This is a genomic window from Candidatus Binataceae bacterium (assembly GCA_035308025.1).
Lineage (GTDB): Bacteria > Desulfobacterota > Binatia > Binatales > Binataceae > JAJPHI01.
Genome location: DATGHL010000030.1, coordinates 57,672 through 114,215, shown reverse-complemented (window position 1 = coordinate 114,215; position 56,544 = coordinate 57,672). Strand labels below are relative to the sequence as shown.

General features: G+C 62.8%; 56 protein-coding genes (2 of these 56 running past the window's edge). 30 read left to right on the top strand and 26 right to left on the bottom strand.

Annotated elements, in window-relative coordinates; translation table 11 throughout:
* From VKS22_09590 to VKS22_09525, 14 genes are all read left to right on the top strand, one after another.
* On the top strand, window positions 1-618 hold the 3' portion of the coding sequence (locus VKS22_09590; protein ID HLW70861.1) for a PfkB family carbohydrate kinase. Its footprint begins 306 nt before the window's first position; 618 of the gene's 924 nt are visible here — the last part of the coding sequence; the start codon falls outside the window, past its left edge; it ends in the stop codon at window positions 616-618.
* Window positions 603-1,541: a glycosyltransferase family 2 protein gene (locus VKS22_09585; GenBank protein ID HLW70860.1), complete on the top strand. Its 939-nt coding sequence runs from the start codon at window positions 603-605 to the stop codon at window positions 1,539-1,541. Before VKS22_09590 ends, VKS22_09585 begins: the two co-directional genes overlap by 16 nt.
* A gap of 21 nt (window positions 1,542-1,562) precedes the next feature.
* Window positions 1,563-2,870, top strand: coding sequence for a UDP-glucose/GDP-mannose dehydrogenase family protein (locus tag VKS22_09580; GenBank protein ID HLW70859.1), 1,308 nt, complete (start codon window positions 1,563-1,565; stop codon window positions 2,868-2,870).
* A 60-nt stretch (window positions 2,871-2,930) separates the two neighbouring features.
* Window positions 2,931-3,869 (top strand): NAD-dependent epimerase/dehydratase family protein, encoded by a 939-nt coding sequence (locus VKS22_09575; protein ID HLW70858.1) that lies wholly within the window; start codon window positions 2,931-2,933, stop codon window positions 3,867-3,869.
* Between the two features lie 45 nt (window positions 3,870-3,914).
* Window positions 3,915-5,717, top strand: a complete 1,803-nt coding sequence (gene lepA / locus VKS22_09570; GenBank protein ID HLW70857.1) for a translation elongation factor 4 — start codon at window positions 3,915-3,917, stop codon at window positions 5,715-5,717.
* A 7-nt stretch (window positions 5,718-5,724) separates the two neighbouring features.
* Window positions 5,725-6,429 (top strand): signal peptidase I, encoded by a 705-nt coding sequence (lepB, locus tag VKS22_09565; GenBank protein HLW70856.1) that lies wholly within the window; start codon window positions 5,725-5,727, stop codon window positions 6,427-6,429.
* 51 nt (window positions 6,430-6,480) lie between these two features.
* Window positions 6,481-7,185 (top strand): hypothetical protein, encoded by a 705-nt coding sequence (locus VKS22_09560; protein ID HLW70855.1) that lies wholly within the window; start codon window positions 6,481-6,483, stop codon window positions 7,183-7,185.
* 233 nt (window positions 7,186-7,418) lie between these two features.
* A complete protein-coding gene (pyrR, locus tag VKS22_09555) occupies window positions 7,419-7,967 on the top strand; it encodes a bifunctional pyr operon transcriptional regulator/uracil phosphoribosyltransferase PyrR (protein HLW70854.1) in 549 nt (182 codons plus the stop codon).
* Window positions 7,968-7,970: 3 nt separating this feature from the next.
* Window positions 7,971-9,911, top strand: a complete 1,941-nt coding sequence (locus tag VKS22_09550; GenBank protein HLW70853.1) for an aspartate carbamoyltransferase catalytic subunit — start codon at window positions 7,971-7,973, stop codon at window positions 9,909-9,911.
* Window positions 9,908-11,278, top strand: a complete 1,371-nt coding sequence (locus VKS22_09545) for a dihydroorotase (GenBank protein HLW70852.1) — start codon at window positions 9,908-9,910, stop codon at window positions 11,276-11,278. The genes VKS22_09550 and VKS22_09545 overlap by 4 nt, the downstream gene beginning before the upstream one ends.
* On the top strand, window positions 11,278-12,468 hold the full coding sequence (gene carA, locus VKS22_09540; protein HLW70851.1) for a glutamine-hydrolyzing carbamoyl-phosphate synthase small subunit: 1,191 nt from the start codon (window positions 11,278-11,280) through the stop codon (window positions 12,466-12,468). The genes VKS22_09545 and carA overlap by 1 nt, the downstream gene beginning before the upstream one ends.
* Before the next feature lies 1 nt (window position 12,469).
* A complete protein-coding gene (carB, locus tag VKS22_09535; GenBank protein ID HLW70850.1) occupies window positions 12,470-15,676 on the top strand; it encodes a carbamoyl-phosphate synthase large subunit in 3,207 nt (1,068 codons plus the stop codon).
* Window positions 15,673-17,814 (top strand): ATP-dependent DNA helicase RecG, encoded by a 2,142-nt coding sequence (locus VKS22_09530; protein HLW70849.1) that lies wholly within the window; start codon window positions 15,673-15,675, stop codon window positions 17,812-17,814. Before carB ends, VKS22_09530 begins: the two co-directional genes overlap by 4 nt.
* Window positions 17,815-17,840: 26 nt before the next feature.
* Window positions 17,841-18,365 carry an NUDIX domain-containing protein gene (locus tag VKS22_09525; protein ID HLW70848.1) on the top strand — a complete coding sequence of 175 codons (525 nt, stop codon included), beginning with the start codon at window positions 17,841-17,843 and terminating at the stop codon, window positions 18,363-18,365.
* A 194-nt stretch (window positions 18,366-18,559) separates the two neighbouring features.
* On the opposite strand, the gene VKS22_09520 is transcribed toward VKS22_09525, so the two are convergent.
* From VKS22_09520 to VKS22_09475, 10 genes are all read right to left on the bottom strand, one after another.
* Entirely contained in the window at window positions 18,560-19,741 is a 1,182-nt protein-coding gene (locus VKS22_09520; GenBank protein ID HLW70847.1) for an acyl-CoA dehydrogenase family protein, read from the bottom strand.
* Window positions 19,742-19,779: 38 nt separating this feature from the next.
* Entirely contained in the window at window positions 19,780-20,637 is an 858-nt protein-coding gene (locus tag VKS22_09515) for a hypothetical protein (protein ID HLW70846.1), read from the bottom strand.
* A 232-nt stretch (window positions 20,638-20,869) separates the two neighbouring features.
* Window positions 20,870-21,625, bottom strand: coding sequence for a DNA repair protein RecO (gene recO / locus VKS22_09510; protein HLW70845.1), 756 nt, complete (start codon window positions 21,623-21,625; stop codon window positions 20,870-20,872).
* Window positions 21,626-21,638: 13 nt separating this feature from the next.
* Window positions 21,639-22,763 carry an AAA family ATPase gene (locus VKS22_09505; protein HLW70844.1) on the bottom strand — a complete coding sequence of 375 codons (1,125 nt, stop codon included), beginning with the start codon at window positions 22,761-22,763 and terminating at the stop codon, window positions 21,639-21,641.
* A gap of 54 nt (window positions 22,764-22,817) precedes the next feature.
* Window positions 22,818-23,111, bottom strand: a complete 294-nt coding sequence (locus tag VKS22_09500; protein ID HLW70843.1) for a hypothetical protein — start codon at window positions 23,109-23,111, stop codon at window positions 22,818-22,820.
* Window positions 23,112-23,138: 27 nt separating this feature from the next.
* Window positions 23,139-23,618 (bottom strand): HIT family protein, encoded by a 480-nt coding sequence (locus VKS22_09495; protein HLW70842.1) that lies wholly within the window; start codon window positions 23,616-23,618, stop codon window positions 23,139-23,141.
* Entirely contained in the window at window positions 23,605-24,084 is a 480-nt protein-coding gene (locus tag VKS22_09490; protein HLW70841.1) for a dCMP deaminase family protein, read from the bottom strand. The genes VKS22_09495 and VKS22_09490 overlap by 14 nt, the downstream gene beginning before the upstream one ends.
* Window positions 24,085-24,186: 102 nt before the next feature.
* Window positions 24,187-24,579, bottom strand: coding sequence for a type II toxin-antitoxin system VapC family toxin (locus tag VKS22_09485; protein HLW70840.1), 393 nt, complete (start codon window positions 24,577-24,579; stop codon window positions 24,187-24,189).
* Window positions 24,576-24,827: an AbrB/MazE/SpoVT family DNA-binding domain-containing protein gene (locus VKS22_09480; protein ID HLW70839.1), complete on the bottom strand. Its 252-nt coding sequence runs from the start codon at window positions 24,825-24,827 to the stop codon at window positions 24,576-24,578. The genes VKS22_09485 and VKS22_09480 overlap by 4 nt, the downstream gene beginning before the upstream one ends.
* Before the next feature lie 92 nt (window positions 24,828-24,919).
* Window positions 24,920-25,894 (bottom strand): hypothetical protein, encoded by a 975-nt coding sequence (locus tag VKS22_09475; GenBank protein ID HLW70838.1) that lies wholly within the window; start codon window positions 25,892-25,894, stop codon window positions 24,920-24,922.
* A 153-nt stretch (window positions 25,895-26,047) separates the two neighbouring features.
* On the opposite strand from VKS22_09475, the gene VKS22_09470 reads away from it, so the two are divergent.
* On the top strand, window positions 26,048-26,656 hold the full coding sequence (locus VKS22_09470; GenBank protein HLW70837.1) for a DsbA family protein: 609 nt from the start codon (window positions 26,048-26,050) through the stop codon (window positions 26,654-26,656).
* A 43-nt stretch (window positions 26,657-26,699) separates the two neighbouring features.
* Window positions 26,700-27,524: a TIGR03619 family F420-dependent LLM class oxidoreductase gene (locus VKS22_09465; GenBank protein HLW70836.1), complete on the top strand. Its 825-nt coding sequence runs from the start codon at window positions 26,700-26,702 to the stop codon at window positions 27,522-27,524.
* Between the two features lie 248 nt (window positions 27,525-27,772).
* Here VKS22_09465 and VKS22_09460 read toward each other — a convergent pair whose 3' ends face one another.
* On the bottom strand, window positions 27,773-28,888 hold the full coding sequence (locus VKS22_09460; protein HLW70835.1) for an LLM class flavin-dependent oxidoreductase: 1,116 nt from the start codon (window positions 28,886-28,888) through the stop codon (window positions 27,773-27,775).
* Between the two features lie 550 nt (window positions 28,889-29,438).
* Between VKS22_09460 and VKS22_09455 the strand changes: the two genes are divergently transcribed.
* Together VKS22_09455 and VKS22_09450 are read left to right on the top strand one after the other, a co-directional pair.
* Complete coding sequence (locus VKS22_09455; protein ID HLW70834.1) at window positions 29,439-30,635, top strand: tail fiber domain-containing protein; 1,197 nt, start codon at window positions 29,439-29,441, stop codon at window positions 30,633-30,635.
* 15 nt (window positions 30,636-30,650) lie between these two features.
* Window positions 30,651-31,670 (top strand): LLM class flavin-dependent oxidoreductase, encoded by a 1,020-nt coding sequence (locus VKS22_09450; protein HLW70833.1) that lies wholly within the window; start codon window positions 30,651-30,653, stop codon window positions 31,668-31,670.
* A 5-nt stretch (window positions 31,671-31,675) separates the two neighbouring features.
* Here VKS22_09450 and VKS22_09445 read toward each other — a convergent pair whose 3' ends face one another.
* Entirely contained in the window at window positions 31,676-33,325 is a 1,650-nt protein-coding gene (locus VKS22_09445; GenBank protein ID HLW70832.1) for a choline dehydrogenase, read from the bottom strand.
* A gap of 458 nt (window positions 33,326-33,783) precedes the next feature.
* On the opposite strand from VKS22_09445, the gene VKS22_09440 reads away from it, so the two are divergent.
* On the top strand, window positions 33,784-34,548 hold the full coding sequence (locus VKS22_09440) for a glucose 1-dehydrogenase (protein ID HLW70831.1): 765 nt from the start codon (window positions 33,784-33,786) through the stop codon (window positions 34,546-34,548).
* 2 nt (window positions 34,549-34,550) lie between these two features.
* Here VKS22_09440 and VKS22_09435 read toward each other — a convergent pair whose 3' ends face one another.
* The 3 genes from VKS22_09435 to VKS22_09425 all read right to left on the bottom strand — a co-directional run bounded on the left by VKS22_09435 (window position 34,551) and on the right by VKS22_09425 (window position 37,309).
* A complete protein-coding gene (locus VKS22_09435; protein ID HLW70830.1) occupies window positions 34,551-35,315 on the bottom strand; it encodes a pseudouridine synthase in 765 nt (254 codons plus the stop codon).
* A 226-nt stretch (window positions 35,316-35,541) separates the two neighbouring features.
* Window positions 35,542-35,772 carry a type II toxin-antitoxin system HicB family antitoxin gene (locus VKS22_09430; protein HLW70829.1) on the bottom strand — a complete coding sequence of 77 codons (231 nt, stop codon included), beginning with the start codon at window positions 35,770-35,772 and terminating at the stop codon, window positions 35,542-35,544.
* A 73-nt stretch (window positions 35,773-35,845) separates the two neighbouring features.
* Window positions 35,846-37,309 carry a M81 family metallopeptidase gene (locus VKS22_09425; protein ID HLW70828.1) on the bottom strand — a complete coding sequence of 488 codons (1,464 nt, stop codon included), beginning with the start codon at window positions 37,307-37,309 and terminating at the stop codon, window positions 35,846-35,848.
* Between the two features lie 184 nt (window positions 37,310-37,493).
* On the opposite strand from VKS22_09425, the gene VKS22_09420 reads away from it, so the two are divergent.
* The 3 genes from VKS22_09420 to VKS22_09410 all read left to right on the top strand — a co-directional run bounded on the left by VKS22_09420 (window position 37,494) and on the right by VKS22_09410 (window position 39,083).
* Window positions 37,494-37,916: a heme-binding protein gene (locus VKS22_09420; protein ID HLW70827.1), complete on the top strand. Its 423-nt coding sequence runs from the start codon at window positions 37,494-37,496 to the stop codon at window positions 37,914-37,916.
* Between the two features lie 129 nt (window positions 37,917-38,045).
* Complete coding sequence (locus VKS22_09415) at window positions 38,046-38,738, top strand: glutathione S-transferase N-terminal domain-containing protein (GenBank protein HLW70826.1); 693 nt, start codon at window positions 38,046-38,048, stop codon at window positions 38,736-38,738.
* 12 nt (window positions 38,739-38,750) lie between these two features.
* On the top strand, window positions 38,751-39,083 hold the full coding sequence (locus VKS22_09410; protein HLW70825.1) for a hypothetical protein: 333 nt from the start codon (window positions 38,751-38,753) through the stop codon (window positions 39,081-39,083).
* On the opposite strand, the gene VKS22_09405 is transcribed toward VKS22_09410, so the two are convergent.
* Genes VKS22_09405 through VKS22_09395 form a run of 3 tightly spaced genes read right to left on the bottom strand, consistent with a single transcriptional unit; the run spans window position 39,064 to window position 41,855 of the window.
* Window positions 39,064-39,828 (bottom strand): enoyl-CoA hydratase/isomerase family protein, encoded by a 765-nt coding sequence (locus VKS22_09405; GenBank protein ID HLW70824.1) that lies wholly within the window; start codon window positions 39,826-39,828, stop codon window positions 39,064-39,066. The two genes, VKS22_09410 and VKS22_09405, sit on opposite strands and share 20 nt — an antisense overlap.
* 36 nt (window positions 39,829-39,864) lie before the next feature.
* On the bottom strand, window positions 39,865-40,650 hold the full coding sequence (locus VKS22_09400) for an enoyl-CoA hydratase/isomerase family protein (protein ID HLW70823.1): 786 nt from the start codon (window positions 40,648-40,650) through the stop codon (window positions 39,865-39,867).
* Between the two features lie 17 nt (window positions 40,651-40,667).
* Entirely contained in the window at window positions 40,668-41,855 is a 1,188-nt protein-coding gene (locus VKS22_09395; protein ID HLW70822.1) for an acyl-CoA dehydrogenase family protein, read from the bottom strand.
* Between the two features lie 444 nt (window positions 41,856-42,299).
* Between VKS22_09395 and VKS22_09390 the strand changes: the two genes are divergently transcribed.
* Entirely contained in the window at window positions 42,300-42,773 is a 474-nt protein-coding gene (locus VKS22_09390; protein HLW70821.1) for a hypothetical protein, read from the top strand.
* 315 nt (window positions 42,774-43,088) lie between these two features.
* On the opposite strand, the gene VKS22_09385 is transcribed toward VKS22_09390, so the two are convergent.
* From VKS22_09385 to VKS22_09370, 4 genes are all read right to left on the bottom strand, one after another.
* Window positions 43,089-43,781 (bottom strand): molybdopterin-dependent oxidoreductase, encoded by a 693-nt coding sequence (locus VKS22_09385; GenBank protein HLW70820.1) that lies wholly within the window; start codon window positions 43,779-43,781, stop codon window positions 43,089-43,091.
* A complete protein-coding gene (locus VKS22_09380) occupies window positions 43,774-44,427 on the bottom strand; it encodes a cytochrome b/b6 domain-containing protein (GenBank protein ID HLW70819.1) in 654 nt (217 codons plus the stop codon). Before VKS22_09380 ends, VKS22_09385 begins: the two co-directional genes overlap by 8 nt.
* Window positions 44,424-45,056: a peptide-methionine (R)-S-oxide reductase MsrB gene (msrB, locus tag VKS22_09375; GenBank protein ID HLW70818.1), complete on the bottom strand. Its 633-nt coding sequence runs from the start codon at window positions 45,054-45,056 to the stop codon at window positions 44,424-44,426. The genes VKS22_09380 and msrB overlap by 4 nt, the downstream gene beginning before the upstream one ends.
* A 281-nt stretch (window positions 45,057-45,337) precedes the next feature.
* The gene (locus tag VKS22_09370; GenBank protein HLW70817.1) at window positions 45,338-46,282 is read right to left on the bottom strand and encodes a glycosyltransferase; all 945 of its coding nucleotides are present in this window, start codon (window positions 46,280-46,282) and stop codon (window positions 45,338-45,340) included.
* A 93-nt stretch (window positions 46,283-46,375) separates the two neighbouring features.
* Between VKS22_09370 and VKS22_09365 the strand changes: the two genes are divergently transcribed.
* Window positions 46,376-47,197 (top strand): sulfotransferase domain-containing protein, encoded by an 822-nt coding sequence (locus VKS22_09365; GenBank protein ID HLW70816.1) that lies wholly within the window; start codon window positions 46,376-46,378, stop codon window positions 47,195-47,197.
* Between the two features lie 44 nt (window positions 47,198-47,241).
* Here the strand turns inward: VKS22_09365 and VKS22_09360 are convergent, their stop codons facing one another.
* Window positions 47,242-47,919: an HAD family hydrolase gene (locus tag VKS22_09360; GenBank protein ID HLW70815.1), complete on the bottom strand. Its 678-nt coding sequence runs from the start codon at window positions 47,917-47,919 to the stop codon at window positions 47,242-47,244.
* Window positions 47,920-48,105: 186 nt separating this feature from the next.
* Here VKS22_09360 and VKS22_09355 point away from each other — a divergent pair, with 186 nt between their 5' ends.
* The 4 genes from VKS22_09355 to VKS22_09340 all read left to right on the top strand — a co-directional run bounded on the left by VKS22_09355 (window position 48,106) and on the right by VKS22_09340 (window position 51,741).
* Window positions 48,106-49,233 (top strand): amidohydrolase family protein, encoded by a 1,128-nt coding sequence (locus VKS22_09355; GenBank protein ID HLW70814.1) that lies wholly within the window; start codon window positions 48,106-48,108, stop codon window positions 49,231-49,233.
* 80 nt (window positions 49,234-49,313) lie between these two features.
* Entirely contained in the window at window positions 49,314-50,414 is a 1,101-nt protein-coding gene (locus tag VKS22_09350; protein HLW70813.1) for a hypothetical protein, read from the top strand.
* Window positions 50,414-50,839 (top strand): Zn-ribbon domain-containing OB-fold protein, encoded by a 426-nt coding sequence (locus VKS22_09345; protein ID HLW70812.1) that lies wholly within the window; start codon window positions 50,414-50,416, stop codon window positions 50,837-50,839. Before VKS22_09350 ends, VKS22_09345 begins: the two co-directional genes overlap by 1 nt.
* 38 nt (window positions 50,840-50,877) lie before the next feature.
* Window positions 50,878-51,741 carry an LLM class F420-dependent oxidoreductase gene (locus VKS22_09340; GenBank protein ID HLW70811.1) on the top strand — a complete coding sequence of 288 codons (864 nt, stop codon included), beginning with the start codon at window positions 50,878-50,880 and terminating at the stop codon, window positions 51,739-51,741.
* A 2-nt stretch (window positions 51,742-51,743) separates the two neighbouring features.
* Here the strand turns inward: VKS22_09340 and gshB are convergent, their stop codons facing one another.
* From gshB to VKS22_09325, 3 genes are read right to left on the bottom strand one after another with little or no spacing between them, the layout of a single operon-like run.
* On the bottom strand, window positions 51,744-52,703 hold the full coding sequence (gene gshB, locus VKS22_09335) for a glutathione synthase (protein ID HLW70810.1): 960 nt from the start codon (window positions 52,701-52,703) through the stop codon (window positions 51,744-51,746).
* Window positions 52,704-52,705: 2 nt separating this feature from the next.
* The gene (locus VKS22_09330) at window positions 52,706-53,443 is read right to left on the bottom strand and encodes an RsmE family RNA methyltransferase (protein HLW70809.1); all 738 of its coding nucleotides are present in this window, start codon (window positions 53,441-53,443) and stop codon (window positions 52,706-52,708) included.
* The gene (locus tag VKS22_09325; protein HLW70808.1) at window positions 53,440-54,285 is read right to left on the bottom strand and encodes a 50S ribosomal protein L11 methyltransferase; all 846 of its coding nucleotides are present in this window, start codon (window positions 54,283-54,285) and stop codon (window positions 53,440-53,442) included. The genes VKS22_09330 and VKS22_09325 overlap by 4 nt, the downstream gene beginning before the upstream one ends.
* Before the next feature lie 178 nt (window positions 54,286-54,463).
* Between VKS22_09325 and VKS22_09320 the strand changes: the two genes are divergently transcribed.
* Complete coding sequence (locus tag VKS22_09320; GenBank protein HLW70807.1) at window positions 54,464-55,165, top strand: glycerophosphodiester phosphodiesterase family protein; 702 nt, start codon at window positions 54,464-54,466, stop codon at window positions 55,163-55,165.
* A 21-nt stretch (window positions 55,166-55,186) separates the two neighbouring features.
* Window positions 55,187-56,544 carry the 5' portion of a DNA primase gene (gene dnaG, locus VKS22_09315; protein ID HLW70806.1) on the top strand. 448 nt of this gene lie beyond the right edge of the window, so only the first 1,358 of its 1,806 coding nucleotides appear in the window; it begins with the start codon at window positions 55,187-55,189; its stop codon lies beyond the right edge, outside the window.

Here is a 56,544-nt window from a genome sequence, read left to right as displayed (position 1 = left end):
GGCTTCAAGCCCGATCTGCTGCCCGATCAGCAGCGCGCCGACTACGTCTTCCTCAGCAACATCTCGCCCGAGCTTCAGCTCCACGTGCTGTCGCAGGTCGCGAGCCCGAAGCTGGTCGCGGCCGACACGATGAATCACTGGATCGAAAATGCGCGTCCGGCGCTGCTCAAGCTGTTGCCGCGGGTGGATATCCTGACTCTTAACGACGAAGAAGCACGGATGTTGACCGGCGAAGCCAACCTCATCCGCGCCGGCCGTGCGATCCTCAAGCTGGGCCCGAAGACGGTGCTGGTGAAGCGCGGCGAATACGGCGTCCTCAAATTCGGCGGCGACTCGATGTTCGCGACGCCCGCCTGGCCGCTCGAAGAGGTCATCGATCCGACCGGCGCCGGCGACACTTTCGCGGGTGCCTTGATGGGCTGGCTGGCGCGCACCGGCCGCCTTACCGAATCGATTCTGCGCACCGGAATCGTCTACGGCAGCGTGCTGGCTTCGTTCACGGTCGAGAAGTTCGCGGTCGAGCGGCTCGCCACGCTGGCCTGGGAAGATATCGAAGAGCGCTATCGGGCCTTTATCGAGTTGACCGATTCGCATCATTCGCGATGGATGTCTCAGTAGTTGTTCCGCTCTTCAATGAGCGGGAGAACCTGACGCCGCTGTATCGCGAACTCGATCAAGTGCTGCGCGGGCTCGGCCGCAGCTATGAGATTATTTTTGTTGACGACGGCAGCATCGACGGTGGCGCCGAGCTGCTGCGCGACCTGCGCTCGCGCGACGAGCACGTGCGTGTCATCCGGCTCGCGCGCAACTCCGGCCAGACCGCGGCGCTGGCCTGCGGGCTTCATCACGCGAACGGTGAGATCGTGGTCGCGATCGACGCTGACGGCGAGAATGATCCTGCCGACATTCCCGCGCTGCTGGCCAGGCTGGACGACGGCTTCGACCTCGTCAGCGGCTGGCGGATCGATCGCTGGCGCGCGTCACGGTTGACGCGGCGGCTCCCGTCGCAAGCGGCCAACGCGCTGATTTCGTGGATTACCGGCGTCGCGCTGCACGATTACGGTTGCACGCTGAAAGCCTATCGGCGCGGGCTCGCACAACAACTGATGCTTTACGGCGAGATGCATCGTTTCGTGCCCGCGATCGCCGCGGAGCAGGGCGCACGGATCGCGGAGGTCGCGGTGAATTTTCGTCCGCGCCGCGCCGGGCGTTCCAACTACGGGCCCGGACGAATCGTGCGCACGCTCCTCGATCTAATGACGGTGCGGTTTCTCTCCGGCTACTCGACCCGTCCGATCCAGTTTTTCGGCCTGATCGGTCTAATTATCGGTGCGCTCGGTACGGCCTGGACGGCTATACTGGTATTCGAGAAGGTGGTGCTGGGCCATCAGCTCGGCAGCCGCCCGGCGCTGTGGCTCGCGGTCTTGCTGGTCGTCGTCGGCGTGCAACTGGTGAGCCTCGGCCTGATCGGCGAGATGCTCGCGCGGACCTATCACGAATCGCAGGGCAAGCCGGTTTACATAATCAAAGAGGAATTCTAAAACCGGGATGAATATAAAGGCATGAATATCGCAGTCATCGGTACGGGCTACGTCGGCCTTGTTAGCGGCACGTGCCTGGCGGAGAGCGGCAACGAAGTCATCTGCGTTGATATCAATCGTCCGCGGATCGATCAGCTCAAGGCCGGCGAGGTGCCGATTTACGAGCCCGGGCTCGAGGAGCTGGTGCGCCGCAACGTCAAGGATGGGCGCTTGCGCTTCAGCATCAACCTCGCCGAGGCGGTGCGCGACTCGATGGTCTCGCTTTTGGCGGTCGGCACGCCGATGGGTGCCGACGGCGCCGCCGATCTATCGCAGATTACCGAGGTCGCCTCGCAAGTCGCCAAAAGTGCGAACAGTTACCACATAATCGCGATCAAGAGCACGGTCCCCGTCGGCACCAATGATCGCGTGCGCGCGATCGTCGAGCGCGACGCGGGTGGCCGTATCGACGTCTGCTCGCTGCCGGAATTTCTCAAGGAAGGTTCCGCGATCGAGGATTTCATGCGGCCCGATCGCGTCGTGATCGGCTCCACCAGCGAGCAGGCGACGGCGATTCTGCGCGAGATTCACAGCCCCTTTGTCCGCACCGACAACCCCATCCTCGTAATGGATCCGCGCTCGGCCGAGCTCACGAAGTATGCGTCCAATGCGATGCTCGCGTTGCGCATCTCGTTCATCAACCAGATGGCCAATCTGTGCGAGGCGGTGGGCGCGGAGATTAACGATGTGCGGCGCGGGATGGGGACGGATCGGCGCATTGGCTCGCAGTTTCTTTTCCCCGGCGTGGGTTACGGCGGCTCGTGCTTTCCCAAGGATGTGCAGGCGCTGATTCATAGCGCGGGGGCGCAGAATATCGATTTTTCGATTCTGCGCGCTGCCGACAAAGTTAACGACGCGCAGAAACGCCTCATGTTCGAACGGGCCAAAGGTCATTTTGGGGGTAATCTCAAAGACAAAGTCTTTGCGCTGTGGGGACTGGCTTTCAAGCCGCGCACCGACGATATGCGCGAGGCTCCCTCGCTGGTCGTGATCGAGGAGCTGCTGGCGGCCGGCGCGCGCATCCAGGCGCACGATCCCGAAGCGTTGAAAAATGCGCGCCACATCTTCGGCGATCGGATAAGCTACTACGCGACCAACTACGAAGCCCTGCGCGGCGCCGACGCTCTGATGATCCTCACCGAGTGGAATGAATTCCGCCATCCCAACTTTCAGCGGATCAAGTCGGAGTTGCGTAATCCGGTGATCTTCGATGGCCGCAACCTCTACGATCCGCAACTGATGAAGGCGCTCGAGTTCAGCTACTACTCGATCGGCCGCAAAGCAGTCTAGTTGTTCAAATCTTGAAGGGGGCAGCGGCGCACGCGTGACGCAGGCGCCGCGCTGGAGTTAATGAAGATATTGGTGACAGGCGGGGCCGGGTTTATCGGCTCGCATACGGTGGATGCGCTGGTTGCGACCGGCGCCCATCAGGTCGCGATTCTCGACGATCTTTCGGCGGGCAAGCGCGAACAGGTCAATCCCGCCGCGAGCTTTCATCACACTGACCTGCGCGACGCCGCCGCAGTCCGTGCCGTCATCGAACAGGAGCGGCCCGAGGTTATTGTCCATCTAGCCGCGCAAATGGATGTCCGCCGTTCGGTCGCCGACCCGGCCTTCGACGCCCAGGTCAATCTCGTCGGCTTTTTGAATTTGCTCGAGGCAGCGCGCGAGCATGGGCTCAAGCGCGTGATTTTTTCCTCGACCGGCGGCGCGATCTATGGCGAGCAGGACGTCTTTCCCTGCGATGAAGATCATCCCCGCCGGCCGGTCAGCCCCTACGGCGTCGCCAAGTTCGCGACCGAGGCTTATCTTTTTTTCTACAAGACGCAGTACGGAATCGATTACGTCGCGCTACGCTACGGCAACGTTTACGGACCGCGTCAGGATCCGCATGGCGAGGCCGGAGTGGTAGCGATCTTCTGCGGCCGGATGCTCGAAGGGAAGCCCTGCACGATCTTCGGCGACGGCGGCCAGACCCGCGATTACGTCTATGTCGGCGACGTCGTCCGCGCCAACCTCGCGGCGATCAACAGTCCGGTCTCGGGCGCGTTCAATATCGGCACCGGCGTCGAGACCGACGTGAAACAGTTGTACGGCGCGCTGGCCGCGGCCGCGGGCGTGCGTCCTGCGCCGGAGTTCGGCCCAGCGCGGGCAGGCGAGCAGCGCCGCTCGGTGATTTCACCGGCGCGGGCTGCGCGCGAACTCAAGTGGGCGCCGCAGGTTGCGCTCGGTGACGGCCTCGGACGAACGTTCGCTTTTTTCAAAGATCGCTTCGCCCAGCGCCGATAATTTCGGCGTGCTATGCTCGCGCTTCGGCGGAGTGCCGACTCTTTGATGACCGCATCCGAACTGATTCGCAATTTTTCGATTATCGCGCATATCGATCATGGCAAGTCGACCCTTGCTGATCGACTGCTCGAGCGCACCGGCGCGCTCAGCAAGCGCGAGCTCAAGGAGCAGTTCCTTGACTCGATGGACCTCGAACGCGAGCGCGGGATAACGATCAAAGCGCGCTCGGTGCGGCTCAACTATGCCGCTCAGGATGGGCGGACTTACGTGCTCAACCTGATCGATACGCCCGGCCACGTCGATTTCGCCTACGAAGTCTCGCGCAGCCTCGCGGCCTGCGAAGGCGCCCTGCTAGTGGTGGACGCGAGTCAGGGGGTTGAGGCGCAGACGCTCGCCAACGTCTATATGGCGCTCGATCACGGCCTCGAAATCGTTCCGGTAATCAACAAGATCGATCTGCCGGGAGCGGACGTCCCGGGCACCCGCGAGCAGATCGAGAAGGTCATCGGACTCGACGCCAGCGACGCGATTCTGACCAGCGCCAAGGAGGGCGTCGGTATCGACGAGGTGCTCGAAGCGGTCGTCCGCCGGATATCGCCACCGCCGGATAATCGCGGGATGCCGCTGCGCGCGCTGATCTTCGATAGCTGGTACGACGCCTACGAGGGCGTGATCGGTCTGGTCCGGGTCTTCGACGGCGAACTGCGCCGCGGCATGAAAATCCGTCTGATGGCTACGCAGAAGGCCGGCGAAGTGATGCGCCTCGGCCATTTTTCGCCGCATCCGCAGGCCACTGACGCGCTCGGCCCGGGCGAAGTCGGTTTTGTCGTCGCCGGGATCAAGGCGGTGGCCGAGATGCAGGTTGGCGATACCGTTACCGACGCTGAGAATCCGGCGAGCGCACCGCTGGCAGGCTTCAAAGAACTCAAGCCGATGGTCTTTGCCGGGCTCTATCCGACCGAGGCCAATCAATACGGTGCGCTGCGCGACGCTATCGATAAGCTGCGGCTTAACGACGCCAGCCTGATCTGCGAGCCGGAAACCTCGCAGGCGCTGGGCTTCGGTTTTCGCGCCGGCTTCCTCGGCCTGCTGCACATGGAGATCGCGCAGGAGCGGCTCGAGCGCGAATTCGGGCTTGATTTGGTTATCACCGCGCCTACTGTTGCCTACCGCGCGCGCACTACCGCCGGCGCGGTCATGACGGTTGATAACCCGGCGCGGCTGCCGCCTGAAAACGAGCTCGAAGAGATCGCCGAGCCCTTCATCCTCGCGGCGATCCACGTCCCGGAGGAATATCTCGGCGCCGTGATGGGCCTGTGCGAAGAGCGTCGCGGCGTGCAGCGCGACCTCCGCTATGCCGGTCATCAGCACGTCATCCTGCACTACGAGATGCCGCTGGCGGAGATCGTCTTCGACTTCTATGACCGGCTGAAGTCCGGAAGTCGCGGGTATGCCTCGCTCGATTACGAGTTTCTGGACTTCCGGCCGGGCTCTCTGGTTAAATTGGACATTCGGATCAACGGCGAGGTCTTGGACGCGCTCTCGATGATCGTGCATCGCGATCGCGCTTACGAACGGGGGCGGGCGCTGTGCCAGAAGATGCGAGAGCTGATTCCGCGCCAGATGTTTGAGATCGCGATTCAAGCCGCCGTCGGCGCCAAGATTCTCGCGCGCGAGAGTATCAGCGCGCTCCGCAAGAACGTCACCGCCAAGTGTTACGGCGGCGACATCACGCGCAAACGCAAACTCCTCGAGAAACAGAAGGAAGGCAAGAAGCGGATGAAGCAGGTGGGACGGGTGGAAATTCCGCAGGAGGCCTTTCTTGCCCTGCTGAGGCTCGGGGAGTAAGCGGGCTATGAGTGAACCGGCCCGCAAATGGCCCGCGCCGCCTGTCACGGAATCGCGCAAATCCGCCCTGCGCGAGTATGGCGAGGCCTTCGCCGTCGCGCTGGCGCTAGCGATCGTCCTGCGCACTTTTCTGATCCAGGCCTACAAGATTCCCTCGGGCTCGATGGAGCGGACGCTGCTCATCGGCGATCATATAATCGTCAACAAGCTGGTCTTTGGCCTGCGCATGCCGGATTCGATTTTCGGCCTGACCCCGTTTGCCGGCGAGATCCCCTACGGCAAATATTTGTTCCAGCTCGAGCGGGTCCATCGCGGCGATGTTGTGGTCTTCGTCTATCCCGAAGATCAGACCAAGGATTTCATCAAACGCGTCGTCGCGATTCCGGGTGATGTCGTCGAAATCAAGAACGGGATGCTGATTCTGAACGGCGTTCAGGTTGACGCGCCTTACACGCACTTCGAGGTCGGGCCCAACGAGCGCTCGACTTCGCCGCGCGATACGCTTGAGGCGGTCAGGATTCAGCCCGGTCAGTATTTCATGATGGGGGATAATCGCGACCGCAGCTACGACAGCCGTTTCTGGGGCCCGGTCTCGCGCGACGCTATCGAGGGACGTGCGATGTTTATCTACTGGTCGTGCGCCGACGACAGCTCGCCGCTCACCTGTTTCTATGACGTCCGCTGGTCCCGGTTGTTCCATCCCATACGATAGTTGATTCATCCCATAAGATAGTTGTTCCATCCCGGAAGATAGGGTATCCAGTTGAACATGGAAGGGGAGATTCGGGTGGGCGAGGACGTGGCTAACCGCATTGGAGTGCTACTCGAACAACTCAGCGCGCGCTTCGAGATTGTGCTGGAGGCGGTGACCGGCTTCGGCGGTAAGCTCGACGCCGTGCGCGGTGAAATGGTCGGCCAGTTTGCCGAGGTTGGCCGCCAGGTGCGGTTTATCTCCGATCGGATCGCCGAGAATCGCGAAGCTAACGCGCTGACTCGCGCCGATCTGGGCGCCGAGATGGTCAGGCTCGGCGAGATGCTCGGCGCCACGCGGGTTGAGTTTCGCGAGCAGCTCGGCGCGCTGCGCCAGGGACTGACGGAGACTGCGGAGACCTCGGCGGTGCGCATCCGCGAGCGTGTAGCCGAAGAGTTCGCGGCGGGAGCGGCTGCTGCCAGCTCGCAACTCAAGAGCGAGATAACTGCGGCGGGTGAAACGTTGCGTAAAGAGCTGATCTCCGCGCGCAAAGATTTCGCCCGCGAATTGCCGGCAGTCGCGGAGGGCGTGCGCGAGGAAATTTCCGCGTCGTCCAGCGCCCTCGTCAAGAAGATTGACAGCGAGCTCAAGCAGACCAACAAGGCGCTGGTCAGTCTGACCCGCAAATTCGAGCGTTTCGACGATCGCCTGACGGTGCAGACGCGGGATCAGGATCAGCGCCTGCGCAAACTCGAACGGCGCACCGCGACGCGCTAGCGAAGTCCTGCACCGTACAGCGGCAAAGTGCTGTTGTGAATAACCTCGCGGCGGCGCAGAAATCATGAATTGACTGAACCGCTACGCGCGGTAAAATCTTCGTAGCCTTTTAAGCCGCTCCTGCGAGGGCGGCAAGGGAAAAAGATGAAGTTGTATTCAGCAGCGACCGGCCGCAAACGCGCGCCGGTCGTTTTTCTGAAGAAGCCCTCGAGGGCCGAAGCCGGGAGTCGCGCGTGAGCGCCTTCGCGGCTACGGCGATGGACGGCGAGGCGGTCGCGCGCGCGGTGCGGCGGATCGCGCACGAAATCGCGGAGCGCAACACTGCGCAGGAGCGGATCGTACTCGTCGGAATAGTGCGGCGGGGCGCCAAGCTGGCGGGCCGGATCGCCGAGGCGCTCGCGCAGATCGGGGCGGGGCGAATTCCGGTCGGCACTCTCGACATTTCATCCTATCGCGACGACGGTCGCGGCGCTGCGGGCGATCCACGATTGATCGGGCGCGACGTGCCGTTTCAACTCGAAGGGCGGCGCGTGATCCTGGTCGATGACGTGCTGTATACCGGGCGAACGGTGCGCGCGGCGCTGACGGCGCTGGCTGACTTGGGACGCCCGGAAGCGATCGAGCTCGCGGTTCTAATCGATCGCGGTGAACACGAAGTGCCGATTCGCGCGGACTACGTCGGCAAGAATATCGCGGCGCCGCAGGGTCAGCGCGTGTACGTCCGGCTGAATGAAATTGACGGCGTGGACGCGGTCGTGATCGGCGGACGGAAGGCGGCTTAGTCGATGCCGCGTATCCCGAAATACGATCTGGTCTCGATTGAAGATCTTTCGATCGGCGAGATCGAGCGCATCTTCACACTCGCGGATACGTTTGCCGCGGCGCTCGAACGCGGGCAAAACCTGACGCTAGCCAGCGGTCTGGTCATGGCGACGCTGTTTTATGAGCCGTCAACGCGCACGCGCCTGAGCTTCGAGTCCGCGATGCATCGCCTGGGCGGCGCGGTAATCAGTTCGGCGGATATGCACGCGTCGTCGGCGGCGAAGGGCGAGAGCCTCGCGGACACGGTGCGCGTCGTGTCGGCGTACGCCGACCTGTTGGTGGTGCGCCATCCGAATGACGGCGCGGCGCGAGTGGCGGCGGAATACGCTGCGGCGCCGGTGATTAACGCGGGCGACGGCAGCCGCGAGCATCCGACGCAGACGCTGTGCGATCTCTATATCCTGCGGCGCAAAAAGGGCCGCCTCAAAGGACTGACCGTCGCGATTTGCGGTGACCTGAAATTCGGCCGCACCGTCCACTCGTTGATTTATGCACTCGCCCGCTTCGGCGCGAATATCGTGACGGTGCCTTACGGCGGGATGGGGGTGCCGGAATACGTGCTGGAACGGATCGCGGCGGAGCACGATTACGCACCCTCTTCGATCACGTTCGACGAGCTCCGCTCTAAATCCGGGGCGCTCGACGCCCTGTACCTCACACCCAGCGGGCCTCATCAGATGGCGTTGTTTACCGGTGACGACCTGTTGGTGAAAGTTTCCGTAGCGGCGCCGACAGCGCTCGACGCCTTTTACGTCACGCGGCTCCAGCGCGAGCGTTTCGCGGACAAGGACGACGCTGCGGGAGCTTACGTACACTTCGACGCGCGGGCGCTGCGGAGCAGCCGTGCGCAGGAGGCCGTCGTGCTGCATCCGCTGCCGCGGACCGACGAACTCGCCTATGAGTTCGACAAGGATCCGCGCGCAATTTATTTCGAGCAGGCTGCGGCCGGGGTTCCGGTGCGGATGGCGCTGATCGTCTGGATGCTCGAGACCGCGCAACGCGAGCGCCCGCCGGCGGCGCGTGAAACCTTGATCGCGTTCAAGCACGAAGCGGCGCCGCGCTGCGTTAACGCCGGCTGCATTTCGCGGCACGAACCCGCTTATCTTTCTCCGCGCTTCCGACTGGCGCGAGCGGCTGATCGTTCGGTATTGGCGATCCGCTGCGACCTCTGCGAACGCGAGCTGCGCGCCGAGTACGTCGGCCATGCCACGGCGCATCGGTACTATCATTTTGACGAGAATCTCTACGGCTACGTGCAGCAGTGGATCGCAGAGGGCTCCCTGGCGGTTTTCGAGACCGTTAAAGAGGCGGAGGAGCGAGGCTACGAGCCTTACAAGCGAGGCCCGCAGCGCGAGCTGATGAACGCGGCCGAAATCGAACAAGCCTGTCAGACCATGGCGGATCAGATCGTGGCCGGCGTGGCGGACCCGGCGCAGCTCGCGATCGTCGGCGTGATCAGCCGCGGGGCAATTCTTGCGATGAGATTGCGGGAGCTCGTGCAAGCCCGCACCGGCGTGCGCCCGGCCTGCGCCGCGGTGGACGTCTATGCGAGCGACGCCGGTTTGCGCCGAATCGAGGATAGCGGGGGGAGGTTTATCGTCGATGGCCGCGCGATCGTCCTGGTTGACGACGTGATTAACAGCGGCTGGACCGTGCAACGCGCGATGACGGCGTTATGGCGGCACGGGCGTCCGGCGTCGGTGCAGCTCGCGGTGCTGATCGATCGGGGCCATCGCGCAGTGCCGATCCGGCCGAATTATATCGGCAAAAGTATCCCGACTGCGCAGACCGAGCGCGTCCAGGTGCGCCTTAAAGCCGCGGGCGCTGACGGCCGCAAACTCGCCGATCGCGTGGTGATTTACTCGATGGTCGAGCCTTTTACTGAGGCGCGCGCGGTGCGATGAGCGGAATTTTCCTCAAGGGCGGGCGGGTTATTGATCCTGCAGGTGGTTTCGACGGCGTCGCCGATCTTCTGTTGCTCGACGGTCGAATCGCATCTGCGGAAGTGATCGCGCGATGGCCGGGGCAGGAACCCGTAACGACGATCGAGTGTGCGGGGTGTTGGGTCGTGCCGGGTCTGATTGATCCGCATGTTCATCTGCGCGATCCGGGTAATCCGGAGAAGGAGACAATTTTCAGCGGCTTGCGCGCCGCCGCGGCCGGCGGCTTTACGACCGTCGCCGCGATGGCGAATACGGCCCCGGTCAACGATACCCCGGAAATTACGCATTACATGATCGAACGCGCTGCGCAGGCGGGCGGGGCGCACCTCGTACCGGTCGCGGCGGTGACCAAGGGACTCGCAGGACGCGAACTGATCGACGTCGCGGCGATGGCCGCGGCGGGCGCCCGGCTGTTTTCGGACGATGGCATCCCGATCGACGATGCCGCGCTGCTGGCGACCGCGCTGCGCAGCGTCACCGCATCGGGCTTTGTGATCTCATTGCACGAGGAAGACCGCGCGCTGACCGCGAATGGCGCCATGAACGAGGGCGCGACGGCCCGTCGGCTCGGTGTCCGCGGTATCCCGTCTGGCGCCGAGAGTGCGCGCGTGGAGCGAGATCTGGAGATCGCGCTGGGTGCAAGAGCGCCGGTTCATGTCGCGCACATTTCGACCGCGGAGGCTGTACGGGCGGTGCGCGAGGCGCGACAACGCGGCCTCGCCGTGACCTGCGAGGCCACGCCGCATCATTTCATGCTAGAGGACGACGCGGTGCTGGAGTGCGGCGCAAACGCGCGCATGTCGCCCCCGCTCAGAAGCCGGCGCGATCGTGACGCGATACGCGCGGCGATCGCGGACGGCACGATCGACATGATCGCAACTGATCACGCGCCACACGATTCTATGTCGAAGGGGTTGAATCTTTTGGGGCCGCTCTTTGGTGCAAGCCGTCGGGGGGGGCGGTTGTCGTCCGATGAAGCGCAAGCCCTGGCGGCTGCTGCAAATGGCGTGGTCGGTCTCGAAACCGCGCTCGGGCTTGCGCTCGCGATGGTCCACGAAGGCTTAATCACGCCGCAGCGGATGGTCGAGATGATGTCGCTGAATCCCGCGCGCTTGCTTCGCCTCGAGGGCGCGGGCAGGCTGACGGCTGGCGCTCGCAGTGACGTTACTGTAATCGATCCGAATTACCCGTGGATCGTCGATCCGAGTAAATTTCTCTCGCTCAGTCGGAACACCCCGTTTGCTGGAAGGGAGCTCAAGGGAAGGGCGATGCTGTCCATCGTCGAAGGCAAAATCGTCTATGACGCCCGCGTGGGAAGGCTGCACTGATGAGCGCGCGCGAGGCGATTTTGGCGCTTGCGGATGGCCGGGTGTTTCGCGGCCGCGCCTTTGGCGCGATCGGCGAGACCGTCGGCGAGGTGGTCTTCAACACCGCGATGACCGGTTACCAGGAAGTACTGACCGATCCGTCTTACAAGGGCCAGATCGTCTGCATGACGTACCCTGAGATCGGCAATGTCGGAATCAACGCTGAAGACGACGAATCGCGACGGGTTTTCGTCGAGGGCTTCGTGGTGCGAGAGTATATCGATCGACCGTCGAACTGGCGTTCCGAGAGCGCGCTGGGTGAACATCTCGAACGAGCGGGAGTCGTCGGGATCTACGGGATCGACACGCGCGCACTGGTGCGCCACATTCGCGTCGCGGGGGCGCAGGAAGCGGTCATCTCAAGCGTCAATCTTGATGCGGATGAGCTCGTAGCACGGGCGAAGGCGTCGCCGGGCCTGATCGGCCGCGACCTTGTCAAGGAAGTTACTTGCAGCGAATCCTATTCCTGGGAGATTGGGGATTGGGAGCTGGGACGTGGCTATCCTGCGTCTGCGCAAACGGCGCAGGATGACGCACCGCTGGTCGTCGCCCTCGATTACGGAATCAAGCGGAACATCCTGCGGCGGCTGGTCGCGAGCGGCTTTCGTGTGAAAGTGCTGCCGGCTTCCGCAACGGCGGAGGAGATTCTTGCGCCGAATCCTGACGGAATTTTTCTGTCGAACGGGCCAGCCGATCCGGCGGCGGTGCCCTATGCCTGTGAGGCGATTCGAGGAGTACTTGGTAAACGGCCGATCTTTGGCATCTGCCTGGGCCATCAGCTGCTCGGGCTGGCGCTCGGCGGCAAAACCTACAAGCTCGGCTTCGGCCATCACGGCGCCAATCATCCGGTGATGGATTTGCGGAGGCGGCGCGTCGAGATCACGTCACAAAATCACGGCTTCGTCGTCGACGCCGAGTCGGTCGCCGGCCGCGCCGAGCTTTCGCATCTCAATCTCAATGATCGCACGGTTGAGGGCTTGCGCGGTATCGGGGCGCCATTTTTCTCCGTGCAGTATCATCCCGAAGCCTCGCCGGGGCCGCACGACTCGGCGCACCTGTTTGCGCGCTTCCGGCGCCTGGTGGAGGCGTTTCCGCGCTTCGGCGCCGAAGCGCTCGATCACGTCGCAGCCGCAGAGGCGGTATCGGGCTGACATGCCGCTGCGCAAGGATCTCAAGTCTGTCCTGCTGATCGGCTCCGGCCCGATCGTGATCGGGCAGGCCTGCGAGTTCGATTACTCGGGCACGCAGGCGCTGAAAGCGCTGCGCGAAGAAGGACTGCGGCTGATCCTGATCAACTCGAACCCGGCGACGATCATGACCGATCCGGGACTCGCGGATCGCACTTATATCGAGCCGATGACCGCGGAGATCATCGCGAAGATTCTCGAGCGCGAGCGTCCCGACGCGGTCCTGCCGACGGTCGGCGGTCAAACTGCGCTCAACCTCGCGATCGAGCTGGCCGAGAGCGGCGTGCTGGATCGTCTGGGGATCGAATTGATCGGCGCCAATCTGGCCGCCATCAAGAAGGCCGAGGATCGCGATCTCTTCAAGCAGGCGATGATCAAAATTGGGCTGGCCGTTCCCGCCTCCGAGGTCGTTCATTCGCTTGCTGAGGCCGAACAAACGGCGACGCGGCTCGGTCTGCCGTTGATCATCCGGCCCTCGCGCACGCTGGGCGGCACCGGTGGATCGATCGCGCGGGACGCCGAGGACCTGCGCGTCAAGGCGCGCTGGGGCCTCGCGCTCTCGCCGATTAATGAAATTCTGCTCGAGCAGTCGATCGAGGGTTGGAAAGAATTCGAACTCGAGGTGATGCGCGATGCGGCCGACAACGTCGTGATCGTCTGCTCGATCGAGAATTTCGATCCGATGGGCGTGCATACTGGCGATTCGATCACGGTCGCCCCCGCGCAGACGCTGACTGACAAGGAATATCAGATCATGCGGGACGCCGCGCTGCGCATCATCCGCGAGATCGGCGTCGACACCGGCGGGTCGAATATCCAGTTTGCGATTAATCCAACTGACGGGCGGATGGCGGTGATCGAGATGAACCCGCGCGTCTCGCGCAGTTCCGCGCTGGCCTCCAAGGCGACCGGCTTTCCGATCGCGAAGATCGCGGCGCGGCTCGCGGTCGGCTACCGCCTGGACGAGATTGCGAACGACATTACGCAGAAAACGCCGGCCTGCTTCGAGCCCACGATCGACTACGTGGTGACGAAAATTCCGCGCTTCACCTTCGAAAAGTTCCGCGGCGCAGTGGACGAGCTCGGGCCGCAAATGAAGTCGGTGGGCGAGGTGATGGCGATCGGGCGGACCTTCAAGGAATCCCTGCAGAAGGCTCTGCGCTCGCTCGAGATCGATTCGTGGGGGCTGGAAAGCCGCGTACTCGGACTCGCGCCGGCAGTGGCGCTGGCCACGGTGCGCGATCATCTGCGCGTGCCTAACAGCGCGCGTTTGTACTATCTGGCAGACGCGCTCCGACTTGGCATAACGGCCGCCGAGGTTTACCACCTGACCCGGATCGATCCGTGGTTTATTGACGCGATCGCGGAAATCGTCAGCGCGGAGTCGCGGATCGCCGCAAACGCGCTCGACCCCGAGCTGCTGCGCGAGATGAAGGCGATGGGCTTTGCCGACCGGCGCATCGCCGAACTCAAAAATTCGAGCGAAGCTGCGATTGCGCTGCTGCGTCGCGAGTTCGGCGTCATCCCGGTTTATAAATCCGTCGATACCTGCGGCGCGGAGTTCGAGGCCTTTACGCCATATTTGTACTCGACCTACGAATCGGAAGACGAAGCGCCGCCCGATAATCGGCGCAAGGTTATGATTCTCGGCGGCGGACCCAACCGGATCGGCCAGGGCATTGAGTTCGACTATTGCTGCGTGCACGCGAGCCTTGCGCTTAAAGAAGATGGCTTCGAGACCATCATGGTCAACTGCAATCCCGAGACCGTCTCGACCGATTACGACATTTCGGATCGGCTCTATTTCGAGCCGTTAACCTTCGAGGACGTGATGGCGATTGTCGAGCGCGAGCGGCCGCTGGGCGTTATCGTTCAGTTCGGCGGCCAGACTCCGCTGAAGCTCGCGATGCCGTTGGCGCACGCGGGTGTGCCGATTCTCGGCACGCCGCCGGACGCGATTGATCGTGCGGAGGACCGCGAACGCTTCAATCAAATGGTCGAACGGCTTGGACTCCGCCAACCCAAGGGCGTGCTCGCGCGCAGCGCCGACCAGGCGATCGCCGGCGCCGCCGCGATCGGTTATCCGGTGCTGATCCGGCCTTCATACGTGCTCGGCGGGCGCGCGATGGAGATTGTCGCTGACGAGGCCGGCCTGCGCCGCTACCTCGATCAGGCGTTTCAGGCTTCGGAAGCCCGGCCATTGCTGGTCGATCGCTACCTCGACGGCGCGATCGAGGTCGACGTCGATGCGATCGCCGACGGTGAGCGCGTGGTGATCGGCGGCATCATGGAGCACGTCGAACACGCGGGCATCCACTCGGGCGACAGCGCGTGCGTGCTCCCGCCACGCTCGCTGAGCCCGGCGATCCAGGATGAGTTGATGCGGCAGACCCGGATGCTCGCACAAGAGTTAGGGGTGATCGGCCTGCTCAACGTACAGTACGCGATTTTTCATGATGTGATTCACATTCTCGAAGTGAATCCGCGGGCCTCGCGCACTATTCCGTTCGTCAGCAAGGCGATCGGCGTGCCGCTGGCCAAGCTAGCGGCGCGCGTGATGGCGGGCGCGAAACTCGCCGATTTTGGCTTCGAGCGTGAACAAGTTCCGGCGCATGTTGCCGTAAAGGAATCGGTGTTTCCCTTCGCGCGCTTCGCAGGCGTCGATACGCTGCTGGGCCCCGAGATGAAGTCGACCGGCGAAGTCATGGGTATCGACACATCGTTTGCCGCGGCTTTTGCGAAGGCGCAGCTTGCGGCGGGTACCGTACTGCCGACGGCGGGCAGCGTCTTCATCAGTGTGCGCGACGCCGATAAGCCGCTCCTGGAGCCAATTGTACGTGGCCTGACGGCGCTGGGACTCGGTCTCATCGCGACCGGTGGCACCGCGCGCTATATCGAACGGCTCGGGCTGCATTGCGACATGATCAACAAGGTCGCCGAGGGCAGTCCGCACATCGTCGATCTGATGCGCGCGAATCGGGTCGCGGCAGTGATCAACACGCCTGACGAGCAGGGCACCGCCGACTCTTTCTCGATCCGGCGCACCGCGTTGGAGCTGCGGCTCGCGTTTTTCACCACGATGGCCGGGGCGCAGGCGGCGGTCGAGGCGATGACTGCGCTTAAGCTGCGCGGGCTCGAAGTTTGCGCGCTCCAGGACTATCACGCGAATTGAGCGAGTCGGCCCATCCGGAACGCGGGAAATCTGCACCGGGCATCGAGCCGTCCGCGGCGCTCGCGGCAAGTCTGGTCGAAGTTGCCGGCGTCGGCCCCAAGCGCCTCGCCATTCTGCAAGCGCGCGGTCTCAGTACATTCCTCGACGCCCTGTATCATCTGCCGCGCCGCTACGACGATCTGCGCAGGCGCGATCGCATCGCGGATCTGCGTGCGGGCGTAACTGCAATTGTCGAAGGCACGCTCGATAAGCTGCAAACCCGGCCGATGCGCGGGATGCGCTGGCGGCGCTTGACGACGGCGACGCTCAAGGACGCCGAAGGCGCAACGCTGGCCGTTGCCTGGTTCAATCTCCACGGTGACGGCCGGATGCCGCTCGGTGAAACAGTGCTGATTTGCGGACGGGTCACGACGGCATCGCGCGGGGCGCTCGAAATCCTTCATCCGGAAGTCTATCGACTCAAGTCCTCGCCGCCGCCTGCGATTCGTCCGGCGTACAGCCTCCCGCCGGAGATCCCGCAGCGCCTGTTCTCATCGATTGTTGCGCAAGGCCTGGCGCAAGCGGAACGCGCGCAGCTCGACGCGATCCCGGCCGATGTAGCGTCGACGACGGGGCTCCCGCGTGTAATCGAGGCGCTCAAGTATCTCCATCAGCCGCCGCCCGACGCCGACCTGGCTGTGCTTGAGGGCGCGGCGACGCCCGCGCATCAGGCGCTTGCGCTCGACGAGATGTTCGCATTCCAGCTCGCGCTCACTCGCGATCGCGCGCGCAGTCTGCGGCGGGCCGGCGCGCCGCTCGACGGCGAGCCCCAGCAGAGTGGGGCGCTGATCGCCTCGTTGCCTTTTTCGCTCACGAATGCGCAACGGGGGGCGATTGCTGAAATCAGCGCGGACCTCGCGGGACCCGCGCAAATGAACCGCGTGCTGATCGGCGATGTCGGCAGCGGTAAAACTCTCGTCGCCTTTCACGCGATGCTGCGTGCGACCGAATCCGGCTGGCAAGCCGTCATGATGGCCCCGACGGAGCTGCTCGCCGAACAACATTTTCGCAATTTCACAGCGCTCTGCGGCGCGCTCGGCGTCAGCAGCGTACTGGTGACGAGCCGGCTGAGCGGCGCCGAGAGGGCGCGAATCCTCCGCGCTCTCGGCCGCGGCGACATCGCAGTGGCGTTCGGCACCCACGCGCTGTTTCAGGAGAATGTGCGAATCGGGCGGCTGGGCCTCGCGATCATCGATGAGCAGCATCGGTTCGGCGTGCTCGATCGCGCGCGGCTGCTGGCGCTGGGCGCCGAGGCCAACGTCCTGCTGATGACCGCGACGCCGATTCCGCGCAGCCTCGCGCTGGCGCTCTTGCGCAGTCTCGAAGTATCGCGCCTCGACGAATTGCCGGCGGGCCGCGTGCCGGTTGCGACTACCATATTTACCGAGGACGAGAGCGCCGAGGTTGATCGTCTGGTGCGCGTGGAACTTGAACAGGGCCGGCGCGCCTACTATGTATTTCCGCTGATCGACGATGATGAGGAAGACGATGACGCCACGTCCGTAGCGACGGCAGCAAAGCGGTTGGCCGGGCGCTTTGGCAAGTTCGGAATCGGCGTGATGCACGGACGGATGCGTCCGGCGGAAAAGGATCGCGTGATGCGCCAGTTCCGCGACGGCGAAATCAACGTGCTGGTGGCGACCACGGTGGTCGAGGTCGGAGTCGATGTTCCCGCAGCCACGATCATCGTCATCGCGGCGGCTGAGCGCTACGGTCTCGCGCAGCTCCATCAGTTGCGCGGCCGGGTCGGGCGGGGCGCGGTTGCCTCGCGATGCTGCCTGATCCTCTCGCGCGGCGCGCGCGGGCCGGCCCGGGAGCGCCTCGCGGCCTTGACGCAAAGTTCCAGCGGCGACGAAGTCGCCGAGCTGGATTTGCGCCTGCGCGGCCCGGGCGATCTGTTTGGCCTGCGGCAGACCGGCGTCCTGCCGCTCAGGTTCGGCCGCTTTATTCGCGATCTGCGTCTCATCGAGCGCGCTGGCGACCTCGCCGAGGAATGGCTGCGACGCGACCCGGCCTTGACAACCGCGGCTTCAGCTCGTGCCGTCGCGGCGATCAACGAACTGCTCGCTTTGGGCGTGAGCTTCGCCGATATAGGCTAGAGCGAGACGATCGCACGCGTTCACCGATGCCACCAACTTGCAAGAAGGCCCGCACCCCGACGCCCGTCAAAAGCAAGCAACCGCTTGAGGTGCGGCGCGAGCTGTCAGCGGGCGGGCTCATCTGGCGGCGCGCCGACGACGGTACGGTCGAGGTGGTGTTAGTCCGCCCGGCCGGCAAAGGAACCTGGGTGCTGCCCAAGGGCCACGTCGAAGCCGGGGAGACACTGCTGGATGCAGCGCTGCGCGAAGCCAACGAAGAGACTGGGCTCAAGGTCGTTGCCGATGGACCCCTCGGTCAGGTCGCCTACCTCTATTCATGGCGGACCCATCCGTCGGATCGCGCCGTGCGCATCTTCAAGCGCGTGCACTTCTACCTGATGCGACCCGTTGGCGGCGATCCGTCGGCGCATGACCACGAAATCGAAGAAGTCGTCTGGCGGCCCATCGACGCCGCGTTCAGCCGCGCCAGTCACAAGAGCGAACGCAACCTGATCGCGAAGGCAAAAAAAATCCTGCTACCTGCGCCGAGCCCGCGCGCCGCGCGGAACTGAGCCTCCGGCGCCTGACCGGAAACCTTCGTACCAGCGGAGTTTTTCGTCCTGAACGGAGTCAGCCCGGTATGTAATCCGGGATTCTTCGCTCCGGCAGCCTTCGCTCAGAATGACATAGCAACTTTCACTAAAACTAAGCCATTTTTGTCATTCTGAGCGAAGCGAAGAATCCCGGATTTCCACCCGGGACTCGTTTAACCTTTGGGCAGGCCGAGAACGCGTTCGCCGATGATATTGCGCTGAATCTGGTTGGTCCCGGTATAGATTGTCGGGCCGCGCGCGGCGAGCATCCGCTGCGACCATTTGCCCGCATCAAGCGCATGGGCGGAGTTCGGCTCGAGCTGGCTATACGGACCCAGCAACTCCATCGCGAATAGCGCGATTTTCAACGCCAACTCGGTCCCGCACAACTTGAGCATCGAGCTCTCCGCGCCCGGCGGCAGTCCCTTGAGCTGGCGCGTCAACTGCCTGAAGCCCGTGTACTTGATCGCCTCGCCCTCGGCTTCGAGTTTCGCGAGGCGCTGGCGCACCTCGGCGTCGTCCCACGCCGACGCGCCGTTGCGCGGAATCCCCTGCGCGAGCGTCGCGAGTTCGCGAATCTGTTGCAGCAGGCCGCGATCATGGCCCATCGATCGCTCGAACATCAGAGTGGTGATGGCCACCTGCCATCCCTGATTTTTTTCGCCCACGAGGTTCTTGCGCGGCACGCGCACATCTTCGAAAAAGACCTGGTTGAAACCGCGCGCTCCGGTCATCTGCACGAGTGGCCGCACGACGATGCCGGGTGTCTTCATATCGACCAGCAGATAGCTTATCCCCTTGTGCTTGGGCGCGGCCGGATCGGTGCGGACGAGCAGAAAAATCCAATCGGCGTGCTGTGCCGCCGAGGTCCAGATTTTTGCGCCGTTGACCACGAAATAATCGCCGTCCTCGACCGCGCGGGTTTGCAGCGACGCCAAGTCAGAGCCCGAGTTGGGTTCCGAGTAACCTTGGCACCAGAATTCCTCGCCGCCGAGGATTTTCGGCAGATGACGGCGTTTCTGCTCGTCGGTGCCCCAGTGAATCAGGGTCGGTCCAAGCAGTGAGATGCCGAAGCCGGTGAAGGGCATCGCCGCGCCGGCTCGCTCCAGCTCCTGTTGGTAAATGACATTTTGCAAGAGAGTCGCGCCGCGTCCGCCGTATTCCCGCGGCCAATGGATTCCCATCCAGCCGCCCTGATGGAGCCGGCGATGCCAGCTTACGCGCGCGTCCCAGTCGCCCTCGAGTTCGTCGGCCAGCGGCTCGCGCGCCGGCGTCGCATATTCCCGGTTGACTGCGAGCCAGGCGCGAAACTCGGCTCGGAAAGTTTCATCCTCGGCGCTGTAGTTGAAGTCCATAGAGCAATTTTAGCCACAGCGGCGAGGGGCGTACAGGGTTATGGGCAGGTAACATCCGTCGCCACTTGCTCATTTAACTTGCCACCGCTCACGTTCCCCTTGGCGCCAAGTGTCACTTTGCCCCCACAAACTAGCTGGCCGTTGATGAACGAGTTACCCTTGAGATTGCAGACGCCTGCGGAAACCAGAGACCCGCTGACGATGCTATTGGCGGAGGATTTCGCCGTGTTCACCAGAATGAGAAGGTTCGACGGCGTTAAGCCGCCGGAACCTACTGCTATCGCCGCGCCTTTGTCCAAAGTCAGCGAGCCTGAATCCTTGATTACCACTAACGCATCCGCGGGGCCGGAAACGGTTAGAAAAGCATTCTTTTTCAGCGTGATGTTCGTGTAATCAAACTCGTTGAAACCGCTCACCGCGGTCAGCGTGGCGGCGCCGTTTCTGTCGAGAGTCAACGCTCCTTCGCTGACGCCACCAGGCGGACAGGCCTTCGCTCCGCTGGTGGAGAAGGTTTGTAATGGGACAATCGCGGGATTGATTCCGGCAGTATCAACACCACCGGTGCACGTCGCGTTTTTGCCAAGCGTTACTTTGCCTCCGGTCGTCTCACAGATGCCGCTGACGACGGCGAGCCTGGAAAGCTTGATCTTGTTACCGAGAGAGGTGCCGTTGCCGCTGACGCTCGCGCTCTCGCCCAGAATCAGGTCGCCGAGCGCACCGGTGGCGCCCCCGATGGAAGCATTCTTGTCCAACTTCACCTGCGAATCTGAGACCGCGGCGAATGCCAGCCCCGGATCGAGGCTGCTCTGAGCCGAGGCCGAGCGCGCGAGCATCGCGCCACTGATGACAAAAAATGATCCGAGGATCAGGCAGCGAAGTAATTGGGTTTTATACATACTGAAGAACTCCTCCTTGGCGACGAACCTCTATTTTATTAGATAATCGCTGAAGGCTGGCGCAGCATTTATCGTACCCACGCCCTAATTCAATCAAATAGATGCTCGTGATAAGCTAAGATTGTTGAATCTGCTATTCCCGTCGAAAAAATATAGCTTCCGGCTGAGTATTGGTAAATAGTTATAGCCGCAAATTACGAAGACTTTAAGACCAGTAGTGACTGAGTAATGACTAAAGGACCGAATCGAGAAACTCCACCGAGCGCAGCTTGCGATCGAGCAGGTCGCCCAGGAACTGCGTGAGCACGCGGCCCGCCGCGGCGCCGGCCGAGGGGAGGTCAGCCGCCTCGCCGAGTTCGACGCCGCCGAGCTTCGACAAGGCCAAGACCCCAGACGCATCGAGTCGGACGGCGCCCTGGGGCGCTTCCGAACGGCATCGCATACAGACGATGCCGCCGCGCGAGATGACGAAATACGCCGCGGCAGCGTCGATACCGACGCGGCTTCGGCAGATGCGGCAATTGTCGAATTCGAGGCCGAACCCCGCCGCACGCAGCATCTTCATGTCATAAGCTGAGCGCAGCGCGGCCGTCGCCGGTCCACGTCCGAGGACCGCGAGGCCCGCCGCGAGGACGTTGTATGCCGCCGCGGCGTCGGCTTCCTCGCGCGTCAGCGCGTCGGCAAGTTCAACCATGTAGCTGCCAAGCGCGATTTTTCTGAGATCGTCCTCGAGGACCGGCTGCGGCATCGGTCCGGGCTCCGCGCGGGTGATAAAGACCAGTTGGCCGAGGGGGCGACGCCGAAAGAACAGCGTCACGCACGAAAAAGGCTCGAGTTTACGCTCGAAGCGGCGGCGCGAGGCCTTCGCGCCCTTCGCGATGCCGCCGAGTTTGCCGAAGTCCCGCGTCAGCAACGTCACGATGCGATCGGATTCCGAGTAGTCGCGCGCGCGCAGCACGATCGCAGGACTGGATTCTTCGGCCGGCATGGCGGTGAAGCAGCTAGACCGCCGCTCGCAGCATCGATTGCTGGATGCCCTTGACCGTCGCCCGCATCGCTTCGAGGCTTTCCGTGGTGCGTCCGCCCTCGGCAGCGTCGCGGATCAGGTTTTCGAATTTGACGAGGATGTTGGCGAGTTTGCTGTGCGCCTCGATTACCGCGCGCTTGCGCAGCTCATCGCTCTCCCACGCCCGCGCGGCATATTCGCGCAACTCCTGACCCTGGATCAGCAGTTCGCGGGCCTCATCCTCGAAGCCCTTGACGAGGCGGCGGATCGCGTCGCGGACCTTGGGAATCTCTTCGGGATCCTTCCACAACACGTGCTCGAGAAAGGCGAGATCGTCGTCGCTCACCTGGGTGCGGCTCAGCAGCAGCGCGTGCGCGCGCATGATCGCGAGCGTGTTACGCCAGCGCCGGTCGGAGGCGACGATCTGGCTCGTCGCGAGGATCCGGCGCAGCTCCGCCAGCGCGCGCAGGATCCCACCGGGGATCTGCACCGCAGCAACGTCCGCGCGCAGTTCGTTCAGCTCCTCGAAGGTGAGGATCGTCCGGCGCGCCGGACCTGTTCCTTCGAGCATCTTCAGAAAACGGAAATCCTCGACGATGTAATCGACCGTAAAGCGCATCATGAAGCGATCGAAGAGCGCCGTCAGCTCTTCCTCGTCGGGCAGCTCGTTCGACGCCCCGAACATCGTTACAAGGGGGACGACAACTCTTTCGCGGCCGTTGTGAAAAATGCGTTCGTTGATTACGGCCAGCAGGGCGTTGAGGATCGAGGAGTTGGCCTTGAAGATCTCATCGAGGAAGGCGATGTGCGCCTCAGGCAGTTTGTGATCGGTGACGCGGCGGTAGTCGTCCTGCTCGAGGCTTTTGAGGCTGACCGCGCCGAAAATCTCTTCCGGCGTGCTGAATTTCGTCAACAGCCATTGAAAATAATTGGCGCCCTCGATACGGCGGCAGAGTTCGTCCGCGAGCATCGATTTGGCCGTACCGGGCGGCCCGATCAGCAAGACGTGATGAGTTGCGAGCAGCGCGCACAATGCTCCGTCGATCAATTCGGCGCGCTCGAGAAAAAACTGATTGAGTTCGTCGCGGATGGCGGAAAGTTTGGCGGTTGCTTCTGACATCGATTGATGCGCCGGACGACTGCGCGCTCTTCAATATTTATCAAATCGCTCGAACTATTGCTGGCCGGCGTTGCGCTGGAGGTACGCGAGGATGGCGCGCTGCTCCGCGGGCGTCGGCGGCGCCTGTCCAGCCTCGGCGATTTTCGAGCGCATCGCGAGCATTTGCAACTCCCACATCGAGGCGGTCAGCGACCGCGGATCGTACGCCTGATGGCAGCCGCCGCAGCGTGCGACGTATAGCTGTTCGACGGCACTGCCGGCCTCGGGCAGCGACCGGGTACATCCGAATAGCGCGAGTGCTGTGGCGAGGAGGGTCAGCCCACGCTTGAGCCACTGGCGAAGATTCATTCGACAGGACGGCGACGATCGGAGCACTCAACCCCATCGCGCTGCCGGCAGCAGACGGCCGAGTTCCAAGCGCAATTCGGCAATCAGCGAGCGTCGATCCGATTCTTCAAGTGTTACTTTACGTTCACTCTCAGGGCGCAGCCAGACCGGTTGCAGCCGCATCGGATCGGCGGAGGAACGCGGAAAAATGTGCCAGTGCACGTGCGGCTCCTGATTGCCGAGGCATTCGTAATTGAGCTTGATGGGCGACGTGACCGCGTTGATTGCTTTGCCTGCCGCAAGCATCTCGTCGAGCAGCTCGTGGGCCTCGCCGCGCGGCATCAGATGAGGCTCGACGACGTGGCGCTTGGCGAAGAGCACGCAATAGCCGCGATAGAACTGCGCGTCTCCCAGGATCATCCAGCTCCTCGGCAGCTCGGCGACGAGATCGGGAAAGCTGCCGGCGCGCAGCCGATCGATGATCGCGCAGATGCCGCAGGGGCGGGCGGCGCCCTCAGGCTGGGGCATCGGGCGGTGGCTCCGGCTGAACACTGATCAGCTTGATACGCGCGTGGGTCAGCAACTCCTCGATCGTGTGCAGCTTGTAGGGCTTCTCGTAAAAGACGCTGCGGATGCCGGTGTTGATCAGAACTTTCAGGCAATGGATGCACGGGGTGTGAGTGACGTAGATATCGGCGTCGCGAATCGCGACGCCATTGCGGGCCGCCTGCGTGATCGCGTTGATCTCGGCATGGATGGTGCGGAAGCAGTTCTGCTCAATCTCGCCGTCGGGCGTGCGCGATTCGTAGATCAGGCAGCCGACGTCGAGGCAGTGCGGCAGCCCGGCAGGCGCGCCATTGTAGCCGGTTGCGAGGATGCTGCGGTCGCGCACGATCACCGCGCCGACCTTCGCCCGCGTGCAGGTCGAGCGCTCGGCCACCTGCCGCGTAATCGTCATGAAGTATTGATCCCAGGATGGTCGTGTAATAGTCATCGCGTGGCTTCAATTCCTTGAGCGCTTCTGGAAGCACGAGGACAGCTTGCGGATTATTTCGGCGAAACGCAGGCGCCGCAACCCTCGGGATCGCCGAGCGCTTCAAAGATCCGCCAGCGTAATAGCGCGCAAGCGGCGGGCGCGCCGCCGCAAGGCGCCGTCAAAGGTTGCGAACTTACATCCATGTCCGGCGGAGGCAACGTGCAGGCTGTCGGCGAAATCCAGTCCCTGGTCGTACCAGCGCAGCGCCGCTGTCACGGCCGCGGGATCCTCGGCTTCTACGTTCGGAAACTCAAGCACCCGCCGGAGCGCGGCCGCGATAGTCCCGCGGGCGAGGCGGTACGCGCCGCGCAGCACCCATTCAAGTTCGAGCATGACGGTTTTGGCTATAAAGACGCGCTCCTGAGCACGCAGGAAGACCGCGGCGCGCGCCGCTTGCGATGGTTCATCGTTGACGATGATGCGCACCAGGACATTAGTATCGACGGCAATCACCGGTGTTTGCGCGCTTCGACGTTAATCGCCTCGGTCATCTCCTTGAGGCTTTTGCGCGGTCCGCGATAGTCGGCGGCGCCGATCAGCGACGCCCAATCGGATGAGCCTGAGACGCCGGGCTTGAGCAAAAGGCCGGCGCCGTGTTCTTCGAGGAGGAATTCCGTCCCGGGACTCCATCGACGGGCAACACGCAGCGGTTTCGGCAAAACGATCTGTCCCTTGCTCGACAGTCGCGTGCGATAAGTCATTGTAAGATTATAGGTAAGACCGACGCGACCCGCAAGTTTTGCCGGTCAGGTCTCAGACCCTTAAGTAACCGCGGCGGTTCAAGGTCTGCCGATCAGCCAAGCTTCTTGCGGACTCGGCTCGGGGGACGCGCGAGTTCCTCGCGGATCGCAGCGACGAGCAGGGGGAACATCAGCTCGTGATGCCCGGTCAGCATCAGACCGCGGCCCCCACCTTGAGTCGGACGCTCGACAACATTCATACGCGGCCGGTACTGACGGAGAAAATCCATGTCAGCCGCGGTAAAGGCCTCGACTGTGCGGCCGAGGTTGCGCGCGAGGTTGAGCGCCTTCATAAAGACCTCGGGCATCAGCACCGCGGAGCCCAGATTGATGACGACGCCGCGCGAGAGTTCGCCGACCGTCGCGGCGAGTCGATGGAAGTCCGCCATCGTCGCTGCGCCGATCGCGGCGCCGTCGGCCGCCGGATGCATGTGTACGATGTCCGAGCCGAGCGCAACATGAATCGTCGCGGGCACGCCCTTATCGTAGGCGGTGGCAAAGATGCTGCTGTCGCAAAACTTGAAGTGTCGCTTTAATATCTCGCGACCGACGATCTCGCCGTAACCGCGACCCTCGTCCATCGCGATCTTGGCAAACTCGTTGAGGATCGCGCCGGTCTCTTCGGCCATCCCGAAGCTGCCGTCGGTCAGCCCGGCGCCGACGTCCTCGGAGGTGCGGCCGGCGTAGGCCAGTTCGAAGTCGTGGATCATCGTCGCGCCGTTGCCGGCGAAGCCGGTGATGATGCCATCGCGAATCAAATCGCAGATGATCGGGCCGAGTCCGACTTTGATCGGATGCGCACCCATCTGGAGCAGGACCATCCGGCGGGAGCGATGGGCCGCGGCGACGCGGCGCGCGAGCTCGCGCAAGTCGCGAGCGGCGAGGACATCCGGCAGCGCGTCGAGAAAATCGGCGACCGCGGCGCCCGCGGAGAGCGGCTTGGCGAACTGGTTGCGCGCGACTTTGCGCGAGAGGGTCGCGAGTTTGCGGGTCGTCGCGCGGGACGGGTCGAGCGGACGGAGCTTCATCGATTGGCGCCGCGCACGGCAGATTCGCGCATCGGCGCGATGCTAACGAATTGTCGCGAGAGTGGATAGCCATCATGCCCATCATGCTTTTTCGCGATGGGTGCGTGACCGCCCTTTTGTCTGACGAAGGAAATTCGGCTATCACGATAAGCCATGGCCGAAGTACTCGAAACCGTCAGGTTCTACTACGACTACAAGAGTCCTTTCACCTGGCTGGCCTTTGAGCCGGCGCTCGACCTTGAGCGAAGTCATCGCGTGCAAATCGTCTTCACGCCGCACGGCTTCGATTTTCGGGCTTTTGGCGGCGATTTGCCGCAGCGGACGGAACGCGATTGGTTCAAAGTCCGCTACCTCTACGAGGACGCCCGCCGTTTCGCTCGCGACCGCGGGATTATCATTCGCGGGCCGCAGAGGCTTTTCGACAGCCGCCTCGCGCTCACCAGCGGAATCTTCGCCGAGCGCAACGGACGCTTTCGCGAATACTCGCGGCTGGTCTTCGCGCGGTTTTTCGCGCGCGAGATCGATCTCGAAAGCGTCGATGCGCTCGCCGCGGTGATCAGTGAAATTGGTCTCGACGCCGCCGAGTTTCGCCGCTTCGTCAACCGCGATGGGCCGGCGGCGCTCGCCGACGCGCTGGCGCAGGGCGAGCGCGATCATGTTTTCGGCGTGCCGATGCTGATCGTCGCGGGCGAGCCATTCTGGGGCAACGATCGGATTGCGTGGATCGTCAAGAAACTCGACGCGATGGGCCTGCGCCGTTGAAAGTAACAGCGTGATTACAGAGGGGGACCGCGGAGGCGCAGCAATGAAATATGGCATCGCCGTGCGCAACATGGGGCCGCAATCGACGACCGCGACGATTCGCGCCTGCGTAGCCGCTGCCGAGTCACTCGGCTTCGACGCGGTCTTCGTCTCTGACCACCTCTGCATCCCGCCGGACGAGACTGAAGGTTCCGGGGGCCGTTACCTCGACGTTCTCGCGACGCTCGCCTACCTCGCCGGCGCGACCGAACGGATTCGTCTCGGCATTTCGGTGCTCGTGCTGCCGTATCGGCCTGCGGTGCTGACCGCCAAGCAGGTCGCCACCATCCAGGAGCTCTCGGGCGGACGGATGATCCTCGGGGTCGGCGTCGGCTGGATGAAGCCTGAATTCGCCGCGCTCGGCGTCGACAAGCGGATGCGCGGCCGGCTCAGCGACGAAACCCTGCGCGTCATCAGACATTTGTTCACGCGCGACGCTGAAGCCTACTGCGGGAATCTCGTCAGCTTTCCGCCCTTCGTCTTTTCACCGCGCCCGCAAGCCCCGCCGATCTGGATCGGCGGCAACGGTGACGCCGCCGTGCGACGTGTCCTCGAGTTCGGCGCGGGATGGCATCCGATGCTCGCGGCCGACAAACTTGCCCCGGCCGTTACGTCGCTGAAGAGTCAGATGCGCACGCAAGGCCGCACGGACGATCTCGAAATCGTCGTGCGTCGCGGGATGAAGTTTGACGACCTCGGTGCGGCACGGGCGCGAGTCGAGGCTGAACGCGAAGCCGGCGCGACCTATTTCATTCTCGATTTGGGCCGCTATGCGAGTGCGAACGAGTTCGCGACGCAGGCCGAGACGTTCATCTCAAAGGTGGCCTGACGCGAGCGCCATGAGTTAGAAGTGTTTGCAAAAGTGGTCGGCATTCACCACCCGGGCAGCGTTTATTGTCATCCTGAGCGAAGTGAGCGACGCGAACGGAGTCGAAGGATCTCGGACAGCTTCGCGTCAGCGAAGCCGGTACCGGTTTTCTGCCGCAGCCTCCCGCATACGCTGCATCAGGACAAAAATAACGGGGCCCCATCCGCCTGGATGAAGGCCCCATTCTAACTCCGTACCGGGTTAATTACTCAGGCGGCTTGCGCGCCGATTCCTTTGAGCGCAGCGCCTTCCTTGAGTGGCGTCGCCTGCCACTTTTTCAACTCCGGCATCACCTTGGTTGCGAAGCACTTGAGGTTGCGTTCGGCTTCGTCGAAGGGCATTCCGGCATAGGCGAAGTTGCCCATCACCCCGTCCATGTTGATGGTTTCCTGCATGAAGCGTAGCTTTTCGAGCACCTGCGCGGGCGTCCCGAAGGGCATCAGCTCGGCAAAATCTTTCGCCGCCTCGTCCATGCCGTGCTTGGCGATATATTTGCCGACGTGGCTGTAGAATTCGTAGCTCTTGTGCGAGCCAAATTTTTCCGCCGTCATTTCGTAGTGGCGCATTGCCGTGTGGTAGTAGTCGGTGATGTACTTCATCCCCAACTCCTGCGCGCGCGACTTGTCCTCGTCGACGAAGATGAAGCCGCCGCTCAACGGATGAGGCGGCTCGGTGCCGTTCACCTCGCGCCACACTTTGTGATAGACCGCGAAGTCCTGCTTGACCGCATCCCACGGCTTCTGCGGGATGACCAGCACGCCGACTCCGAGCTTGGCCATGATCGGCATCGATTCCGGCGAGACCGCGGCGGCATAGGTGCGTCCGCGGAACGATCGCGCCGGGAAGGGGCGGATATCGCGGCGCGGCTGCTTGGTCATCGCGCCGCCCTCCATATAGCCCTTCTCCAGCGCGTTCAAAATCAATTCGGCGTACTCGACGAAGAGCGCGCGACCTTCGTTCTGATCGAGCCGGAAGCCCTCGTATTCGATCCGCGCCAGCCCGCGGCCGATCCCGAGGATGAAGCGGCCGTTCGACAGGTGGTCGAGCACTGAAACCTGCTCGGCGACGCGAATTGGATCGTGCCACGGCAACACCACGACCATCGAGCCGAGCTTCACTTTCTTCGTCGCGCCGGCCATGTAGGTGAGAAATTGCAGCGGATCGGGGCACATCGTGTAGTCGTCGAAGTGATGCTCGATCGACCAGACCGAATCAAAGCCGAGCGGCTCGGCCATCTCGGCCAGCCGCACCTCGTGCCGCCAAACCTCAGTATCCGAAAGAGCATTGCCGGGATTCTGAAACACCGCACCATAACCGACGTGCATTGAAGCCTCCTGACGAACGGCGGAGCTGATATCGCGCATACGGCCCGATGTGCCGTCACGCTTCCGCCTGATGATTGCTTAGCGCACTTCGCCGCCGCGCTTCAAGTTGCACGGTGACGCGGTGACACTCGCATCGAAGCTCTGTTAGGCTCCCTCGGTTGGCGATTCGCCAGCGGAGGAACGATCTATGGCACGGGCAGGGCAAGCTGGTTCGGCGCTGCGACGGAATTATCTAGCGGCGCTTGTAATGATTGTCACGGTAGCTGCAGGCGGAGTCGCCGCAGCACAGACAGCCATCACCGTGTGCGTAAACGACAAGACCGGGAAACCCACTTTTGTCAAAAGTGGGCAAGGCTGTACGTCGAAACAGACGGCGGACACGTTGGGTGCGACGGGTCCGGCCGGGCCAACTGGGCCAGCCGGACCCACCGGGCCTGCTGGAGCGGCGGGCGCAGCCGGACCGTCAGGACCAGAGGGACCCGCCGGTCCCGCTGGACCAGGAGTCAACGTCACCACGGGTTTCGCCAACACGGCGGTCGGCCTCGACACATTGCTCAACAACACCACCGGCAGCGGCGATACGGCCACCGGCTTCGAAGCGCTCGAGAACAACACCGCGGGTGTCAACAATACGGCTACCGGCGACTATGCCCTGCTGAGCAACACTACAGGAGATTTAAACACGGCCGATGGACTCAACGCGCTACTCAGCAACACCACGGGCACCGGCAACACCGCCATCGGCGTGAGCGCTCTTTATTTCAACACCGTCGGCAGCAACAACACAGCTACCGGCTACGGTGCCCTCACCCAGAACACCACCGGGGCCCAAAACACGGCCAGCGGCCTGAGCGCCCTCAACAACAATACCTCCGGCGCAGCCAACGCGGCCTTCGGCGCCTTAGCCTTGTTCAGCAACACCACGGGCACCAGTAACGCCGCCAGTGGCGCGAGTGCCCTCAGTAACACCACAACTGGCAGCAACAATACCGCTAGCGGTGCAAGTGCCCTAAACGATAATACCATTGGTACCGGCAATACGGCCGCTGGAGCAAACGCGCTCGTAAACAACAGCACAGGCGGCAGCAATATTGCGATCGGCGAAAGTGCTGGCAGCAATCTCACTACCGGCAGCAGCAACATCGATATATACGATGCCGGTGTCGCGGGGGAATCGAACACGATCAGGATCGGCACCACGGGCACCCAGACCGCAACGTTTATCGCCGGCATTAGCGATACTGGCGTTTCGGGGGGAGCCGCCGTCGTGGTCAATTCGGACGGACAGCTCGGGGTCGTATCCTCCTCAGCGCGCTACAAGCGCGACGTCCGCGACATGGGCGACGCCAGCGACAACCTGATGCGCTTACGGCCGGTGGCCTTTCGCTACAAAGCCGACCCGACCGGGACTCAGCAGTACGGCTTGATCGCCGAAGAGGTCGCGAAGGTCTATCCCGAGCTGGTGGTCAACGGCACCGACGGCAAGCATGAGACGGTCGCCTATCACGTCCTCCCAGCGATGCTGCTCAACGAGATGCAGAAGTTGAAACGGGAGAATCAGTCGCTGCAGCAGCAGGTTAGCCAGCTCGCGCACAAGGATGCGCAAATCGCCACGCTCCAGCATGAGGTGTCCGTGCTGAAGCAGAAGGACGCGCAAATCGATGCGCTGGCCGGACGCCTCGACGCGCTCGAGCAGCAAGCCCGCGCCGCGCATCCGGAGCGCTTCGCGCAGCTCTCCGGCAAGTAGCGTAAGATTCAATCGGTGAAGCTTTCAGTTATCGATCAATCGCCGGTGCCGGAGGGCTGCACGCCCGCCGACGCCTTGCACAATACGATAGAACTGGCGCGCCTTGCCGATCGGCTTGGCTACGCGCGCTACTGGATTGCCGAGCATCACGCGATCCCGGCCCTGGCCAGCCCAGCGCCGGAGATTCTGATTGCGCGAGTCGCCGCCGAGACCTCCACCATCCGCGTTGGCTCGGGCGGCGTGATGCTGCCGCATTACAGTCCGTTCAAGGTGGTCGAGAACTTTCGCCTGCTCCACGCGCTCTATCCCAACCGGATCGATCTCGGGATTGGACGCGCTCCGGGCGGCACGCCGCTCGATTCCTTCGCGCTCTGGCGCGATCGCGCGCACTATCCGCCGCCGGATGATTTCGGCCAGCAGATGGTCGAGCTGATAGCTTTTCTCAATCATGATTTTCCGCCCAAACATCCGTTCAGCCAGATCAAGGTTTCGCCCGAGATGCCGGGGGGGCCCGAGGTCTGGCTGCTCGGTTCGAGCATGTGGAGCGCTTCGGCGGCGGCGCAGCTCGGTTTGCCTTACGCCTTCGCGCATTTTATCGAGCCCGGACCGGTGCAGGCGGCGATCTCACACTATCGCGCGAACTTTGCCGCGGCCAAATCTGGCCTGCGGGCCCCGCATGCGATACTGGCGTTGGGCGTGGTCTGCGCCGAGACTGACGCCGAGGCCCAGCGGCTGCTCGCGAGTGCCCGTCTCTTCCGCCGCCGCATCCGTCAGGGTGACGTGCGGCCCATCCCGACCGTCGCGGAGGCCCTGCGCGAACTTGGTCCCGACGCCGCGCCAATCGCGCATGAGCAGACCGGCGAGTATCCCCGCTACGTCGTCGGCGCGCCGGAGCGGGTGCGCGATCAGTTGACGCTGATGGCCGATGAGCTGCGAGTAGATGAGCTGATGGTCGTGACGATCGTACATGACCATCAGGCGCGCCTGCGTTCCTACGAATTACTCGCGCAGGCGTTCGCATTGCCGGCGCGATGACGCGACTATTGGTTGGCCGCCGAGGCCAACAGAACCGCGGCGCGGCCGCGGATCAGATCCGCGGCTTTCTCGGCGATCATGATGGTCGGCATATTCGTATTGCCGCTCACCAGCCGGGGCATGATCGAGGTATCCACGACGCGCAACCCCTCGAGGCCATGCACGCGCAATTGATCGTCAACCACCGCGAGCTCGTCATGACCCATCTTGCAGGTGCCCGCCGGATGAAACGACGTCACGCCCGCGTCGCCGATCCAGTCGTCGATTTGCGCGTCGCTGCGCACCTCGGGTCCGGGCCATAGTTCGGCGCCACGAAAGGCGCTCATCGCGGCCTGCGCGACGATCTCGCGGCTGACCTTGAAGCCCTCGCGCAGCAAGCGGCGGTCGGACTCGGCTTCCAGATAGTTGGGTTCGATAATCGGATCGGCCAATGGATCGGCCGAGCGCAGCGCAATATAACCGCGGCTGCGCGGCCGGCACTGGCAGTTGCGGACATAGAAACCGTGGCGGCGCACCGGACCGGTGCTGACCCCGCGATAAACCAGCCCCGAGCTAAAATGATACTGGGTATCCGCCGCGCATTCTCCTGCCTGCGTCTTGATAAACCCCGAGGCTTCGAGCCCTACGCTCGCCAGCGGCCCGGTCCCGTATATCAGATAGCGCACGAGCGACCACGCCATCCGATGGGGCGCCAACTCCCGATACAGCGAGACCGGCAACGGACAGCTCACCTGCAGGTCAACCGCCAGATGATCCTGCAGATTTTGCCCGACGCCCTTGAGATCGATCACGGGCGCGATCCCCAAGCGGCGCAATTGTGCGGCATCACCGACCCCGGAGAGCATCAGGATTTGCGGCGAGTTGATCGCGCCCGCGCAAAGGATCACTTCGCGCGCCGCCCGCACCTCATGGGTCCGCCGCCCAGTCAGATACTCCAGCCCGACCGCTCGCGTCCCCTCGAACAGAAGCCGCCGCGTCCGCGCTTTCGTGACGACGCTCAAATTGGTGCGGCCCAGCGCCGGACGCAGGTAGGCAACCGCCGTGCTTTGACGCCGCCCGTCCGCGCAGATCGTCGAGTAGAGCGGGCCGAAGCCCTCTTGCGTGCCGCCGTTGACGTCAGGGTTATACGGATAGCCTGCCGCCTGCGCAGCGTTCAGGAAGGCCTCTGTGATCGGATTTATGGCAGCGTTGACCGTCACCTTAATCGGCCCGCCAGTGCCATGGTATTCGTCGGCACCGGCAGCAAAGTCCTCGGAGCGGATGAAGTAGGGCAGCACGTCATTATACGACCAACCGACGTTGCCGAGATTCCGCCAACGATCGTAATCGCTGGCATTCCCGCGCATATATACCATCGCATTGATCGCGCTCGAACCGCCCAATACTTTGCCACGCGGCCAATGCAACTTGCGACTCTTCAGATGCTGTTGCGGCTCGGTGAAGTAAGTCCAGGAATTCAACCCATAGAGCTTCATCGGCAGCGCGCCCGCCGGAATATGAATCAACGGATTGCGATCAGAGCGCCCAGCCTCGACTAGCAGCACACGCACGTCCGGGTCGGACGACAGGCGGTTCGCGAGCACGCAGCCGGCCGAACCGGCCCCAACTATGATGTAATCATAGTTTGCGAGGCTGTTATTCGGTTCGTACAGCATGTCTTACGTGTTAACACATTGATAAAGATGATCTAGCACATCATGTATAATAAATTCCTTCAAAGCAGGTAGAAGCTTCTTTCAGCATCTAAATTCACCTGTTTTTCATTAACTAGATGTTTTTAGCAGTTTAGACCGGATTCGAGCAGTCGTAAAGAATATTTATCTTGTCGGAAGCAATTGGAGGCGCTTGGTGAGCCATCGGGACGTTTACTCGAGAATGAATAATGTCGCATTTCCGGAGGCTCGCGACAGCGTTGAGGGCCTAGGCTTTCACCAAACCGCTACAAACGCCTCGCTGCACCGCTGCTGGCGGGGGAGAGCCGAATCGCCCTGAACAAGAACAATTCCCGCCGCCGAAATTTTGGGCCGCTCTCCTGCGAAGCCCTCGGACATTGATCTATTCCCCCTAGTGGGATGATATGCGGCGAGCGTCGTGCTTTAAGGGAGAAAGCCAGATGACTGCAATGCTTGAGGGTAAAGTCGCGCTGATCACCGGCGCCGGCTCCGGTATTGGCCGCGCGACCGCGCGGATTTTCGCACGCGAGGGTGCCCGGCTTGTCCTCGCCGACGTGGTCGAAGCGGGCGGTCTCGAAACGCTAGCAATGATCAAGCAGCAGACCGGCGCCGAGGGCATCTTCGTCAAGGCTGACGTCGCAAGCGAGGCCGACGTCGAAGCCCTGATCGCCAGCGCGGTCTCCAGCTATGGCCGGCTCGATTGCGCCTTTAACAACGCCGGCATCGGCGGTGCCGGGCGGCTGACGCACGAGTACACGCTCACCGAATGGAATCGCGTCATCACGACGAATCTGACCGGAGTGTGGCTCTGCATGAGGGCGGAGATCGCCCAGATGCTCAAGCAGGGCAGCGGCGTCATCGTCAACACTTCGTCGATTATGGGTCTGACCGGCGCGATACGCGTGCCTGCCTATACCGCCGCCAAGCACGGCGTGGCCGGACTGACCAAGGCGGCGGCGCTTGAATATGCCCGTCACGGAATCCGGATCAATGCTGTCTGTCCGGCGCCGATCTACACGCCGTTGCTGATGAGCGCATTTGAGAAGCGGCCCGATATGGAGGCGCGCTATGCCCGCTCAGAGCCGATGAAGCGCATCGGCCAGCCCGAGGAGGTCGCCGAGGCGGTGGCCTGGCTCTGCTCGGATCGCGCGTCATACGTGACCGGTCTGCCGATGCCGGTTGATGGCGGCTACATGGCGCAGTGAACTTATTGGCGAGTCTCTGATTCCCGTGACGCGAAATGGCCGGGGAGCAGCTTGGCGAGGCGCTCCGATGCCACCTCCTCAACCTCGTTGGGCGGCAGCGGGCCGAGCTCGAAGGGACCATAGCCAATCCGGATCAGACGCGCGACTTGGAGCCCGAGGTGTTCCAAGATAGTCTTGATCTCGCGATTTTTGCCCTCGTTTAGTGTCATCGTCATCCAGCAGTTGCCGCCCTGATTGCGATCGAGCGTCGCCTGAATCGGACGATAGTAGATGCCGTCGACCGTGAGGCCGCGGGCCAATCGCGCGACAACTGACGTCTCCGCGTGGCCGTGCGCGCGAATCCGGTAGGTGCGTGGAAAGAGTTGCGCCGGATGCTCGAGGTATCGCGCCAGCCCGCCGTCATTCGTGAGGAGCAGGAGCCCTTCCGTATTGATGTCGAGGCGGCCGACAGAGACCACGCGCGGCAGGCCTTGCGGTAGTTTGGCGAAGACCGTCGGGCGGCCTTCGGGGTCGCGCGCGGTCGTCACCAATCCGGCCGGTTTGTAGTAGCGCCAGAGCCGAGTCGGTTCCTGGGCCGCGATCGCTTTGCCATCGACGGCGACCTTGTCGCCCGCGCCGACCATCGTCGCTGGGTGGCTGACGATGGCGCCATTGAGTGCGACGCGGCCCGCTTCGATCATCCGCTCGGCGTCGCGGCGCGAGGCCACGCCCGCCCGCGCCAGGAATTTCGCAATTCTTTCTTTCTCCACGTCGCTGGAGCAGTTCATAGGAGCTCGATGAACTCCGTGACGGAGAGCCCGGCCTGATCGAGGATGCTTTTGAGGGTCCCGCGCTTGAGATCTTTGCGATGGAACGGAACAGTCACAAGGCCCCGGCGGGAAGGGTGCCGAAAAAACCGATGCGAACCCGTGCTGTGATCCAGAAAAAAACCTGCCCGTTGCAGCGCCCGGATAAGATCGACGGACGTACAGACGGGCAAGCGGGGCATTTGGTCTAAATCGTTACCGCGACGCGCTCGACGCTCGCGAGGCCAGGTTCAATCGGAATCTCCTCGCCATGCGCGAGCAGGCTTTCCAGATACCCGCGAATCGCGTCCTTCACCATCTCGCGAGCTTCCTCGAGCGTATCGCCTTCGGTCACAAGCCCTGCAAGAGCCGGCACGGTTACGGTGAAGCCGCCCTCCGGAGCCGGCTCGAAAACTGCGGTGTACTGGAACTGCGGCACGCCATCACCTCATCGCGTCTGTGCAATCAACAAATCCCTGAGGTCCTTGATTCTAAGTTATCCGCGACAGGCGTCAAATATTGTCGAGCGGGAAGACCGGGCGGCGGATTTTGCTGTAGGGCAGTCGCGAAGGCGCCTGCGTCGCGAGGCCGGGCGCGTCGACGTCGATAAAGGTCCGCGCCGCGCCGGCGAAGCCCGCGCGATGCTGCATCTCGGCCTTGCAGACCAGCATTTTGCGCGCCGTAGGCTCGATCCCCAGACTCCTGAAGTGATTCGGCTCGAACACCAGCACCGGGCGCGAGGTCAGAATCACCTCGACGCCGCCGCAATCGATCACCGCCGTCGGTCCGCGATGAACCGTGCCGGCATTGAACTGGGTGCTGGCGGTGAAGACGCCATCGTGGAGGGTGCGCACGCGCCCGGTGATCTGCACCGGCGCGCCGTGAAACTGATCAACCTTGCCGCCGACAGAGAGCGTTATATTCTTGCCGACGCCAGCCGCGGTCGCCGCCCGCACCGCCGCAGGATCGGCGAGATTGCCGATCACGGCGCCGCGTGCGTTTTGCTTGAGCAGTTCGGCGAGGATCGCCGTGCCGTCGCCCGGAGTTCCCGCGCCGCCACTGTCGGCGAGGTCGCCGAGAATGACCGGATTTTCATCGGTCGCGATCGCTTCGCTGACGGCGTCCGCCACCCCAACCATATCGGTGTGAAAGGCGCCGCGAGCGTTGAAGCAGGCCTGGCTCAGCTCTTCGGCGATCTCGCGCGCGAGCGCCGGTTCGCGATCGCAGGTCACGACCACGCTGATTCCGGTTTCGCGCCGTTCGGAGACGAAGAAGCCGCAGAGGAGCGATATGTCGAGCACTTGCGGGTCGCTCGCCTGACGGTTGCGCGCCAGGCGCATCAGATGCTCCATCGGCCAGCCCGGGGCGATGTAGAGCTTCTGCAGCGCCGGCGCCATCGCGGGCTGCGCCCACGCACTCGCCGGTGACAGCGAGCGGTCGAACATCCCGGCCATCACGCGGGCCGCGAGCCGTCCGGTCGCGGCGAAGTCGTAGTGCGGGTTGGTCTTTACGCCGATCAGCATGCTCGCCTGCGCGGCCATTTTCGGCGTGACGTTGGCGTGACCGTCGAGCGAAACAATGATTGGCGTCTGCGCGCCAAGCGCGCCGCGCACCGTTTCCAGCAGGTCCCCCTCGCAATCCTCGAGACTGTCGCTCGCGGCCGTGCCGTGCATCTGGAGAAAGACGCCGTCGAACCGCCCGGCCGCGCGAATCGACTTGACGAACTCCTCGCGCGTCCAGGCGTAGGCTTCGTCGGTGATCTTTCCGGCGATCCCCGGAAAGACAAACGGCAGCGGGATGACCTCCCAGTTCTGCTGGCGCGCGGTCTGCGCAAAACCGCCGAACGCGCTCTCACCGCGCGCGAGCTTGAGCACCGCGTCTTCGCGCATCATCGCGCGTTGGAAACGCTCGAGCCCCATGCGCTGCGTGGCAAACGTATTTACTGCGGCCAGAAATCCGCCGATCGCGACTCGCATCGTGATAGCCCTCCAGGGTCGAGATCAAATCCGAGGCCAAGTTCGAGGCGATGATCCGCCAGATGCCTCCGCGATCGCAATAGAAGCAACCATGACTGCGGGATAGAGCGCGGCTCGCCTGATGTGCTAATCGAAAGGCCGGCGCGCGGGGACATGCGCTTACCGCGGAAAGAGGAGTGTCAAAATGGAAAAGACTTACGTCAAACGCAGTATCACGGCCGAGCTTGCCGCTCGCATGGTCGAGGCGGCCGCAGCCAAGGCCAAGGCGATCGGCGTTCCACAGATCGTCGCGATTCTCGACGAAAGCGGTCTGCTCAAAGCCTTCCATAGAATGGACGGCGCACCATTGATTAGTATCGAGGTCGCGCAAAACAAGGCCTATACCGCGTTGCTGGGTGCGCCCTCGCAGGACTTCTTCAATCGGATCAAGGACAACCCGTCGCTGCTGGCCGGCGTGCCGCACATTCCGCGCATCGTGACTTTCGGCGGCGGCTTGCCGATCCGGATCGATGATGTCGTCGTGGGCGGAATCGGCGTCAGTGGCGGCAGCGTCGATCAGGATATCGAGTGCGCGCAGGCCGCGCTTGACGCCATAGCAAAAGCCTAGCGTGCGGCGACTTTCGATAATACCGGCGCGTCTTCTTAACCGCTCCGTTGGCGCGTTTTCCAGTTGCGTACCCTTGACCGCAAAGCTGTGTAAGGCGAAGCTGGCCGATATCATTGGTCGAGGTGAGTTATGATCGACGTCTATTACTGGCCAACTCCGAACGGACATAAAATTACAATTTTTCTCGAAGAGATCGGCCTCGAATACAAGATCGTCCCAATCAACATTCGCAAGGGCGAACAGTTCGAGCCGAGCTTTCTCGCGATCAGCCCGAACAACCGGATGCCGGCGATCGTTGATCACGACGGGCCCGGCAAGAAGCCGCTGGCGCTGTTCGAGTCTGGCGCGATCCTGCTTTATCTGGCCGAGAAGACCGGCAAGCTGATGCCCACCGAGATGCGCGCGCGGTACAACGTCGTGCAGTGGCTGATGTTCCAGATGGCGGGGATCGGCCCGATGATGGGGCAGGCGGGCCATTTCAAAAACGCAGCGCCCGAGAAGATCCCGTACGCGATCGAACGCTATACCAACGAGTCACGCCGGCTATTCGGCGTGATGGACAAGCAGCTCGCCGCCAACGAATATCTCGCCGGCGACTACTCAATCGCCGACATCGCGAACTATCCGTGGGTGCGGATCGCAGAGCGCGAGCCGGAACAACTCGAGCCGCTGCCTCATCTGCGGCGCTGGCTCGCCGCGCTCGGCGGGCGGCCCGCGGTCAAGCGCGGCCTCGCCGTGATGGCGGACATCCCGCAGGCGCCTTTGACTGACGAGGAACGCTCGATTCTGTACGGCAAGAAGCAGTTCGAGAAACACGCGTAGCCCGCGTCCGTGATGCCGTCCGAGCTGCTGTATCAGCGCGACGAGTATCTGATTGTTGCACTGCAGAGCGGCCATGGTCTGCTGTTTCTGGTCGCCATTCTAACGATGGGGCTGGTCGGCTATGGCTACGGCTTCGCCGGCCGTCGAGACCTCCGCGCCATCACGATCACGGTGACGGTGATTTCCCTGGTGATTCTCGTGATTATCGATCTCGACCGCCCGACACGCGGTCTGATCACGGTGAGCGATCAGAACCTGCTCGAGCTGCGCGTCAATCCCGCCTGGCTTGGGCCACCCAGCGCGAGCTCGCCGATCGTACCCACCGCTACTTCTTCGGGTCGCTGATGAAAAATTCGCCGGCGGCTAAACCCTCGAGCGCCAGTCCCAGACCGAGGTTGTCGATCATCGCGCGTTTGAGTTCGCGGGTGAGCAACTGGCGGGCGTAGCGCACGGTCAGCGGCGGCTTCGCGATGATCTGGCGGGCCAGCTCCCAGGCGCGCGGTAGCAGTTGCTCGCGCGGCAGCACCTCGCCGACCATGCCCAAAGTTTTGGCCTCGCGCGCGGGAATCTTCTCGCCCGTCAACAGGAAATAGCGGCCGCGATTGAAGCCCAACAAGAGCGGAAAGATCACGTGGACGCCGTCGCCCGGCACCAGTCCGCTGGTGAAGTGCGGCAAATCCTGAAACACCGCAGTCTCTGCGGCCAGCACGATGTCACACATCAGCGCGAGTTCCGCATGGATTAGCGCCGGACCATTGACCGCGGCGATCATCGGGACCTCGATGTCGAGGTGGTTCATGATCAGGTACTTGGCGTCGGTGATGACCTGGTCCCAGGACGCCGCGGGAATCTTGTTGGCGTCGCCGAATTCGTGATCAGCGATAAAGTCGTCGCCCGCGCCGGTGAGGATCACCGCACGATTCTCGCGATCGCGCGCGACTTCGCCGAGTGCGTGCGCAGTGTCGCTGTGCGCCGCGAAATCCCAAATCACCGAGCCGCCATTACGATGCAGCGTAAATTGCAGGATGCCGTCGCGGCGCTCCATCCGGATGTGCTCGAACTTGTTCGCGTAATCGTCGAATTTGCTCATATGAATTTCTCGCGACGCTGGCCGCTTGCGCGGCGGCTATTTCTTGAGGTTAGGCGCGGGCCAGTAATCCGCCGAGCCTAGACCCTCGAGCGCCAGTCCCAGCTCGAGATTGTCGATCATCAGGCGTTTCAGTTGCCGGCTCAGCAAAGCGCGCGCGTAGCGTAGCGTGAGGGGCGGCTTGCTGGCGATTTTGCGCGCGAGTTCCCACGCGCGCGGCAATAATTGATCGCGTGGCAGCACTTCGGCGACGAGCCCGATCTCGCGCGCCTCGAGCGCCGGGATTTTCTGACCGGTCAACAGAAAATAGCGTCCGCGATTAAGCCCGAGCAGCAGCGGATAGACCGCGTGGACGCCGTCGCCCGGCACGAGGCCCATGGGAAAATGGGGCAAGTCCTGAAACTCGGCGTTCTCCGACGCCAGCACGATGTCGCACAGCAGCGCCAGCTCGGAATGAATCAGCGCCGGGCCGTTTACCGCGGCGATCATCGGCACGGCGATATTGAGATGATTCATGATCAGGTAGTAGGCGTCCGAGAGGGTATGGTCCATCGAGAGCGGCCGCACCTTGGTCGGGCCGGCCTTGGCGCTCGCTTTGCCCCAGATGATGTCGGCGCAAAAGTTGTCGCCGCTGCCGGTGACGATCACCACGCGGTTCTCACGATCGCGCGCGACTTCACCGAAGGCATACGACAGCTCTTCATGCGGACGCCCGCCCCATAGCAGCTCGCCGCCCTTACTATGCAGGGTCATCTGCAGGATACCGTCGTCGCGCTCCATCTTGATGAATTCGTATTTGCCGGCGTAATCCTCGAACTTGCTCATCGCCGTCCTCTCGCCGCTCAGCCCTTCGGCAGGCCGAGCACGCGCTCACCGATAATGTTGTGCTGGATTTCGTTCGAGCCGGCTGCGATCGTCCCGCGCCGCGCCGCCAGCATCCGATGCGACCACTTGCCGCGATCGACTGCGCCTTCCGCGCGATACTCGAACTGGCTGTAAGGTCCCAGCAGTTCCATCGCGAACGCCTGCATCCGCAGGTTGAGCTCGCTAATCCCGAGCTTCATTACCGAACCCTCGGGACCCGGCGGCAGGCCGCGAATTTGCCGCGTGAGCTGGCGATAGCTGGTATATTTGAGCCCCTCGGCCTCGGTGGCGAAGCGCGCGATCCGCTGACGGACGTATTCGTCCTCCCACGCCGGGCGGCCATTGCGCTGCATCGTGCGGGCGAGATCGGCGAGCTGCCGCACTTCGACCATCATGTCGGTGCGGCCGCCGTGGATCGTGCGCTCGAACATCATGTTGGTCATCGCGACCATCCAACCCTGATTTTTCTGCCCCACCAGGTTCCCCTTGGGCACATGCACATCCTCATAGAAAACCTGGTTGAAGCCGTGCTCGCCGGTGATCTGAATCAGCGGGCGCACCGTGATCCCGGGGCTCTTCATATCCACCAGCAGGTAGCTGAGTCCCTTGTGCTTGGGCAGCGTCGGATCGGTGCGGCAGAGCAGCGTCGAGAAATCTGCGTGATGGGCGTTCGAGGTCCAGACCTTCGCGCCGTTGACCACGAAGTGATCACCCTCATCAACGGCGCGGGTCTCGACCGCGGCGAGGTCGGAGCCGTGATTCGGCTCGGAAAGTCCCTGGCACCAAATCTCCTCGGCGCAGGGAATGCGCGGGATGTAGCGTTGCTTCTGCTCGGGCGTGCCCCACTGCATCAGGGTGGGACCGACCCGCGCGATGCCCTGAAAATTGACGACCGGCGGGGCCTTGGCGCGATCGAGCTCCTGGTTGTAGATGATCTGCTGCAGGAAGGTTGCGCCGCGGCCGCCATATTCCTTCGGCCAATGGATACACATCCAGCCGGCGTCGTAGAGTTTCCGATGCCACGCGCGGCGCCGCTCAAATTCGGTCTTGGTTTCCGGGTCGCTCAGTTCGCCGTCGTCGCGCCAGTCGCGCGGCACGTTGTGCTCGAGCCAGTTGCGGAGTTCCAGGCGAAAGGCCTCGTCAGCTTCGCTGAATTTGAAATCCATTTTCTCACCGCTTTTTTCACCGCTAGGAGGTTCGCGCTCCGTTGTCGCGCTCTTGCAGGATCAGGCGCCGAATTACCCTCCTGCGCGTCCTCGGGCCGCGCGCCGCGACTCCGGTAACGCGTTGCTTTCAATGACGCAGCGCTCTCAATTTCTCGGGCTATTCAGACAGAAAAAGCACTTGTTGTAAAAGGCAATCGAGAGGAGAATTGCCGCATCAAACCGACCGGGGGGGTCAAAGCGCTGGAACAGTTTGTTCAGGCGCAGTTGGGGATTTAGCTCGACGGTCTGGAACGGAATTGAAACCTATGGAAACCTCGCTCACGCAATGAATTCGGCGACCCCTCAAAGTAAAACCGCGGCATTATCTTCGGGCGACTTGTGAGTGGGATACTTAAGCGATGGAGAAGCCATGTAGCATCCGCGCTCGCGGCAGAAACCTTCCAGTTGGAGATGACTAGCGCCGATTTCGACTGGGAGTATCGGAAGCGACTAGGAGAGAATGTACAGCGACTTGAGAAGGCAACTAGAAGCACGCTTTCTTTAGCAGGGCTGTTTGCGATTAATTTGTTTTTGTCGGCATTCTATTTATTTTTGTTCACCGGAATAATTATTTTTTTCGTATACGGGCCAATCATAGGTCTTCTCGAAATCAAAGCCGAATGGATGGCTCCTGTCTTCCATTACGAGGCAGCGGGTCCAGTTCGCGCCGGTCCATGGTTCACAATCGAGGACAAACTGTTCTTGGCTATAATGGCCGTGGCGATTGCTAGTTGGCTTTCTTATCTCGCTTGGGCAATTCTAAAAATCATCTTCACCCATCAAATAAAAGGCAGACTGCTTGTGTTCTTCAATGGATTTTCAAGGATCTGGGATCTTCGAACGAAACGACAATCCGTAACAAACCAGCGAGCGATTTAAAAAAATCCGCAGGAACTGCGTTGTGATGTCTTTCTCGACTTGTGCGGCGCAGGTGGACCGGGGATGGCAACGATCGGAGCGGGCTCCAACACCCTACTTTCGACCTATGATCTGTTTGCCAACAACGTCATCTCCTTCGCACCATTTCTTAGCGACCGGCGCGGAAAATATCACCAAACCCCTGAGTCAGCCGCTCCGACGTTCACCTAGCCTGAACGTCGCAGCGGCTGTTTACGATAAAAGCACGGTTGGGTAATCGAACCGTCGTCTGCTTTCCCCCGGGTTTCCAGGGCGCGCTTGGCTATGGTGCCGCCTTCAGACGCCGCCGAACCACTCGTAACCCTGATCTTCCCAGTAGCCGCCTACCTTGTGCGGAAGGAAATTAACTTCGGTCAAGTACTTGACCATCTTGTAGCCGAGCTTGACTGCCGAATATAGCCGCAGTGGCGCGCCATGATCAGGACCGAGCGTGTGACCGTTCATCCCGTAGGCCAGCAGGGTCTGCGGATGCATCGCGCTGGCGAGATCCCATCCCGAATAGTAGTTCTTGTCGAAGGAGCGGAACTCGACATAGCGCACTCGCGGATCGACTTCCGCGAGCCGCGCAATCTCGTTCAATCGCACGCCACGCCACGCGGCTACCGCTGACCAACCTTCGACGCAGTGATGCCGCACGCGCATCGCGGTCGGCGGCAGCGCCTGCAACTGGGCGAGTGTCAGGATCATCGGATTCTGCACAAGGCCGCCGATTTTGAGCGTCCAGTTCGCGGGCGCGATCGGCGTCGTGGACGAGATGAAATATTTCGGGAAATCCTCTTCGTCGGTCTCGTCGTCCTCGGGCAGCTCCGGCGCCAGGCGCGTCGGCGAGAACATCCAGCCCTCGGCCTTTTCGTTCCATCCCCGCATCAGCTCGAGAAACGCGTTAGCCGGCCGGCTTTCGCATCCGGCCAGCAGCGTTAGCGCGGCCGCGCCCGCGAGGAACTTGCGGCGCGCAATCAGGCTAGCCACGTTCGCCTCCCGTGAACATCTTGACGATCTCACGCGGATGGCTCGCGACCAGGATCAGATGGGTCACGACAAACAGGGCAAACAAACAGAGACCCGCGAGATGCACGACGCGCGCGCCGTCGTAGCCGCCGAACAACATCGTCAGAAAGTGCAATTGCACCGGCTTGTAGATCGCGAGACCTGAGACGACCATCACGGCCCCGAAGAGAATTACCGACGTATAAGCGAGGCGCTGCAGGCCGTTGTAAAAATCCGGCGGCGGCGGAGTTTTGCGCAATCGTAGATAGTAACCGAATTGCCGGAGCGCATTGACCACATCGCGGCCCGGCAGGAAGAGCCGCCGCCGCCATTCGCCACTCAGAAAAAAGTAGCCGAGGTAAAACAGACCGTTGAGGATGAAAAACCACGCGATCGCGAAATGCCAGTGCCTGCCGCCTCCAAGCCATCGGCCGATGGTCAGCCAGTGTGGCGGCGGCGTGTCCTGAAAGGGATACCACGAATATTCATCGCCCTGCGGGCCCAGCGAGGGATAGGCGGCGAAAATCTGCAGGCCGCTGCCGGCCATCAGGACCAGAAACAGCGCATTGCACCAGTGCGCGACGCGAATCGCGAGCGGCTGCTCACGGCGCGGCGCGCGCACTTTCATCCGGTTGCTCCCGAGGCTCGCGCAAGCGCGGGACGCGCGAAGGGCACGAAAGTCAGCGCCGCCGAGTTCATGCAGTAGCGCAGTCCGGTTGGCGGCGGACCGTCGTCGAAGACGTGGCCCAGATGGCTGTCGCAGCGGCGGCAGAGAACCTCGGTGCGGGCCATCAGGAACGAATGATCGCTCCGCGTGGCGATATTTTCAGGGGCAATCGGCGACCAGAAACTCGGCCAGCCGGTGCCGGAATCAAATTTTGCCGCCGAATTGAAGAGCGCCGTGCGGCAACCGATGCAGCGATAGATACCGGCCTCGTGCCACTCGTCGTATTTGTTGTGGAAGGGCGGCTCGGTCCCCGCCTCACGCGTGATCTCATACTGCTCAGGCGTCAGCCGCTGACGCCATTGCGCGTCGCTCAAGACGAATTTGTCCAGTGACACCTGCCCGCGGTTCTCGCCGGCGTCAGAAAAATCGATCAGCTTGACTTTCGCGAGGTCGGCGGCGACGGCCGCGCGCGTCCAGCCACCTAGGATAAGCTCGAGACCAAATGCGGCCGACAGCCCCGCCGCAGCTTTGAGCACCTCGCGGCGCGTCCGCCGCGAGCTCCCATCATTCGATCTAATGGCATTGCCCATAGCCTCTTCCGTTGGGGTCAAGCGAACTCCTCCGATGAGACGGCGCGCTAGGCTCGACTATTCGACGCGGCCGGGCCGCATCAGCCTCCCAAAGGGGAAAGCTGGAACGCCATACAGTGTCGACATGGATTACTCTTTATGAATGTTTGTCAAAGTAAGTTTGAACGATCAGTCCATATCACCCTAGCTGCTTCTCGCGCCCGATGGCAAGCGGACCGTCCGATGGCGCTGTCCTCGCCAGTGGTGCGGCTGCCTCAAGACAGGTCGGGCGATGTGGTATTTCACTCCGGCTCGTCCGTCGAGGCCCGGTCACGAGCTGATTTCGTCAGTGCGCGCGCGAGCGCTGTCGGCAGGTAAGTTCGGCAGAGCCGCAGCAGATTTTTCAGGCGCTGCGGATTTTCGCGGAGCGCATTGCGAAAGGCGTAGCGCGCCTCGGCTGCGCGCCCTTCAGCCAGCGCGATGAGACCAGCGCGCGCCCAGAGGCTCACCCGTGCGTCGCGCCGCGCCCGGATCAGTGGCTCCCCGGCGACGCCGTAACGCTCACGCACGAGGCGCGTGAAGATCGCGAAGCCGGGCCGGTAGCGTTCGAGTCGAGTGATTAGCGGGGCGACCCGATAGTTGACCAAGCGCGCGGGCAGGTAGGCGAAGGGTCCCTGCTCTCGGAGGAGCAGCCAGAACCAGGCGTCTTCGAACCCCGAAGCGCCGTGAAACTCCTCCGAAAAGCCGCCGGCGCGCTCCCAGGTGTCGCGCCGAATTACCGCCGAACTCGGCAGAATCTGGAAGCGCCCGGCCATCATTTCCTCACGCGAAGGCGCGTGCGCGAGCTGCGGCGGCATGAAGGGGCCGTGCGCGATCGTCCCGCTCAGGTCGAAGCAAATCGCGTCCGAGAACAACATCACGGCGTCGGGATAGAGGGGGAGAGCCCGCGCGATTTCCTCGAGCTTGTCTGCCGTCCAGGTATCGTCGGCGTCGAGCAGGGCGAGCCATCGCGCGCGCGCCAAGCTTGCGCCCGCATTGCGCGCCGCCGAGAGGCCGCGATTCGCCTGGCTGACGATTCTAATCTGTGCCGCATAACGCTCGAGCACCTCGCGCGTCGAGTCGGTTGAGCCGTCGTCGACGACGATGATCTCGAAGTCACTGGAGGTTTGTGCCAGTACGCACTCGACGGTGCGTGCGATGGTGGCGGCCGCGTTGAACGCGGGTATGATGACGGAAAATTGCGGCATCGGTAGGGAGAAATAATAGCAAGCCACGGACGATTTCGACGAAGCCGCGGGCCGCGAGTGGGAACTGTTCAGCGCGTGAGCAAAGAGAGAAGTTTGCGATTACCGGATTTTATTGCGATCGGTCCGGTGCGCACCGGCACGACCTGGCTCGATGGCTTGTTCCGCGGGCGCGTTGGGCTGCCGGCGCGAATCAAGGAGACGCAATTCTTCGGCTGGCGCTATGCGTTGGGAATCGAGTGGTACGCGCGTCATTTTCGCGATTGCAGTCAGCCGGTCGCGGGTGAATTTGCACCGACCTATTTCTACGATGACGGCGCCCGCACACACATCGCCGAGCATATCCCGCGATGCAAAATCATCTGCACGCTGCGCGAGCCGGTGGAGCGGATTTATTCGCACTATAAGCTGTGGCGCAAGCTCGAGATCGTCAAGGGCGCCTTTGCCGCTGAACTGGAAGGCAATTCCGCGCTCGCCGCGCGCATCAACTACGCGCCGCACGTCCGCGCATGGCAGGAGCGGTTCGGTCGCGAGAACGTACTGATCCTGATCTACGAGGAGAGCCGCCGCGATCGGCAGGGCTACATCGATCGCATCTGCGAGTTTATCGGCGTACCGCCATTGAATCTGGATACGATCCCCGCCGATCGGCGGATGGTCGCGCACTTCGAGCGCGCCCCCCGCTATCGCCATCTGGCGCGGCGCGCGCGCCAACTCAAGGATGCGCTGGAGGTGCGCGGCTGGCTGCGGACGCTGAATCGAATCGAGCCGCTGCTCGAAGCCTGCATGGACGGCGGCGCGGAGTTTCCGCCGCTCGACGCGGAGTTGGCGAGGCGCCTGCGCGAGCGTTGCGCATCGGACATTGAGGAGCTGGAAACTTTGCTCGGCCGCGATCTCTCGATCTGGAAGGCGCAATAAACGGCAGTAGCGTCTATCCGCGCGAACCGATCGACGATCGCGATTCACCCGGCTGCGGCGAGCATCGCGGCCAGATCGTAATCCGGCAGCGCGCCGATACGCTCGAGCGTGAGGTCGGGAAGCGGGTACTTCGAGACTTCCTTCTGGTCGAGGGCGTAATGGCCCTGACGGGGAAACACGGTCGTCAAACTAGTCCCCCAAACGCGCTTGACCGCCGCGAGAATACGCACCTTGTCGTCGATCAGCACGTAATGATCGGCTGGACAACGCGCGGCGATGTCGTCCAGTTCAAGTTCCTTGTGAATGTAGATCAGGACCTCGCCGCCGACGGCTTCGCCGACGCCGGAGCGATCGATTTTGAGCGGCTGAAAAACCACGTCGCCATCGGTCAGAATCACGCACTTGCCGAACTGACTGCAATGGTCGATGGCGTCGATCGCATTCGGGAAGAGCCGCGTCGCAAAAGGATAATGCATCAGGAAACGCGAGACCGCGAGAATGTTCGAGTCCCGCGGATGCTCGACGCGGTAACGCTGCAACGCGCCGAGATAATCAGCATAGCCGAGCTGGCCGCGCAGCTCCTCGAAAATCTCCCAGTAGCGCTGCTGCCGCTCGGGACCGATTTCGCGCTCGAGATGGCGCATCAGGTCGGCGACGACGCGATCGTTGTCGAGCAGGGTGTTATCAACGTCGAACAGAAAGACCACTTTGTCGGCCGCCATTAGCTTTCCCCATCCGCACATGCGATGGGGTTGATTATCAGGATAAGCGGCACGCCAGACAAACCGTAACGACCGCTTCAGAATGCGAGTGCTGACGAAATCGACCGTCAGGCTTGGCGGCAACGCCCGTGACGCGGTAAGAGTGATGAGGCGGGCAGAGCTGCGCTCGACCCGGCGGAGGATTTCATGGCCGAGGCTCAATACACGGAACGTTTGCTCTCAGCCGACTCCCATATCATGGAGCCGCGCGATCTGTGGGAGACGCGGATGGACGCCAAGTGGCGCGACAAAGCCCCGCGCATCCGCGCGCTCGACGAGTCCGGCGACTACATCGTCATCGAGGGCCTCCGGCCGCGGCCGTTGGCTTTCGAGGGGCCGATGGCGGACCTGAAGGCGCAGGGGATCGAAATCCCGGTGCCCAAGGGCTATCGCTACGAGCAAAATCGCGAAGGCTCGTGGGAGCCGAACGCCCGCCTCAAGGATCAGGATCTCGATGGCGTCTCCGGCGAGGTGATCTATCCCGGCGTCGGCCTGCACATCATTCGCTCGCCTGACGCCGAATACATCTATGCGTCGTGCCGCGCTTACAACGACTGGCTCGCCGAGTATTGCGCGGTCCATCCGAATCGGTTGAAGGGCGCGGCGATGCTGCCCAATCGCGGTCCGGTCGAATGGGCAGTGAAGGAAGCGCAGCGCGCGGCGAAACTCGGTTTGGTGACGATCATGCTGCCGGCCTGGGTCGATGATCGCGCTTACAACCTGCCCGAGTGGGACGAACTCTGGGCAGCGTTGCAGGATTTGAACATGATCGCCGGACTCCATCTCAGCGGGCGCGAGCCTTACGGAATCGCGCACGGTCCCGGCGCGGGCGGAATCAACGTCGGCGTCGTGAAATTCGGGATGTCAGACACAATCATGCGGCTCATCTGGGGCGGCGCGCCGATGCGCTTCCCGAGGTTGAAATGGTCGATGGTCGAAGGCGGCATCGGCTGGATCGCCTCAGTGCTGAGTTTCATGGACCACTGGTGGGATGACCACAAGGGCTGGATGCAGCCGAAGCTGGTCGAGACTCCGAGCTACTATTTTCATCGGCAATTTTTCGCCACCTTCGAGGATGATCGCGCGGGCGTGCTGACACGTGAAATGATTGGCGTCGACAATCTTATGTGGGGTTCCGACTATCCGCATACCGAAGGCGTCTGGCCCTTTTCGCGCAGGAAGGTCGCGTCGAACTTCGCCGATATTCCTGCGGCGGATACGCGCAAGATGGTGCATGACAACGTCGGCCGGGTCTTCGGGTTCCCGATGAATTAGGAGCGTCGCCTACGGAATCACTCAAGAACAAAGTTGCGATCGTCGGCGTCGGCGACACCGCCGTCGGCGTCGTGCGCGGGATGAGCGCGACGCAGCTTTACGTGCAGGCGGCGCGCCGCGCGCTCGATGACGCCGGCCTGACCAAGGACGACATCGACGGCCTGATCACCTGCGTCTCCTTCGTCGAGCCCTTCCTCTACCACGCCGAGATGATCGCCGAGTACATGCAGATTTTCCCGCGCTATTGCATCACCGCGCCCTCCGGCGGAGGCACGACGCTGGCGATTATGCATCACGCCGCCTCGGCGATTCTGACCGGCATGTGCAAGACGGTGCTGATCACGATGGCCGACAGCCAGGTCACCGGGCTCTCGCGCGCGAAGGCGATCGAGGCGATGGCCGGCGCCGGTCATCCGCAATTCGAGCGTCCTTATGGCGCGCCGATTCCGGCCTTTTATGCGCTCGTCGCGCGGGCTCATCAGCACGCCTACGGCACGACTGACGAGCAGCGCGCGGCCGTCGCGGTCGTGTGCCGCAAGCACGCCTCGATGAATCCGGCGGCGCAGATGCGTGATCCGATCACGATCGATGATGTCCTGAATTCGCGGCTGATCGCCGACCCGCTCCACCTGCTGGACTGCTCGCTGGTGAGCGATGGCGGCGGCGCGATTATCATGACCTCGGCGGAGCGCGCGCGCGATTTCAAGCAAAAGCCGGTTTACCTGCTCGGCATCGGCGAGGGCCACTCGCACGAACATATCAGCCAAGCCCACAGCTTCGTCGCGTCGGCCGCCAAGGAGGCCGGCGAGCGCGCCTACGCGATGGCGGGACTGCAGCCGAAGGATATCGACGTCGCGGAGCTCTATGACTGCTTCACGCCGGTCGTGATTATCGAACTCGAGGATCTCGGTTTCTGCCCGAAAGGCGAGGGCGGTCGCTTCGTCGAAGGGGGCCGTATCGAGTTGGGCGGCGAGCTGCCGGTCAACACGCATGGCGGGCTGCTTTCGCATTGCCATCCGGGCCATCCGGGGTCGATCTTCTCGGTGACCGAGGCGGTTCGCCAGTTGCGCGGTGAATGCGGTCCGCGCCAGGTTGCCAACGCGAAAATTGCGCTGGTGCACGCCCAGGGCGGTATCCTCTCGACGCATTGCACGGGAATCTTCGGAGCGGAGCAAATCTGATGGCGGCGCAGGCATCCAAGGCGCGGGTCCCCAAACCACTTCCGGTCGTGACGCTTGAAACCGCACCCTACTGGGAAGGCTGCAAACGACATGAATTGCTGATCCAGAGATGCGCGGCCTGCGGCGTGCATCAATTCTATCCGCGCCTCTACTGCGCGAAATGCTCCAGCGATCGGGTTGAATGGGTGCGCGCTTCGGGCCGCGCGAAAGTGACGACCTTCACGATCGTCCGCCGGCCGGTCTCTCCGGCCTTCGCCGACGACGTGCCCTATGTCGTCGCGCTGGTGACCCTCGATGAGGGTCCCACGATGATGACCAATATCGTCGGCTGCCCGCCCGAGCAGGTCACGATGGGGATGGCCGTCGCGGTGACGTTCGAGGACTGGACCGAAGAAATCTCGATCCCGAAATTCAAACCGCAGTAAGGCGCACGAAGGAAAGAAAGCGCCCGGAGGAATAAGCCATGCCGGACTTTGGTTTAATCGCAATTCCGACGCACTACACGATTCAACCCGCAGAACTCGCGCGCTGGGCGGAGGCGCAGGGCTTCGAATCGCTGTGGTTCGGTGAACACTCGCATATTCCGACCAGCCGCAAGACCCCGTTCCCGTTGGGCGGCGAACTACCGGTCTACTACAAGGAATTCTTCGATCCCTTCATCGGGTTGAGCGCCGCGGCTGCCGTCACGACGAAAATCAAAGTCGGAACATCGGTTTGCCTGGTGCCCGAGCACAACACGATGAATCTGGCGAAGATGGTCGCATGTCTCGACCACGTGTCGAACGGCAGATTGCTCTTCGGGATCGGCGCCGGCTGGAACGCCGAGGAGATGGCGGACCACGGCGCCGAATTCAAAGATCGCTGGAAGATCACGCGCGAGCGGATCCTCGCGATGCGGGAAATCTGGAGCAAGGACGTCGCTGAGTATCACGGCAAGTTCGTCAATTTCGACCCGCTTTGGTGCTGGCCGAAGCCGGTCCAGGCCGGTGGGCCGCCGGTTATCCTCGGCGCGTGGTCGAAGTGGGCGCCCAAGCGCGTCGCCGAATACTGCGACGGCTGGATTCCGTTGGACGTGGGAGCCGATTTGGCCGGCGGCCTCGAAGCGATGCGCACAGAAGCCGCGCGGCTGGGGCGGCCCAAAGAGGCGTTCGATCTCAGCGTGCTTACCGGCTTCGAGATGGCGCCGGCGGGCGGGCTCGAAGGGCGGATTCAGGAACTTCTGAAACTGGGATTCAATCGCGTCGGATTTCTCATACCCGTCGCCAAGCCGGACAAGCAGTGGCCGGTCTTAGAGCGCTATGCCTCGCTGATCCGCAAGTTTGCTTAAAGCTATCGATTCAAGCCGGCGACGCGGGACTCCACGAAATCGATGACCTGCGCTTCGAGGTTGACCCCGTCGAGGCGGTCAACCTCCTGCACGCCGGTCGGGCTCGTGACGTTCACTTCGGTCAGATAGTCGCCGATGATGTCGAGCCCGACGAAGTAGAGCCCGTCGCGTTCCAAGCGCGGACGCAGCATCCGGCAGATTTCGCGATCGCGAGCGGTAATCGGTGCTTTGACGCAGTTGCCGCCGACGTGGATATTGCCACGATGCTCATCGTCGCGTGGCACTCGCAACGTCCCGCCCAGGGGTTGGCCGTCGAGTACGATCAGGCGTTTGTCGCCGTTGCGGACCTCGGGAATATAGCGCTGAGCCATGATCGGACGGGTCTCGAAGCGGGTGACCGCTTCGAGGATCGCGTTGAGGTTGCGATCGCGGGCGTGGGCGTGGAAGACGCCTTCGCCCCCGTGACCGTCGAGCGGCTTGACGATCATCTCACCGCCCTGTTCCTCCATGAAGCGCTTGAGGCGCGGAATTTCGTAGGTGACGAGCGTGGGCGGAATTGCGCCCGGAAAATTCAGCGCGTAGAGCTTCTCGTTGGCTTCGCGCAATCCCGCCGGATGATTGAGCACGAATGTGCGGCGGTTGTCGGCGAGGCTGAGCAACATCGTCGCGAAGAGATAGTTGGCGTCAGCCGGCGGATCCTTGCGCATGAAGATCGCATCAAAATGCTCGAGCGGATATTCCGCGCCATCGTCGAGCAAGCGGTGATATGGAGCCGAGCGCATCACTTCGCAGCGGCGGGCGCGCGCCAAGCCCTGATGGCCGCGGCTGTAGAGATCCTTCAGGCCGAGAAAAAAAATCTCGTGGCCGCGCGCGAGCGCCTCGAGCATGAAGACGAAGGTCGTGTCCTTGTCAGGCAGCACGGTATCGAGCGGATCCATCACGAAGGCAAACTTGTAAGCCACGCTTATCTCCCGGAGCGTTCGTGGATTTCCGCCGCCGCGATACTCAGTGCGACGAGCGCCGCGGTTTCCGCGCGCAGCCGGTTCGGCCCCAGCGACGCCGCGCAATAGCCTGCATCACGCATCAGCGCCAACTCCACCGGATCGAAACCGCCCTCCGCCCCGCATGCGAGCAGTAGCCCGCGCGGCGCCGCCTTGCGGAGGATCGCACTGAGCGGCGGCCCATCGCTTACGCATACCACGGCAAAGGTCTCTTGTGGCACGGCGCGAACGAGTTCTGCAACCGTCATCGGCGGCGCGAGCGCCATCCGCTGCGGCGCCAGCGATTGCTTGGCCGCGGCCGTCGCCAGCCGCCGCCAGCGCTCGACCCGTTGCGCGCCCGGGCCGCGAACCACCGAGCGCGCGCACAGCAGCGTGATCAATTGCGACGCGCCCAGCTCCGCCGCCTTCTCGACGAGGAAGTCCATCCGCGGCCCCTTGATCAACCCGGCTGCAAGGATCAACTCGCCGGTCGTGGGCGCGGCGCGCGGCACCGAATCGGAGAGCGCGATGATCGCCTGATGAGGTTCGAGGCGTTCGATTCGTCCGACGTATTCGATGTTGGTTTCATCGATCAAGGCGATGTCCGCACCCGCATGGAGCCGCATCACGTCGCGCAGATGATGCAACTCGGGACCGGCCAACCGCACGGCGCCCGACGCGATCATGCTGCGGGTGATCGCAAAACGCGGCGGACGGCTCATCCCTGGTAATCCAAGGCGCACCACGCGCCGTCGGCGCGCGTGCGCAGCCGTCTGAGGTCCGTGTTATAGACCTTCATCACGGCGTCAGCTTCGCGCGCGAGGATGCCGGCGAGGATCAGGTGACCGCCCGGCCGGAGCCGCGCTTTGAGCTGCGGCGCCATCTCGATCAGCACCGAGCTCAAGATGTTGGCTGTGATGATGTCGAAGCGTCCACGAATCGAACTCAGAGGCGCGACGCTGAGACGAAGATTCGTCTCGACGTCATTGAGTTTGGCGTTTTCCCGGGCGTTGTCGAGCGCGATGGGATCGAAGTCGATCGCGACCACCTGCTTCGCACCGAGTTTGCTCATCGCGATCGCCAGGATGCCAGAACCCGTGCCGACGTCGAGCGCCCGTTCACAGCGTCCGCCGTCGAAAACCTGCTCCACCAGGGATAGCGTTCCAAAGGTCGACGCGTGATGGCCAGTGCCGAAGGCCTGGCCGGGCCGAATCACAATCGCGATCCGCTCATCGGCGCCGGCGCGGTTCCACGGCGGTACGACGAGCAGGCGCGCGCCCACCGGAAACGGCTCGAAGCGCTTCTGCCACATCGTCGCCCAGCCGGGATCTTCGACGCGCATGACGGCCGGCCTCGAACCCGGCGTCAGCATCCCGGCCTTGCTCAACATCGTCGACAGCCGGCGCAGCGCAGCCGCGTCGAGGCGGGTGAAATAGCCGACGACCCGCACCGATGAGCCGTCGCGACGCCCGCGCGCAAATCCCCGGATTTCACATCCAAGGGCGCCATAGCCCGCGAGGATTCCGGCCGTCTCGTCCTGCAACGCCGCCGGCGTTTCGATCATCAGAGAAATGTAGGCGCGTGGCTTTTGGCGCCGCATGGCGTGTCGATCCGGTGCGACATCAGTTCGAGGAGAGGATAGGCGAACCCACGCCAGCGCGTAAGACCCTGTTGAGATTCCGCGCCCAGTCAGTTGCGAGGCCTTCGGCGCGCGTGGTTGTCTGATGAGCAGAGAACCCAAGATGTTGAACATAGCGCATCGCGGCGCCAGCGCGGATTTCCCCGAAAATACCTTGGCGGCGTTCGCGGGCGCGATCGCGGCGGGCGCCGGCGTGTGCGAACTGGACGTGCATCGCACCGCCGACGGCGAAATTGTCGTAATTCATGATGATACGCTTGATCGCACCAGCGACGGCCGCGGAAAGGTTGCGGAGCTGACGTTCGCCCAGTTAAGAAAATTCAGCGCGGGCGGATGGTTCTCCACGGCCTTTGCGGCTGAACGCATTCCGCTGCTGCGCGAGGTGCTTGAGCTGGTGCACGGGCGCTGCGCGCTGAATATTGAATTGAAGGCGGCGGGCTTAACTAAGCAGGTTTGCACGATGATCCGCGGGGCGCGCGTCGAGGAATCGACTCTGGTCTCGAGCTTCGACGCTAACGCGTTGGCTGAAGTGCGAGCGCTCGCCCCCGAGATTCGTGTCGGTTTGCTGACCAGCAGGATGCCCGCGCGATCGCTCGCGCGCGCGCTTCAGCTCAAGGCGGCGGCGATTAATCCCGCCTTCGAGTTGGCGAGCGCCGATTTCTGTGCCCGCGCGCATCTGCACGGACTCGCGATCTACCCGTGGACAGTGGATGATCCTGACGTGATGAGGAAACTGATCAGCGCCGGCGTCGACGGCATCATGACGAATCATCCCGCGCGCCTGCGCGCCGTGATGCAGTCGTGACGGAGTCGTGATGGAGTCGTGATGGCGCGCTACGGCCAGGACAAGATCGAGGAGGTTCGCACCCGCGCGGACATCGTCGAGGTCATCGGCGCGCACGTGCGGCTGCGTCGCGCCGGCCGTAACCACGTCGGGCTGTGTCCGTTCCATAATGAAAAGACGCCGTCGTTCAGCGTCAGCGCCGAGCGCGGCTTCTTCCATTGTTTCGGTTGCGGCGCGGGCGGTACGGTTTTCGATTTCGTGATGCGGGTCGAGGCGCTGAGTTTCCCCGAGGCGCTGCAATCGCTCGCGCGGCGGTTTGGCGTCGCGCTGCCGCAGCTCGACGCCGGCGGCGCCGGCCCCCCGGTCGGCGAACGCGAAGCCTTGTTCAGCGCCAATCAGACCGCGGCGGAATTTTATGCGCACGTGCTCTGGAAAACTCCGGACGGTGCGCCGGCCCGTGAATACATCAAGTCGCGCGCCATTACGGTCGAGACCGCGCAAGCCTTTATGCTCGGCTTCGCGCCCGCTCGCGCCGCCAATCTGGCCGCGACCCTGCACAAGCGCGGGCTGACTGAGGCCGCGCTCAAGCTGGGCCTGATCAAGCGCGACGAGCGCGGCGCGCTTTACGATATGTTCCGCGCGCGGCTCATGTTCCCGATTCGCGACGCTCAAGGCCGCGCGCTCGCCTTCGGCGGCCGCGTGCTCGACGCCCGTTTGCCGAAGTACATCAATTCCCCCGAGTCTCCGCTCTATTCCAAAGCGCGGATGGTTTACGGGCTCTACGAGGCGCGGCAGGCGATCGTCAAGGCCGACCGCGCGATTGTTGTCGAAGGCAATATCGATGCGATCGCGCTCTGGCAGGCTGGCTTCAAGGAGATCGTCGCCAGCCTCGGGACCGCGTTGACGGCCGATCAGCTCCGCCTGCTGTCACGCTATACGCGTAATCTGATTGCCTGCTTCGACGGCGACGGCGCCGGCCGCAAGGCCTCCATGCGCGCGCTCGAAGTTTTTCTTGAGGCCGGACTGCTTGGGCGCGGGGCTTTCGTGCCGCCCGGTTATGATCCCGACACGCTCGTGCGCGAGCGCGGGGCGCAGGCCTTCGGCGAAGTGATCGATTCTGCCGAGCTGCTGGTTGACTATTTTTTCCGAGAAATGAGCGGTAAGGCGTCCGGGCCAGAAAGCTCGCCCGAATTGCATCAGAACGTACTTCAAAGTGTAGGGGAAAAGTTAAGACTTATCTCGGACGAGGTTCAGTTTAATGTGCTCCTGCGCAGGGCCGTTAGTCTCGTGGGTTTCGGCACCGCCGAGGAACAAGTCCTGCGAAACTTAGCAATGCGCGGGAGGTCGTCGGTGCCAGCGCCGAGAGCAATCATCGCAGAACCGCTCGATCGGGTCGCGAA

Excerpts from the sequence above, each read along its gene's own strand:
- VKS22_09585 (HLW70860.1), top strand. The coding sequence starts at position 603 with ATGGATGTCTCAGTAGTTGTTCCGCTCTTCAATGAGCGGGAGAACCTG.
- VKS22_09325 (HLW70808.1), bottom strand. The coding sequence starts at position 54,285 with ATGATCGAAACGCCGGCGGCGTTGCAGGACGAGACGGCCGGAATCCTC.
- VKS22_09580 (HLW70859.1), top strand. The coding sequence starts at position 1,563 with ATGAATATCGCAGTCATCGGTACGGGCTACGTCGGCCTTGTTAGCGGC.
- carA (HLW70851.1), top strand. The coding sequence starts at position 11,278 with ATGAGCGCGCGCGAGGCGATTTTGGCGCTTGCGGATGGCCGGGTGTTT.
- VKS22_09525 (HLW70848.1), top strand. The coding sequence starts at position 17,841 with ATGCCACCAACTTGCAAGAAGGCCCGCACCCCGACGCCCGTCAAAAGC.
- VKS22_09460 (HLW70835.1), bottom strand. The coding sequence starts at position 28,888 with ATGCACGTCGGTTATGGTGCGGTGTTTCAGAATCCCGGCAATGCTCTT.
- VKS22_09395 (HLW70822.1), bottom strand. The coding sequence starts at position 41,855 with ATGGATTTCAAATTCAGCGAAGCTGACGAGGCCTTTCGCCTGGAACTC.
- VKS22_09350 (HLW70813.1), top strand. The coding sequence starts at position 49,314 with ATGAGCGCGACGCAGCTTTACGTGCAGGCGGCGCGCCGCGCGCTCGAT.
- VKS22_09495 (HLW70842.1), bottom strand. The coding sequence starts at position 23,618 with ATGCCCCAGCCTGAGGGCGCCGCCCGCCCCTGCGGCATCTGCGCGATC.
- VKS22_09330 (HLW70809.1), bottom strand. The coding sequence starts at position 53,443 with ATGAGCCGTCCGCCGCGTTTTGCGATCACCCGCAGCATGATCGCGTCG.
- VKS22_09425 (HLW70828.1), bottom strand. The coding sequence starts at position 37,309 with ATGCGAGTCGCGATCGGCGGATTTCTGGCCGCAGTAAATACGTTTGCC.
- VKS22_09435 (HLW70830.1), bottom strand. The coding sequence starts at position 35,315 with ATGAACTGCTCCAGCGACGTGGAGAAAGAAAGAATTGCGAAATTCCTG.
- VKS22_09445 (HLW70832.1), bottom strand. The coding sequence starts at position 33,325 with ATGCTGTACGAACCGAATAACAGCCTCGCAAACTATGATTACATCATA.
- VKS22_09490 (HLW70841.1), bottom strand. The coding sequence starts at position 24,084 with ATGACTATTACACGACCATCCTGGGATCAATACTTCATGACGATTACG.
- VKS22_09360 (HLW70815.1), bottom strand. The coding sequence starts at position 47,919 with ATGGCGGCCGACAAAGTGGTCTTTCTGTTCGACGTTGATAACACCCTG.
- VKS22_09380 (HLW70819.1), bottom strand. The coding sequence starts at position 44,427 with ATGAAAGTGCGCGCGCCGCGCCGTGAGCAGCCGCTCGCGATTCGCGTC.
- VKS22_09505 (HLW70844.1), bottom strand. The coding sequence starts at position 22,763 with ATGTCAGAAGCAACCGCCAAACTTTCCGCCATCCGCGACGAACTCAAT.
- VKS22_09465 (HLW70836.1), top strand. The coding sequence starts at position 26,700 with ATGAAATATGGCATCGCCGTGCGCAACATGGGGCCGCAATCGACGACC.
- VKS22_09470 (HLW70837.1), top strand. The coding sequence starts at position 26,048 with ATGGCCGAAGTACTCGAAACCGTCAGGTTCTACTACGACTACAAGAGT.
- VKS22_09545 (HLW70852.1), top strand. The coding sequence starts at position 9,908 with ATGAGCGGAATTTTCCTCAAGGGCGGGCGGGTTATTGATCCTGCAGGT.
- msrB (HLW70818.1), bottom strand. The coding sequence starts at position 45,056 with ATGGGCAATGCCATTAGATCGAATGATGGGAGCTCGCGGCGGACGCGC.
- VKS22_09320 (HLW70807.1), top strand. The coding sequence starts at position 54,464 with ATGTTGAACATAGCGCATCGCGGCGCCAGCGCGGATTTCCCCGAAAAT.
- VKS22_09415 (HLW70826.1), top strand. The coding sequence starts at position 38,046 with ATGATCGACGTCTATTACTGGCCAACTCCGAACGGACATAAAATTACA.
- VKS22_09400 (HLW70823.1), bottom strand. The coding sequence starts at position 40,650 with ATGAGCAAGTTCGAGGATTACGCCGGCAAATACGAATTCATCAAGATG.
- carB (HLW70850.1), top strand. The coding sequence starts at position 12,470 with ATGCCGCTGCGCAAGGATCTCAAGTCTGTCCTGCTGATCGGCTCCGGC.
- VKS22_09500 (HLW70843.1), bottom strand. The coding sequence starts at position 23,111 with ATGAATCTTCGCCAGTGGCTCAAGCGTGGGCTGACCCTCCTCGCCACA.
- VKS22_09370 (HLW70817.1), bottom strand. The coding sequence starts at position 46,282 with ATGCCGCAATTTTCCGTCATCATACCCGCGTTCAACGCGGCCGCCACC.
- VKS22_09480 (HLW70839.1), bottom strand. The coding sequence starts at position 24,827 with ATGACTTATCGCACGCGACTGTCGAGCAAGGGACAGATCGTTTTGCCG.
- VKS22_09520 (HLW70847.1), bottom strand. The coding sequence starts at position 19,741 with ATGGACTTCAACTACAGCGCCGAGGATGAAACTTTCCGAGCCGAGTTT.
- VKS22_09475 (HLW70838.1), bottom strand. The coding sequence starts at position 25,894 with ATGAAGCTCCGTCCGCTCGACCCGTCCCGCGCGACGACCCGCAAACTC.
- VKS22_09440 (HLW70831.1), top strand. The coding sequence starts at position 33,784 with ATGACTGCAATGCTTGAGGGTAAAGTCGCGCTGATCACCGGCGCCGGC.
- VKS22_09410 (HLW70825.1), top strand. The coding sequence starts at position 38,751 with ATGCCGTCCGAGCTGCTGTATCAGCGCGACGAGTATCTGATTGTTGCA.
- VKS22_09340 (HLW70811.1), top strand. The coding sequence starts at position 50,878 with ATGCCGGACTTTGGTTTAATCGCAATTCCGACGCACTACACGATTCAA.
- VKS22_09355 (HLW70814.1), top strand. The coding sequence starts at position 48,106 with ATGGCCGAGGCTCAATACACGGAACGTTTGCTCTCAGCCGACTCCCAT.
- VKS22_09575 (HLW70858.1), top strand. The coding sequence starts at position 2,931 with ATGAAGATATTGGTGACAGGCGGGGCCGGGTTTATCGGCTCGCATACG.
- VKS22_09420 (HLW70827.1), top strand. The coding sequence starts at position 37,494 with ATGGAAAAGACTTACGTCAAACGCAGTATCACGGCCGAGCTTGCCGCT.
- VKS22_09405 (HLW70824.1), bottom strand. The coding sequence starts at position 39,828 with ATGAGCAAATTCGACGATTACGCGAACAAGTTCGAGCACATCCGGATG.
- VKS22_09550 (HLW70853.1), top strand. The coding sequence starts at position 7,971 with ATGCCGCGTATCCCGAAATACGATCTGGTCTCGATTGAAGATCTTTCG.
- VKS22_09515 (HLW70846.1), bottom strand. The coding sequence starts at position 20,637 with ATGTATAAAACCCAATTACTTCGCTGCCTGATCCTCGGATCATTTTTT.
- lepA (HLW70857.1), top strand. The coding sequence starts at position 3,915 with ATGACCGCATCCGAACTGATTCGCAATTTTTCGATTATCGCGCATATC.
- recO (HLW70845.1), bottom strand. The coding sequence starts at position 21,625 with ATGCCGGCCGAAGAATCCAGTCCTGCGATCGTGCTGCGCGCGCGCGAC.
- lepB (HLW70856.1), top strand. The coding sequence starts at position 5,725 with ATGAGTGAACCGGCCCGCAAATGGCCCGCGCCGCCTGTCACGGAATCG.
- VKS22_09345 (HLW70812.1), top strand. The coding sequence starts at position 50,414 with ATGGCGGCGCAGGCATCCAAGGCGCGGGTCCCCAAACCACTTCCGGTC.